Here is a 55,678-nt window from a genome sequence, read left to right on the forward strand (position 1 = left end):
GACGGGCCTACTGCGGCGCCCCGCTGCTGGACGTGGCCGCCGCCGTGCTGGCCATGGAGGACGGCGTGCTGCCGCCCACCCCCAACGTCACCGAGGTCTGCCACGACCTCGCCCTGGTGACCGGCCGCGCCCGCCCGGCCGAGCTGCGCACCGCCCTGGTGCTCAGCCGCGGGCTGATGGGCTCCAACTCCGCGCTGGTGCTCCGGCGCGGCGAGCGGGCCTGAACCTCCCGAACCACTCCGTCACACCTTCGAAGGGACACACCCCCGTGAGCAACACCCTCAGCTATCCGGAGCTCGCCGCCCTGCTGCAGGCCCGGGCCGGCGTCATCGTGGAGCCGGGCGACCTGGAGCAGCCGGGTGCGCAGTTCGACGCGTTCGGCGTCGACTCGCTCGGACTGCTCGGCGTCGTCGGCGAGTTGGAGAACCGGCACGGCCTCAAGGTCACCTCCGGCGCCGAGTCCGCCAAGACCCCGGCCGAGTTCATCGAGCTGGTCAACTCCTCCCTCTCCGCGAAGGCTGGTGCCTGAGATGCCCGGACACACCGACAACGAGATCGTCATCGCCGCGCCGCTCGACCTGGTCTGGGAGATCACCAACGACCTGGAGAACTGGCCGGACCTGTTCAGCGAGTACGCCTCGGTCGAGGTGCTGGAGCGCGACGGCGACCGCGTGCAGTTCCGGCTCACCATGCACCCGGACGAGAACGGCCAGGTGTGGAGCTGGGTCTCCGAGCGCACCACCGACAAGTCCTCGCTCGCGGTGCGCGCCCGCCGGGTCGAGCCCGGCCCGTTCGAGTTCATGGACATCCGCTGGGAGTACGCGGAGGTCCCGGCCGGCACCAGGATGCGCTGGATCCAGGACTTCGCGATGAAGCCCACCGCGCCGGTCGACGACAACGGCATGGTCAACCACATCAACAAGAACTCCCGGATCCAGATGCAGCTGATCCGCGAGAAGGTCGAGAAGCGGGCGGCGGAGCTGTGAGCGGCGCGCACCGGGCGCTGATCGTCGCCCGGATGAAGCCCGAGGCGGCGCCGGACATCGCCGAGGTGTTCGCCGAGTCCGACCAGGGCGAACTGCCACACCTGATCGGCGTCACCGGCCGCAGCCTCTTCCAGTTCGGCGACGTCTACCTCCACCTGATCGAGGCCGACCGTCCGCCGGGCCCGGCGGTCGCCAAGGTCATCGGGCACCCGGAGTTCCGGTCCGTCAGCGACCGCCTGACCGCCTTCGTCCAGGCCTACGACCCGGCCACCTGGCGCGAGCCGAAGGACGCGATGGCGCGCGAGTTCTACCGCTGGGAGCGCTGAACCCGGCGTCCCCGATGGGCCCGCCCCCGGCCGTGTGCCGGGGGCGGGCCCATTGCGCTTCCCGGCAGTCCGGGAACCCACTCCCACCCCCCAATCCCTCGGCCCCGACACCCTCCCCCCGACACCCGGCGCGGATTCACCCGGATCGCCCGGCCAGCCGGGTGAACACACCCGGGACTCCACCCGAAGGGCGCACAGTCCGCACCGGCGCTGCCGCGCTCCGGTGGCAGGCGGCCGCACCGTGGTTGACGGTGGATCAGGCGCACCTCCCGCGAGCCCCCTTGCCCGGCACCGTGTCGGCAGTCGCGGTCCGCGCGCCGGAAGGATCATCCTCATGCGTTCTGCACGCACGCTGCTCGCCGCGGCGGCCGTCGCCGCCGTCCTCACCGCCGGTGCTCCCATGGCCTATGCCGACGGCTCCGCCGACCAGGGCAAGAACCTCACCTGGCAGGAGAAGCAGGAGAAGCCCGACAAGGGCTCCGCCGACAGTACGAAGGGCAATGACAGCTCGATGGGCTCGGCCGCGACCCAGGACCACAAGGGCACCGATTCCAAGGGCACCGACTCCAAGGGCACCGAGGAGCACAAGGGCTCCGACTCCAAGGGCACCGACTCCAAGGGCTCGGAGTCCAAGGGCGGCGAGTCCAAGGGGAGCGAGGAGCACAAGGGCTCCGAGGCCAAGGACGAGGACCACAAGACCCCGCACGGCGGCGTGCACACCGGTGGCGGCGGTATGTCGCTGTCCGGCGGCGGTCTCGCCTCCGGCGCGGTGCTGCTGCTCGGCGGCCTCGGGGCCGGTGCCTACGCCCTGCGCCGCGGCCGCCGCGCCTCCGGCGCGGTCGCCTGACGCCCGACGCGCTGCTTCCGTCGCCTCCGGGCGCCCCACCCCGGCCGGGGTGGGGCGCACCGGGGGCGGCGGGCCGTTCGGAACCGGTTGAGCGGAGGACAGGAATGACGGGTGGTCCCGCCTCTGGAATGCCCCGGCTGCTGCGCGCCGGGATGGGCGCGGCAGCGGTCGGTCTGCTGCTGATCTACAACTCGGTGGACACCGGGCCGAGCACCGACACGGCGGCCACCCAGGCCGCTCCGCCGGCGGCCACCGCCTCGGCCGTCCCGGGGCCGCCGGCCGCCGCCTCCCCGCCGCCCGCGGCGGCGGCCGCGCCGGGGGTGCCCCCGCTCAAGGCCTCCAAGCCGACCCGGCTGCGGATCCCGCAGATCGCCGTGGACGCGCCGTTCACCGAGCTGACCCTCAACGCGGCCGGCCAGCTCAACGCGCCGCCGCCGGACGACAAGAACCTGGTCGGCTGGTACCGCGACGGCGTGACCCCCGGCGAACGCGGCAGCGCGGTCGTCGCCGGGCACGTGGACACCACCAAGGGCCCGGCGGTGTTCCTGCTGCTGAGCCTGCTGCTGCCCGGCAACAAGGTCGAGGTGAGCCGCGCCGACGGCACGGTCGCCGTCTTCACCGTGGACTCGGTGGAGACCTTCGCCAAGGACGCCTTCCCCGACCAGAAGGTGTACGGCAAGACGCCCGACGCCCAGCTCCGGCTGATCACCTGCGGCGGCACGTACGACAAGAAGAAGCGGGACTACCTGGACAACGTGGTGGTCTTCGCGCACCTGGAGTCCTCGCACAAGGCCTGACGCGGCGCGGGGCCGAATGCCGCGCGAGGCCCTGACACGGCGCGGGGCCGGATGCCGCGCGCAGGGCCCGGCGCCGCGCGCACGCGGACGACCGCCGGCCCTCCCGGGAACGGAGGGGCCGGCGGTCGTCCGGTGCGGAGCCGTCGGGTCAGCCGCGGACGGTGGCCTCGAAGGCGTGCAGGTAGGGGTTGACCGGGCAGACCTCGGTGACGGTCAGACCGGCTTCCTCCATCAGCCGGACCATGCTCTCCTCGGAGTGCTTCGCGCCGCCCACGTTGAGCATCAGCAGCAGGTCCATCGCGGTGGTGAAGCGCATCGACGGGCTGTTGTCGACGAGGTTCTCGACGACCACCACGCGGGCGCCGGGGCGCGCCGCCTTCACCACGTTGGCGAGGGTGCGGCGGGTGCTCTCGTCGTCCCACTCCAGGATGTTCTTGATGATGTAGAGGTCGGCGCGGACCGGGATGTCCACCCGGCAGTCGCCCGGCACCATGCGGGCGCGCGCGGAGAAGGCACCGCCGTCCTGCAGCCGGGAGTCCGCGCCGGCGACGACCTTGGGCAGGTCGAGCAGGGTGCCGTGCAGGGCCGGGTGCTTCTCCAGCAGGCTGGCGAGCACGTGGCCCTGGCCGCCGCCGATGTCGACCACCGAGTCGATGCCGGTGAGGTCCAGGTAGTCGGCGAAGTCCTGGGCGGACTGCCGGCTGGAGGTGGTCATCGCCTTGTCGAAGACCTTGGCCGAGTCGCCGCCGTCGGTGTGCAGGTAGTCGAAGAACTCCTTGCCGAACAGCTCCGGGAAGACGTTGCGGCCGGAGCGGACCGCCTCGTCCAGCTTCGGCCAGGCCTCCCAGGTCCACGGCTCGGTGCACCAGAGGGAGATGTAGCGGAGCGAGTTGGGGGCGTCCTCGCGCAGCAGCCGGGACATCTCGGTGTGCTCGAAGCGGTGGCCCCCGGTCTCGGCGAAGATGCCGTAGCAGGTGAGCGCGCGCAGCAGGCGGCGCAGCTGGCGGGGCTCGGTGTCGAGCGCGGCGGCGAGGTCGGTGACGGTGGTCGGGGTGTCGCCGAGCGCGTCGGCGACTCCGAGCCGCGCGGCCGCCCGGACGGCGGCGGCGCAGGCGGCGCCGAAGACGAGCTCGCGCAGGCGCATCGCGGCCTGCGGGCTGGACTGGGCGGGTGCGGTGGTCATGGGCGCTTCCTTGGGGGTGGGCGGCGGGGGGTCGGGGTGCTCAGCAACGGCCGGAGGGCTCGGAGCGTTCGCAGGTGTTGCGGGCGAAGGTGTTGTCGGCCCCGGCGTCGCGGTCGGCGAGGTCGGCGGGGCCGTTGCCGCTCAGGCGGTTGTCGGTGACCTGGGCCCGGGCGTTGGAGACGCCGACGACGCTCTTGAAGAGGACGATGCCGCCGGAGAAGTCCGAGGTGCCGGTGTTGTCGCGGACCTCGTTGTCGGTGACCCGGGCGTCCTCGGTGCCGGTGAGCACGATGCCGGCGCCCTGGATGGCGCCCAGGCGCGGGTTGGCCGGGCAGAACTTGTTGTTGGCGACGACCTTGTTGCGCCGCACGTCCAGGTCCCCGGCGCGGGGCACGCCCTCGTCTCCGACCACGAAGACGCCGGCGCAGTTGCCGTTGATGTCGTTGTCCTGGACGGCCAGCCCGCGCAGCCGGCGGACGGTGACGCCGACCCGGTTGCCGGTCAGCTCGTTGCCCTCGACCACGGTGCCGCCGGTGTCGGGCGCGCCGCCCTCGCGGTAGGCGTAGTTGGCGAGGAAGACGCCGGACTGGCCGTTGTCGGTCGAGCGGTTGCCGACGATGGCGGCCTTGGTGGACATCTCCTGGCTGATGCCCTGCTGGGCGTTGCCGTGGACGAAGGTGCCCTGGACGGTCAGGCCGGTGGTGCCGCTGGCGTCGATGCCGTTCTTGGCGAAGCCGGTGACGGCGAGGGCCTCGATGGTGACGTCGCGCAGTGGGGCGGCCTCGGTGCCCACCACGCAGAGGCCGTGCCCGGCGGTGGCGCAGGCGTTCTCGGTGCCGGTGCCGGGGGTGATGACGCTGTCGGGGCCGGAGCCGACCAGGGTGAGGCCGGGGGTGGTGATGCGGACGCTGCCCCGGTAGGTGCCGGGGAGCAGCAGGACGGTGTCGCCGGGTTGGGCGGCGTCGACGGCCTGCTGAATCGATTCGCCGGGCTGGACGAGGTGCAGCCGGCCGATCTCGGTGGCATGGGCCGCGGGCGCGGCGGCCAGGGTGGTGAGGACGGTGGTCAGGGCGGTGGCGGCCGCGGTGGCCGCGGCCAGGTGGTGGACCCGTCGCGTGGGCATGAGTGGTGACCTGTTCTTTCGGCGTGCGCGGTGCTCGTGGGTGGGTCGGGGTGTCCGGCCCGGTCCGGCGGGGTGGACTGACGCGCTGTGTGCGGGCGGTGACGGCCGGTGGGTGCGGCCGAGTCGACGGTACGGTCGCCCGGGTGGGGCCGCCACCAGGGCTGGGCTGCGGGACTGACGGGGCGTCGGCCGGACGTGGGACGGCCCGGCGTGGCGCGCGCGGGGCGGACATGACGACGCGCCCGACCGCGGGTGCGGTCGGGCGCGGGTGCGGATGTGGGTGCGGTCGGGCGCCGTGGGCGCGGGTGCGGGTGTGGTCGGGGGGCGGGTGCGAGCGCGGTCGGGGGCGGTGTGTTTCCTGCCGGCTCCGGCTCAGCCCCCGGCCGGGGCCTGCGGGCCGAGGCGCACGGGCAGCGCGGCGAGGTGCCAGGCGGCCGGGTTCGGGCCGCGTTCGACGGCCTCCGGTCCGACCGCGAGGGCGAGCTGCGGGTACGCGCGGAGCAGCGCGCCGAGGGCGACCACCGCCTCCTCGTGCGCCAGCGCCGCGCCCAGGCAGCGGTGGGTGCCGTGGCCGAAGCCGAGGTGCGCGTCGTGGTGCCCGTCGCGGTCCGGGGCGCCGGCCCGGCAGATGTCCAGGCGCTCCGGCTCGGCGTAGACCCGCGGGTCGTGGTTGGCCCCCGCGAGGATCGGCATCACCGCCTCCCCCTTGCGGATCAGGGTGCCGGCCAGGGTGAGGTCCTCGGTCGCGTAGCGCGGCACCCCGCCGATGGTCGGGCCGCACCAGCGCATCAGCTCGTCGACGGCGGCGGGCAGCAGGCCCGGGTCGGCGCGGACCAGCGCCAGCTGTTCGGGGTGGGCGAGCAGCGCGGCCGTCCCGTTGCCGATCAGTGTGGCGGTGGTCTCGTGCCCGGCGACGATCAGGTTGAGGATCAGCGAGACCGTCTCGACCGGGGCGAGGGTGTCGCCCTCGGCGGCCGCCAGCCGGGAGAGCAGGTCCTCGGTCGGTTCGGCGCGGCGCCGCTCGATCAGTTCGCGGGCGGCGGCCACCATCGCGCGCAGCGCCCCGTCCAGGCCGGGCCCGGCGCCCCGGCCGAGGTAGGAGCTCCAGCGGCGCCACTGCGGGCGGTCGGCCTCGGGGATGCCCAGCACCTCGCAGATCACCGTGACGGGCAGCGGGTAGGCGAAGTGCGCGACGAGGTCGACCACGCCGTCCCGGTCGGCGTGCCCGGCGAGCCCGCGGGCGTACCCCTCGGCGAGCCGTTCGATCCGGGGCCGCAGGCGCTCGACCGCGCCGGCCGTGAAGGCCGGGTGCACCAGGCCGCGCATCCGGCGGTGCCGGGCGCCGTCCGCGTCGAAGACGCCGGCGCGCAGGTACGCGGCGCACTCCGGCGGCATGCCGCGGGCGCGCCAGACCTGCTCGGTGCGGTGGGCGGGGGCGGGCGCCCCGGCGGGGGCGGCCGCGGGGGTGGACGTGTCGGTGGCGGCCTCAGCGGCGCCGGTGGGCGCCTCGGCACGGGGCCCGCCGTGGACAGAGTGCACGTCGTTGGCGAAGCGCGGGTCGGAGAGCACCGTGCGGACGTCCTGGTAGCGGACGGCGATCCAGAACGGGTCCACGCCGGGGATGGTGGCGCGGGCGAGCGGGGCGCGTTCGCGCAGGTCGGCGAAGGCGGCGAAGGGGTCACGGACAAGGTGGTCGGCGCGCAGGTCGACGGTCTCGACGGGGTCGGCGGTGGTCACGGCTGCCTCCTCGGGGACACGGATTCCTCGTGGTCACGGATCGTGACGGAGGCGGGTGCCGGGATCCGGGGTTTCCGGGTGCCATTCACTCGATGGAGTACAGAGGATCGTTTCCTCAGGGCTCGGTGGAAGGGCGGCGGCGGACCCCCTCTCCGCAGGCCCGGGCCGACCTGCCCGCCGCCGCCGTCCGCCCGCGTGACATCCTCGGGGCCATGACCACCGTGCCCGCGCCGTCCCCCGCCGCCACCACCGCCACCGTCCGCAACCCGATCGGCGCCCACGTCCCGGTGGCCGGCCGGGGGCTGGCCGGGACGGGCCTGGCGTACGCGCGGCGGGTCGGCGCCGAGACGGTGCAGGTCTTCGTGGCCAACCCGCGCGGCTGGGCGACGCCCGCGGGCAACCCGGCGCAGGACGAGGAGTTCCGCACCGCCTGCGCCGACCAGGGCGTCCCGGCCTGGGTGCACGCGCCCTACCTGATCAACTTCGGCTCGGACAACCCGGCCACCCGCGAGCGTTCGGCCGACTCGCTGCGCCACTCGCTGCACCGCGGCCACGCCATCGGCGCACTCGGTGTCGTGCTGCACACCGGCTCGGCGGTCGGCACCGCGCCCGGCGGCGGCTCGCGCCGGGCGGAGGCGATGGCGCAGGTCCGCGAGGACGTCCGGCCGCTGCTGGACGAGCTCGACGCACTCGGCGAGGACGCGCCCTGGCTGCTGCTGGAGCCGACCGCCGGTCAGGGCAGCTCCCTCTGCTCACGGATGGAGGAACTGGCCGAGTACGTGGAGGCGCTGGACCGTCACCCGAAGGTAGGAGTCTGCCTGGACACCTGCCACGCCTTCGCCGCCGGACACGATCTGGCGGCCCCCGGCGGGGTGACGGCCGCGCTCGACGCCCTGGCCTCCGCCGCCGGGCCGGGCCGGCTGCGGCTGATCCACGCCAACGACTCCGAGGACGTGGTCGGTGCCCGCAAGGACCGGCACGCCAACATCGGCGCCGGGATGATCGGCGCGGAGCCGTTCCGCGAGCTGTTCGAACACCCGGAGACGGCCGGCGTACCCCTGTTGGTGGAAACCCCGGACCGCAAGCACGGCGGGGACGGCACCGGACACGCGATGGACATCGCGGTGCTGAAGGAGCTGCGGGAGCGCGCGGCCGTCCGCGTCTGAGTCCCCGCCACGGGGCCCGGCGGCCGCCGACGCCGGAGCTGCCGGATCGCGGGGCCGGTGCGAATCTGGACGAGTCGTTGCCGCCGGCCCCCAGGGGGTTCCTGGATGTTTCCGACCCGGAAACTCGCCGCACTGCCCTGCGGCCACCGCAGCAAGTGGGTGGTGCTCGCACTGTGGCTGGTGCTGCTGGTGGCCCTCGGCCCACTGGCCGGAAAGCTCATGGGTGCCGAGGACAACCAGGCGTCCAGCTGGCTGCCCGGCAGCGCCGAATCCACCCTGGTGCTCGACGAGCAGCGGGCCTTCCAACCGGTGGACACCGCCCAGGCCGTCGTGGTCTACCAGCGGCCCTCCGGCATCACCCCCGCCGACCAGGCCGAAGCCGCCCGAGACGCCGCCGAGTTCCGCACCGTGCCGCACGTCGCCGGGCCGGTCACCGGCCCGGTGCTCTCCGGCGACGGCCAGGCGATGCAGACCATCGTGCCGATCGACATCGGCACCAACGGCTGGAACGACCTGAAACCCGCCGTCGAGCAGCTTCGCCGGATCGCCGCCGACGGCAGCAACGGCATGACCACCCATGTGACCGGCCCCGGCGGCATCGGCGCCGACCAGGCCGCGGCCTTCGCGGGCATCGACAGCTCGCTGCTCGCCGCCACCGTCAGCGTGGTGATCATCCTGCTGCTGCTCACCTACCGCAGCCCGGTGCTGTGGATCCTGCCGCTGGTCTCGGCGGCCGGCGCGCTGACCGTCGCCGAAGCGCTCATCTACCTGCTCGCCAAGCACGCCGGACTGACCGTCAACGCGCAGAGCGCGGGCATCCTGATCGTCCTGGTGCTCGGCGCCGGCACGGACTACGCGCTGCTGCTGACCGCGCGCTACCGCGAGGAACTGCGCCGCCACCAGGACCGGCACGAAGCGATGGCCTTCGCCCTGCACCGGGCCGGGCCCGCCATCCTCGCCTCCTCGGCGACCGTGATCGCCTCCATGCTCTGCCTGCTGGTCGCCGAGATGAACTCCACCAGCGGCCTCGGCCCGGTGTGCGCGATCGGCGTGCTGGTCGCCCTCGTGGCCATGCTGACCCTGCTGCCGGCGCTGCTGGTGATCGTCGGCCGCTGGGTGTTCTGGCCGGTCCGGCCCGGGTACGGCACGCCGGAGCCGACCAGGACCGGCCGCTGGGCGCACATCGGGGCGTGGATCGGCGGGAAGCCCCGCAAGGTGTGGGTGACGACGGCGCTGGCGCTCGGCGTCTGCTGCATCGGGCTGGTCTGGCTCGACGCCAACGGCCTCAGCACGGCCGGGACATTCACCGGCAAGCCGGACTCGGTGGTCGGCCAGCAGGTGCTGGAGCAGCACTTCCCGGGCGGTACGGGCGCGCCGCTGACGATCATCTCCACCGCCGAGGGCGCCCCCGCCGTACGGGAGGCCGCCGGGACGACTCCGGGGGTGGCGGCCACCACGCCGCCGGTCGTGCACGAGGGGCAGGCCCTCTTCCAGGCGACGCTCACCGACCCGCCGGACAGTCAGGCCGCCAAGGACACCGTCGACCGGGTGCGGGACGCCGTGCACGCCGTGCCGAACGCGGACGCCAAGGTGGGGGGCAACACCGCCGTCATCCTGGACGCCGGGCGCGCCGCCGGGAACGACAACCGGGCGATCATCCCGCTGGTCCTGGGCGTGGTGCTGCTGATCCTCGCCCTGCTGCTGCGGGCCGTCACCGCGCCGCTGGTGCTGATCGCGACCGTGGTGCTGTCGTACGCGGCGGCGCTCGGGATCAGCGCGTTCTTCTTCGCGCACGTCTTCCACTTCGAGGGCCAGGACAACGCGTTCCCGCTGTTCGTCTTCGTGTTCCTGGTCGCGCTGGGGATCGACTACAACATCTTCCTGATGACGCGCGTGCGGGAGGAGTCCGCTCAAGTCGGCACCCGGCAGGGAGCGCTGAACGGGCTGTCCGCCACGGGTGGCGTGATCACCTCGGCCGGTCTGATCCTGGCCAGCACCTTCGCCGTCCTCGGGACCCTGCCGGTCGTGGGCTTCGCCGAGATCGGCTTCGCGGTGGCCCTCGGCGTGCTGCTCGACACCCTGGTGGTGCGCTCGGTGCTGGTCACCGCGCTCACCATGGACCTCGACCGGCACATGTGGTGGCCCGGGCAGCTGTCCCGGCCCGCCCCGGTGGCGGAGACCGCGCCGAGCGGGCAGCGGTGAGCGAGCGGTGCTGAGCCCGGGTGGGCAGTGAGCCCGGGTGGAGTGAGCACGTGGCAGTGAGCGGGCAGCAGTGAGCGGGCAGCAGTGAGCCCGGGTGCCGCCGTGGCGGCACCCGGGCCCGTTCACCCGTCGATCAGCAGTCGCCGATGCACTTGTCGTCGGTGTGCTCGTGCGCGTTGAGCCACTGGGCGTGCGGGCCGAACAGGCCGACACCGGCCGAACCCGTCTCCAGGCTCGCCGAGGTCGACGAGTCCGACGCGTGCCAAGCGGCCATCGCCGGCACCGGCGCCGCGAGAGCGGCAGCGCCCGTCACGGTGACGACAACGGCGAGCTTGCGGATGTTTCCACGAAGCGACATCAGATGTCCTTTGGGTGGTCTCTGGCATGAAGGAGCGCCCCGGGGCCGGCCACAAGCACACCCGGCCACCCCGCGACACCGGCACAGGTTTGCACACGAACGCGCACGAACCCGCCTTCATCGCAAGCCGACTGCGACATCCGGGTGACACAACTCCCCCTCCCGGACGAACGGGCGGCCCGGTGGGGGTGCCGGTCGAACAGGTGGGGGAGGGCGCCGATCACCGGGCCGGACGAGTGCCCGTCCGGCTGTCGCGCCACCGCAAGACTTGCGGTGAATCGCCGGGCGAACTGAACAAATCCCGTCGATTTGGTGCAAGGTGTCGCCCGGTCCGAGCATGAACGGTCGCTCCGCACGCTCCCGACGCTCCACCGAGCGCGCGTCGGAGCGCGGGCAGCACCACGAAAGGCGCACCACCCTCATGCAGACCAGTCCCGCCGCAACCCGGCAGGCGACCCGACCGAACGGCCCGGAGACCCCGGCCCCGGCCGACCCCACCCAGCCGAGGAACGGCCGCTTCGGGCTGGCGACCGCCACCGCGCTGGTGATGGGGAACATCATCGGCGGCGGTATCTTCATGATCCCGGCCGCCGTCGCGCCCTACGGCACGGTCAGCCTGCTCGCCTTCGCGGTGCTCACCGTCGGCGCCATCGCACTGGCCCTGGTCTTCGGGCAGTTGGCGCGCCGCAACCCGCGCACCGGCGGGCCGTACGTCTACGCGCGCGAGGCCTTCGGGGACTTCGCCGGCTTCCTGTCCGCCTGGTCGTACTGGATCACCACCTGGGTCAGCAACGCCGCGCTGGCCGTCGCCGCCGTCGGCTACCTCGACGTGCTGCTGCCCGTCGGGCACTCCACCGCGTTCAGCATCACCGCCGCGCTGGCCTTCCAGTGGCTGCCCGCGCTGGCCAACCTGGCCGGGACCCGCTACGTCGGGGCCGTCCAACTCGTCTCCACCGTCCTGAAGTTCGTCCCGCTGCTGCTGGTCTCGGTGGGCGGCCTGTTCTTCTTCGACCCGAAGAACCTGGGGCCCTTCGACGGGAGCGGCCAGGGCTGGGCGGGCGGCATGACCGCCGCCGCGGCGATCCTGCTGTTCAGCTACCTCGGCGTGGAGTCGGCCGCGATGAGCGCCGGCAAGGTCCGCGACCCGGAGCGCAACGTCGGGCGGGCCAGTGTGCTCGGCACCACCGGCGCGGCGGTGGTCTACCTGCTCGGTACGGTGGCGGTCTTCGGCAGCGTCGCGCACGAGCGGCTCGTCCACTCCACCGCGCCGTTCTCGGACGCCGTGAACGCCATGTTCGGCGGATCCTGGGGCGGGACGGCGATCGCCGTCGCCGCGCTGGTCTCGATGAGCGGCGCCCTCAACGGCTGGACGCTGCTGGCCGCCCAGGCCCCGTACGCGGCCGCCAGGGACGGCCTCTTCCCGGCCTCCTTCGCCAAGGAGCGGCGCGGCGTCCCGGTCTTCGGCGTGGTGGTGAGCGTCGGTCTCGCCTCGGTGCTGACCGTCCTCAACTTCGCCAGCGGCGCGAAGGGCGCCTTCGACATCCTGGTGCTGGTCACCACCTTCACCGCCACCGTCCCGTACCTGCTCTCCACCGCCGCGCAGCTGTACTGGCTGGTCCGCGGCGCCACCGAGAAGGTGGACAACGGCCGGCTCGTCCGCGACGCCGTCCTCGGGCTGGGCGCCTTCGCCTTCTCGCTCTGGCTCCTGGCCGGCGCCGGCTACGCCGCCGTCTACCAGGGGGTGCTGTTCCTGTTCGCGGGGATCCTGGTCTACGTCTGGATGGCGGGGCGGCGCCGCGGCTGAGCCGGGAGGGCGCGGCCGACCCCGGGTTGACCCGGGTCGGCTCGGCTCGGGTCGGGTCGGCTCGGGTCGGCTCGGGTCGGCTCGGGTCGGCTCGGGTCGGCTCGGGTCGGCTCGGGAGGTCGCTGCCGGTCGAGGCCGGACGCGACCTCCCGGCGACAGTGTCCTCACTGCGGCCTCCCCGTGACCTCGGTCGGCGAGGCCCGCCCGGCGGCGGCCGGAGGTCGTGAACACCCGTGCAGGATGCCGGACTTGTCCGGTAGTGGCCCGGTAACGGGCCGATGTCCACGAGGATTTCACGTCCGGGGTCTACCCGCGTAGCCCCAAGCTCGCCACACTGGCGCACGCAACTCAGCATCTTTTCCGATCTGATGATGGAGCGTTCGCCATGGCCACCGCCGCGTCCATACGCCGGTTCCTGTCCTGCATACCGGCCGCCGCCGCCCTCGCCGCCGCCACCGTGCTCACGACCGGCACCCCCGCCCAGGCCGCCCTGCCGACCCCGATCTCCGCCGCCACCGCCCGGACCTACCTCGCCGCGATGCCCGCCACCGCCGAGACCCATGGCGACACCTACGACCGGACGCTGTTCCACATCTGGATCACCATCAGCGGCACCTGCGACACCCGCGAGTGGGTCGTCAAGCGGGACGGCAGCAACGTCGCGACCGACACCTCCTGCAAGGCCACCAGCGGCAGTTGGTCCTCGCCGTACGACAACGCGACCACCACCAACGCCTCGTCCTTCGACGTCGACCACCTGGTGCCGCTCTCCGAGGCCTGGGCCTCCGGCGCCTGGTCCTGGACCGACGCCCAGCGCCAGGCCTTCGCCAACGACGTCACCCGCCCCCAGCTGCTCCTGGTCTCCGCCAGCAGCAACCGCTCCAAGGGCGACCGCGACCCCGCCGAGTGGCTCCCCCAGGCCTCCTACCGCTGCACCTACGCCCGCGCCTGGGTGCAGGTCAAGCAGTACTACGGCCTCAGCGTCGACAGCGCCGAGAAGACCGCGCTCACCGGAATCCTCAACGGCTGCTGACCGCCCCGCACGGCGGCGCCCCGGTCCGACCCCACCGGGTCCGGCGCGGGGCGCCGTCGCGTTCCATGACGCCCCGTCAGCCGGGGCCTCGGACACCCCGGCGGCCGCCCGACCCACCGGCCGCGCCGGCCAGCACGCGCCGACGACGGCGAACCCACCGGCCGGGCCGACGAGGTGCCGACCCCGCCACCCGAACGCCACTCCCCGCGCGCCCTGCGGTGCCCGCGCGCCTACGGTGCGCCCAGGGGGGTCATCCGAGCGGAAGGCTGTTACTGGCATGGCGGGTAGATTCGAACTTTACGTGGACGAGAGCGGGATGCACCGGTTCCGGCTCAAGGCCAGCAACGGGTCGGTCGTGGTGACCGGGGACCCGGAGGAGAGCAAGGACGACTGCCTGAAGAGCATCGAGTCGATCCGCAAGCTCGCGCCGTACGCGGAGCTCAAGGAGGCTGCCGGGTCGATGTGAGGCCGGGGTGGCAGCAGCTGGAAGAGGACGCGGGCCGGCGGTGCAAATCGCCGACCCGCGTTCGCTTGTACGACAGATCCCTTTGGCCCGGAGCACGCCGGACACGGACAGAACACTGGCATGCGTGTCGTCATCGTCACCGAATCCTTCCCGCCCGAGGTCAACGGGGTCGCCCACAGCGTGCTGCGGACGGCCGAGCATCTGGTCCGCCGGGGCCACCAGCCCCTTGTCGTCACTCCCGCGCCGGCGCGGGGGGCGGAGTGCCCGCCGGAGACCTTCGGGAGTGCCGAGGCGGCCGAGATCCCCGTGGTGCGCATCCCGTCGATGCCGCTGCCGGGGTACCCGCAGGTGCGGATCGCCCTGCCGAGCCGGCAGCCGGCGGCCGCGATCGCCGGACACCGGCCGGACATCGTCCACCTGGCCGGCCCGTTCGTGCTCGGAGCGCGCGGCGGGCAGGTGGCGGCGCGGCTCGGAGTGCCCACCGTCGCCGTCTACCAGACCGACCTCGCCGGGTACGCGCACGCCTACCGGGCCGGACGCGGGCTCGGGGAGGCCGCCGCGTGGCGGCGGATCCGGGCCGTGCACCGGGCCGCCGCCCGCACCCTGGCGCCGTCCACCCCGGCCGCGCAGGACCTCACGGCACACGGGGTGCCCCGGGTGCAGCTGTGGCCGCGCGGAGTGGACTCGGCGCGCTTCCACCCCCGGCACCGGGACGAGGCACTGCACCGGGCGCTCGCGCCGGGCGGGGAGGTGCTGGTCGGGTACGTCGGGCGGCTGGCGCCGGAGAAGCGGGTCGACCTGCTGGCGGCAGCCTCGGCGCTGCCCGGGGTACGGGTGGTGGTCGTCGGGGACGGGCCGTCCGCGCCCGGGCTGAAGGCGTCGATGCCCGGCGCGGTGTTCCTGGGCCGCCGGACGGGTGACGAGCTGGCGCGCTGCTTCGCGACGCTGGACGTGTTCGTGCACACCGGCCCGCTGGAGACCTTCTGTCAGACCATCCAGGAGGCGATGGCGAGCGGGGTGCCGGTGATCGGCCCGGCCGCGGGCGGTCCCCTGGACCTGGTCGCGCACCACCGCACCGGCCTGCTCGTACCACCCCGGGACGCTGCGGCGGTGGCCCGGGCGGTGGCCGAGCTGGCCGGCGACCCGGCGCGGCGGGCCGCGTACGGGCGGGCGGGACGGGCGGAGGTCACCGCACGCACCTGGGAGGCGGTCGGGGACCTGCTGCTGCGGCACTACGCCGAGGTGCTGGCGGAGCACCGGGGGGTGTCCGGGACGCCGGGACGGGTGACGGCGGGGACGGTGACGGCAGGGACGGTCGTGCCGGGGCCGGTGACGGGCGGCGCGACGGACACCGCCGCCGCGAAGGACCCGGCGGCCGCGGACAGCATGCCGGAGGAGTTGCCGGCATGATCCCCGTCCCGAACGGCGAGGCCCTGACGATCGTGCGGCTCGCCAACTTCGTCACGCCCGTCTCCGGCGGCCTGCGCACCGCGCTGCGGCACCTGGGCAGCGGGTACCGGGCCGCCGGGCACCGGCCGGTGCTGATCGTGCCCGGCAAGCGGCGCACCGAGGAGGAGACCGGGCAGGGCCTGGTGGTCACCCTGCCGGGACCGGTCCTGCCGGCCAGCGGCGGGTACCGGCTGCTCACCGACCGCCGGGCGGTGGCCGCCGAACTGACCCGGCTCTCCCCCGACCGGCTGGAGGTGTCCGACCGCACCACACTGCGCTGGACCGGTGCCTGGGCACTGCGGCACGGGGTGCGCTCGGTGATGGTGTCGCACGAGAGCGCCGCCGGCGTGCTGCGCACCCGGGGAGTGCCCGGGCCACTGGCGAACGCCGCCGCCGACCGGCTCAACGCGGCAACCGCCCGCGCGTACGACTCGGTGCTGTGCACCACCGACTGGGCCGCCGCGGAGTTCCGGCGGATCGGCACGCCGAACCTGGCCCGGGCGCCGCTCGGGGTGGACCTGGAGGCGATGCGGCCGCTGCCACCGGCCGACCGGGCGGCGGAGCGGGCCCGGTACGCCGCCCCGGCGGAAGTGCTGCTGGTGCTCTGCTCGCGGCTCTCGGCGGAGAAGCGGCCGGAGCGGGCGATCGAGGCCCTGGCCGCGCTGCGGGCCCGACGGGTGCCCGCAGTCCTGGTCGTGGCCGGGACCGGCCCGCTGCGGGGGCGGCTGGCGGACCGGGCCGCCCGGCTGGGGCTCCCGGTGCGCTTCCTCGGACACCTGAGCGGGCGCGAGGCACTCGCCCGGCTGCTGGGCTGCGCCGACGTGGTGCTCGCGCCCGGGCCGGTGGAGACCTTCGGGCTGGCCGCGATGGAGGCGCTGGCCTGCGGGACACCGGTCGTGGCGAGCCGGTCCTCCGCGCTGCCCGGCCTGATCGGTCTCGCCGGGGTCGCGGCCGCCGACACGGGAGACGGATTCGCCACCGCGGTCCGCCAGTTGCTGGACCGGCCGGAGGGCGTCCGGCGGGCGTCCGCCCGCGCACAGGCCGAGCGGTACGGCTGGCCCGCGGCGGTGGCCGCGTTCCTCGCGGCGCACGGCGTACGGAACGGCGGCACGAGGGAAGGGGATCGGGATGAGCATGCTCGGCACCGGCCCTGACCGGCTGGCAGAAGACCGGTCACCGGCCGGCGAGCTGACGCGGTTCGTCGCGCTCGGTGACTCGCTGACCGAAGGAGTCGGGGACGCGGTGGGCGAGGCGTGGCGCGGCTGGGCGGCCGTCCTGGCCCGCTCGCTGGCGCCCGGGGGGCGGGACGTCGAGTTCACCAACCTGGCGTACAGCGGCGCGCTGAGCAGCGAACTGACGACACGTCAGCTACCGGCCGCGCTGGCACTGCGGCCGCAGTTGGCGGCGGTGGTGGTCGGCGGGAACGACACCCTGCGGGCCGGCTTCGACATCCGGCGCACCACCCTCGAACTGGACGCCACACTGGGTGAACTGTCCGGCCACGGCGCCGTGTTGCTGACCGCCTGCCTGCCCGACCCGGGCACCCTGCTCCGCCTCCCGGCCCCGCTCGCCCGCCCGCTGGCACGGCGGATGCGGGCCGTCAACACGGTGGTGCACGCCCTCTCCGTACGTCACCGGGCGATCCACCTGCACCTCGCCGAGCTGCCGTGGCTGGAGGAACGGCGGCTGCTGAGCGTGGACCGCCTGCACCCCAGCGCCGAGGGCCACCATCTGATCGCCCGCCGCTTCCACGCGCTGCTCGCCGAGGCGGGGCACCCCCTCGGCGCACCACCCGCCACCGCACCGGCCGAGCCCCCGCCGAGCCCGGCCGCCGACCTGTGGTGGATGGCCACCCAGGGCACCCGCTGGGTCGTCGCCCGCAGCACCGACCTGCTGCCCGGCCTGCTGGCACTCGCCGCAGCCGAATCCGCCGCCCGCCTGCGCGGCGCGAGCAGCCGGCACGACGAGCAGATGGCGCGGGCCGCGGCACAGGCGCTGGCCTCCCTGGGGTGAGGGGGCGGCGTGGCACCCGGCCGGAGCCGCACGGAGCGGCGGGGGGCTGCCTAGACCCATCCCTCGTCGAGGTGGACCGTCCAGATGTCTCCCACCGCCCTGCGCAGCTCGACCAGGGCCGCAACGTCCGCGACGACTGCCGGAGCGTCGGACAACCGCAATGGGGAGTCCGGCACGCCCTTACGGCCTTGTGTACGAATGAGGTCGGGGCGTGTTGGCCTGGCGGGTCGTCTGATGGGTGCTCACCTCTCGGCGGCGCGGTCGGAGACCAGGGCCGCTACTGCCGCGTAGGTCTCGTCGAAGTACTCGCGGCGTCCGAGGTAGCGCTGGAGGGTTCGCCACTGCTTGTGTTCAGCGTTGGCGTGCTCGACGCAGATGCGCTCCGAGGACTGCTGATGGCGGGCTGCGTCCCAGGCGGCGATGTCTTCGGGCGCGGCGCCCTTCTTCGGTTTGAGCGGCGGGGCTTGGACCTGGTCGGGGAATTGCTTGGCAAGTCCCCGGTAGCCCGCGTCGACCTTGGCCCTGACCTGAGGGTACTGCTCGAACAGCTCGCAGATTCCCTCGGTCTTCACGGCTGTCTGGTCGTGCATTCGGCCGGGTCGGAAGGCCCCGGCCCACAGGGTGCGGCCCTGCCTGTCAGTGACGACGGTGGCCTTCTTGGTGTTCTGCCGCATCTTGCCCGAAACGTAGGCGCGACTGCCTGGCTTGTTCGCCCGGGGTCGTCGAACCCGGACCTCCGTCCCGTCCAGCCGCAGCTCGACGTCCTCAGCCGCCGCATAGGCGAAGACGTCCGCGAGAGTGCGAAGCCGCCGGTCACCCTGCCCGGGAACAGCGAAGCCACGAGCGGCCAGAAGGGGACGGACTTCGTGGACAGCCCGGGTGATCGTGGAGCGGTCCACTCCGTAGAGCAGGGCCAGAGCCCCGTGCGGGAGCTGGAATCGCAGGACGACCAGCGTGGCGATGACCCGGTCGGTGAACACCAGCTGGTGATTCGGTCCCGCGCCAGCCGCACGCAACCGGCTGCGGCCTCGACGCTCGTGCATTCGGCCCTCCTCGGCGGCCATCCACGCCTCGGCCAACTCTGCGATCAGCGAACCGAGTCGACGGCGCTGGAGGCCGCTGAAGACACGATGGGACAAGGCCGTGCGGCCAAGGTGTTGCGTCACAGCAACACCCAGCCCGCACGGCCCCGCGCATGCCATGGCAGAAGCCTGATCGTGTCAGCGCGCCACGCTGTGGTGTTCCGGCACCGGCTCAACCCGAGCTCGGGAGGCCGGAGAGCAGGGCCGCGGCAGCTCTGTCGAAAGGTGCGATGCTACCGGCAGCACGACACAGGATGTGGGCGCCTTCGAGTGTGACGATCATGAGGGTGGCCAGATCGGCGGCCTGGGACGCGCTCATTCCGGCGTGGGTGAGTTTTCCGGCGAGTTCGCCGTCCCATCCGGTGAATGCTTCGGCCGCGACAGTGCGCAGGCTGGCCCGGTCGGCAATGGCCGCACCGCCGTCGACGGTGACCGCCGCGATTGCGCAGCCGCCGCCCCTGGCGGACGTCTGCACCACGGGGCGGACGTTGTCGAGGAACGCCTCCACGACTTCGCGTGGCGTGCGGGCCGGCAGCTCGTGCAGGTGGCCGCGGACGTCGTCGGCGTTGCGGCGGGCGGCTTCGAGCGCGAGCTGCTGTTTGCCGCCTGGGAAGTGGTGATAGATCGCCCCGCGCGCGGCACCACTCTCGGCCAGGACGTCGTTGAAGGTCATCCCGGCCAGGCCGTGGCGTTGCAGCAGTCCGATTGCTGCGCTGATCATGCGGGACTTCGTGTCCGCGGCCATCGCGACCCCCTTGACTAGTACGGACATCCTAGTCCATGCTCGCCCTACTAGGACGCACGTACTAGTAGGTGGGCTGGAAAGCCCCCGAAACCGGAGGTTCGTGATGGGCAAGACCTTTCTCTACACCGAGATCCAAGCGGCAGTGCCGTTCGATCAGTTCGACTGGCACCAGGTCAACGCGGCTCTGAAGACCGCGCCGGGCCTGATCCGCAAGACGTGGCTGTCCGGCATCGGAACCCACACCATCGGTGGCTTCTACGAGTTCGACAGCGCCGAGAACGCCCTGGCCTTCGCCCAGGGCCCCTTCGCCGAAGAAGCCCGCCGGGCCGGAGCCCCGGCAACGACACGACTGTTCGACGGCGACATCGTCAAAGACGCCAGTATCGACCTGAACTCGCCCTACTACACCTGACACCGCAGGGCGCCGCGGAGTCAGCTCTGGACACCGCCTCGCCCCACTGCCGGGGCGAGGCGGTCCCAACGGAGAGGCATCTCGATGAACATCACGCGACACCCCGAGAACACCGTGAGCTGGATCGACCTCGGCACCCCCGACACGGAGACGACGACGGCCTTCTACACCTCGCTGTTCGGCTGGACCGTCGCCCAACCGGACCCCAACGGCTACCGGCTCTGCACGCTGCGCGGACATCTCGTCGCCGCCCTGGGACCGGCCGAGGACGCAGGCGCACCCTACTGGACGATCAACGTCACCGTGTCGGACATCCAAGCCACCGCCACCCGCTTCACGGACCTGGGCGCCCAGATCATCGTGGCACCCACCGAAGTCGGGACACTCGGCCACTACGCCGTCGCTCTCGACCCCGTCGGCGCACCACTGTCACTCTGGCAGCCCGGCACCCACACCGGCATGCAGCTGAACCACGAACCGGGCACCTTCGCCGGCGTCAGCCTTCTGACCGACCACTCCGCGCATGCCGCCGCCTTCTACCGACCAGCACTGCACTGGAACTCCAACCCCCAGCACACCGAGTTCCGGCTGCCGGACAACTCCATCGCCGCCACCGGCAAGCCGCCAGGGAAACCGACAGTGCAGCGATCACTCTGGCTGGTCAGCTTCGCCAGCAACAGACCCGATGCCGACGCCAAGCAGGCTCGACAGCTCGGTGCGACCGACGTTCGCCAGGACTCCAACGGAGACGTGGTCATACGCGATCCCACCGGTGCTCTGTTCGGCCTTACCCAGCACGTACGGTAGTCCCGCTCCGCCCGGGACGCGTTGCCCCAGGCAATCGCGCACCATGTTGTTACGGGTGTAGACCGGCAGCTCGCCGTTGCAGCTGAAGGCGTGAAGCGATGCGGGAGCAGAGTCGAACCATGCAGGGCGGTTCTCCTCGGCCCACGCCGCCGCGGCGTCGACACGGTCCACGTGCACCAGTAGCTGCTCGGGAGCGGGTCCGCAGCTGAACTGCACCAGGAAACCCTGAGCGTCCACTGCCCACCAATCCCACATGAATCCGGGTCGGGGGTGCCGCAGGATCGTCGTCATGCCGTCACCGTATCCAGGCCGGGCAGGACAGCGGGTGGCGATGCCCCGCCATCGCCCGAGGTGGCGGAAGCAGTGCTCGGGGACGGTGCGGGCGATGCCGCGTCGGCGTGGGCGGACGTTGAACGGGCGTGGGCGCGCACTCGTGGGTGGCGTGGTCGGGTGTCCGGCGGAGTGGCCACGGTCACCCGACGGTGGTGATCGGTGCCGCGGCCGGACGGGAACCATGGAGGTGGCCCGGACTGTCGTGACCGGGGAAGCGTGCGGCGGAGGGAGCCGGGGTGGAGGCAGTCGGGGTGGAGAGCGCGGGCGCGGACGGTCGGGGTTCCTGGCGGCGGCCGGGGTGCTGTTCCCGGACCGGGACGGGCGGCTGCTGGTGGTGCGGCTGCCGTACGACCGGAAGCACCCGGTGGCGATTCCCGGCGGCGGGTGGGAGCCGACGGACCGGTCACCGCGGGAGACCGCGCTGCGCGAGATCGCCGAGGAACTCGGGTTCACGCCCCGGCTGGGGCCGCTGGCCTGCGTCGACTGGGCGGTCGACCACGGCCGCCCGCCGATCGTGGCGTACCTCTACTGGGCCGAGCCGCTGACGGAGCGGCAGACCGCCGCCATCCGGCCGGACGCGGCCGAGGTCGGCGGGTGGACGTGGCTGACCGCCGAGCAGGCGGGCCACGCGCTGCCACCCCTGCTGTCGCGCCGGGTGACGGCCTGTCTGCGGGCGCCGCGGACGGCCGGACCGCTGGAACTGGAGGGCAGCCGGCCGGCCGGGCACACCCTGCGGGAACTGCCGGCCGACGGCCCGGTACCCGAGTACCTCGGCCTGGCCGCCGCCCCGGAGCTGAACCCGGCGACCGCGCAGCGGCCGGCTCCGCCGCTGGACCCGGACACCTTCTACGCCACCCGACCGCGGATCCGGGCCAAGGCACGGGCGCTGTTCACCGACGCCGCCGGGAGGGTGCTGCTGGTACGGCTGCGGCCGTGGGACGGGCCGCGCGGGCGGGACCCGTACTGGACGCTGCCGGGCGGCGGGGTCGAGGCGGACCGGGAGACGCCGCGCACGGCGGCCCGCCGGGAGATCCGCGAGGAACTGGGCCTGGAGGTCGAGCCCGGACCGCTGCTCGCACTGGACTGGCAGCCGGGAGCGGCAGCCGATCCGGGGGCGGACCCGGCGACCGGGCGGGACACGGCCGTGCTGGTGTACGTCTACGACGGGGGCACGGTGACGGACGCGATGCTCGACGCGATCGTGCTGCAGGAGGCGGAGCTGGTGGAGTGGCGGCTCTGCGATCCGACCGAGACGCGCTCGTTGCTGACCGGGCCGTCCTGGGACCGGACGGCCGCCGCCTTGGCGGCCCGGGAGGGAGCGGGCGGGCCGGTCGAGCTGGTGCGCGGCCGGGCAGCGGGGTAGCCCGGGCGGCGGGCTCGCGGGCGGGCGGGAGGCGGGGCCCGCGGGCCTGTGGGCTACGGGGGTGGCCGGACCGATGAGTCACCGGGGGCCGGTTGGGACAGACTGAAGGCATGCAGAACGCGATCACGGAGGTGCTGGCCGGCCGTCGGGTGGAGTCGGTCAGCGGGGGCGGGCGGCTGGACCTGCTGCTGGACGGCGGGGTGAGCGTCCGGGTGGCGCACGAATTCCGCTTCGCGGCACCGTCGTTCGCCGCACCGGAGGAGGTCGGGCACTTCTTCCCGGCGCTGACCTTCCAGCCGAGCAGCACGCTCCTGGCGCTGGTCGGGCGGACCGTCGACACCGCCCGGATCACCCTGGCCGGCGGACTGGAGCTGGGCTTCGCCGGCGGCGGCGCGTTGTCCGTCCCGCCGCACGCGCAGCTGGCCCCGTGGACCGTGCTGGCCGCCGGGGACGTGGCGTGCGCGGGGCTGCCCGGCGGCGAGGTCCGCTGGGCCGAGCCGGACGGGACGCCGGGGGAAGAGCCCGGCGGGGCCTGAGCCACCGCCGGGGACTCCTCCGGTGCCCGGTGGCCGTCAGACCTCCAGGTCGGCCTCGATCTTGAGGAGCTGGTGGCGGGCCATGGCCAGGTTGGCGCGGCCCTTGTCCAGCGCGAGGTAGAGGAACAGGCCCTTGCCGGTGCGGCTGGTGAGCGGGCGGATCAGGTGGTACTGGCTGGACAGGGTGATCAGGATGTCCTCGATCCCGTCCCCCAGTCCGAGCATGTCCATGGTGCGCATCTTGGCGCGGACCACGTCGGTGTTCCCGGCCGCGGCCACGTTGAGGTCCAGGCCGCCGGGGCCGTCGAGGGTGGCGAGCGCCATCCCGCTGTTGTAGTCGACCAGGGCGGCGCCGATGGCCCCCTCGATGCTGGTCATGGCCTGCTTGAGTGCGCCGGGTGCGTCGGTCATCTCGGTAACTCCCGTTCGGTGGTTGGGTTGTGGCTGGTGTTGTGGTGTGTCGTGTGTGCTGTTGTGGTGCTGTTGTGGTGCTGTTGTGGCGTGTGGTGTCGTGGCCTGTGGTGTCGTGGCGTGTGGTGTCGTGGTGGTGGATGGTGTGGTGCGGCAGTGAGGTAGGGGGCGGGCGGGCCCGGGTCAGCCCACGTCGCGCGGATCCTTCGGCAGGAGGGCGTCGTTGAGCAGCCCGGAGATGCGTTGGGCGCTGCGACGGGCCTCCAGGTGCAGGCGGCCGACGTTGACGTCCGGATGTGCCAGCAGGGTCAGCACACAGCTGCCGCCGGCCGCGTAGGTGGCGACGTAGCCGTGCTCGCCGCGCACCAGCGACTCCCGGAACTCACCCTGGCCGGTGGTGTCGGCGAGCCGTTGGGCCAGCGAGAGCGAGGCCGCCGTCATCGCGGCCAGGCCGGAGGGCTCCGTCCCGTGGGTGTCGTGGGCGACCAGCAGGCCGTCCACACTGGCCACCAGGCCGCCTGCGAGGTGCGGGACGCGGTGCTTGCAGGCACGCAGTTCGGCGAGCAGCTCGGTCTCCAAGGCGATCAGTTGTCTCCTTCCGACACGCTGCTTGAGCGCCCGCCTCATGGCCGGAACGGCGGGGTCGCGGGCGGGGAGTGGGTCAAAGTCGGGCCTCCAGAAGGTCTCGGACCCGGGTCAGCAGCGCGATGTCCGGGTCGGGGACGGTCAGCGGGTGGGCCGCTGCCGGGGTGGGCTGGCAGTCGGGGCGGGCGGGGGTTCCGGCGTCGGCCTGCGCGGTGTACTGCGCCGGGGGCCGGGCGGCCGCGGCGGAGTACGCCGCGCCCGGGGTGCCGACCTGTACGGCACCGACGACGACGGCACCGCTCCTCGTGACCCCGCGCAGGGTGGCGCCGGGGATCCGGCGGTGCAGGCCGCCGGACGTTCTCCCGCTCGCGGCGGGAGCGACGGCCGGCGGCGCGGTCGCCGACCGGGCGGCACCCGGCACCGTGGTGTGTGGTGCGGTCGGATGCGGCGCACCACCGTGCGGTGCACCGGGGTGGGACGCACCGCCGTACAGCGCACCGGGGTGCGGTGCGGGGGGCGGCGGGCCCGGCGCTGGGGGCGGGGGCCCCGGCGCAACGGGCCCCGGCGCGTCGAGCAGTCCGGCGGCCGCCAGACGGCGGACGTCGGCCGTGACGCCGAAGCCGGAGCGGCCGAGCAGGCGGGCCAGGTCCGCCGGGGTTCTTCGGCCGTCGGCGTGGTCGATCAGCTCCCGGCGCCGCCGACCGGGCGGACGGTGGGACGGCAGGCGGTTGTGCTCCACCGGCCGGACCGGGGCGGTGTCGAGCTGCGCCCAGGGCCAGATCCGGTCGAGCAGCCGGCCTCGGCGCTCCACCTCACGGCGGAGCCGGTCCGGCTCGACCGTCGCGACCGGTCCGAGCCAGTGCCGGACGTCCGACTCGAACCGCCAGAGGCCGCCGCCCGGATCGGCGAGGACGAAGAAGGCGGCGTCGAACAGCGTTCCCAGGTGGCCGAGTTCGAGCTCTCCCCTGGTCAGCAACCGCCGTTCGACCAGGACGTCGCCGACCCGGGCCTGCGGGCCGTGGACGCGGACGAGGTCCGCCCAGTCCTCGGGAGTGATCCGGCCGCAGCCGGTGAGCAGGTCGGCCAGGCCGGGTGCGCGCGGGGACTCGGCGCCGGCCACCGCGCCGTCGACGAGGTGGAGGGTGCCGAGCGGACCGTGCAGGGCGCCGGTGGCGCGACGGCCGGCGAGCAGGGCGAGCGCCTCGCCCGGGGTCTTCGGTGCGGCGTGCTCCGTCGGGGGCGGGACGGTGCCGATGGCGGCGGTCACGCGGGCCACCGCCGGGAGGCGGCTTCAGGGGAGGATGCGGGTGCGGAGGTGGATCCGGATCCGGGTGTGGATCCGGGTGCGGGTGCGGGTGCTGATCCGGAGGCTGCGACAGGACGCGTCGGCGGCCGAAATGCGACGGGCAGCCGGAGGGGTTCGGGTGTCATGGACGTCGGGTTCACCCCAGCACCAGCTCCTCGGCCAGCGCCTGGAGGCGGAAGCGGGCGACGGCGAGGTTGCCCGCCGTACGGTCCAGCCAGAGATGGAGGACGAGCCGGCTGTCGAAGACCGTGTCGATGAAGCGGATCAGGTGGTAACTCCGGCCGGCAGTGACGATGATGTCCTCCAGCGGGGACCGCCGGTTCTCCGCCGCCGTGAAGGTCTGGCTCTCGACGGCCGCTCGGACCAGGTCCGTTGCCTCGGCGGCGGACGTCTCGTGCTCGCCCGTCGGGCTTTCTCCGACGCTGCCGAGGGCGAGCCCGCTACTCCAGTCGACCAGGCTCGCGGCGCGGGCTCCGGCGATTTCCATCGCTCCGGAGAGGCATTCGTCGATACCCGGCACACCGGCTCCTTCGCGGGGTCTGGGCGGCCGGGCGCTCTGCGGCACCGACCGGATCGCCACCAGCAGTGGCAGGTTCGACACGGAAGGCTACTGCCGGGGTTCAGTCTGACGAACGTTCCAATGGCATATTCACATCATTAGCGGCTGGTTCCAGCCAAGGTATGACGATTCATCAGACCGGCCAGGGTGGGCAAACCCGCTGGCCCGCCCACCGTTCGGGAACGGTGCTCATCGGCCACCTGGCACGGGACCTTGGCCGATACCGGGCCGACGGGGAGGGTTTCGAGCCCTGGAATGCGATAAAGGGACGAACGCGCGAGAGGCGAACACCTGAGCTCTGGCCATGAGCGGCGCTCATGTCGAACGCGATGAGGCGCGCTCATGGGCGGCGCCATGAGGCGCGCTCATGGGCGGCGCCATGAGGGGCGCTCATGGCGGCCCTCATGAGGAACCGCGGTGAGGCGGGCTCATGGGCAGCGGCCATGAACAACATGCATGACGAAGGGGCTCGTTCCGCTGGACGGAACGAGCCCCTTCGAGTGGAGCGCCAGGCCCGGATCGCACGGACTCTTCCTACTGAAAGTAGGACGTGCTCTGGTAGCACCGCTGACGCATGTTCGAGAGATTCGCTCTCCGGAAGATCACTTCCTCTCGACGGACAGAACAGTAGCAGGTCATCGGGCCTGCTCAGAAATCGAGCCGGACGGATCGTGGCTGGTCGGCCCGGTACCGCCCGAGGGGGTGCCACCCGCTCAGGCCTGGCCGACCGCCTCGGCGAGCAGGCGGTAGGAGTCGAGCAGCGCAGCACGGTCGTAGGTGCTGGTGGTGACCAGGAACTCGTCAGCCCCGCTGCGCTCGACCAGCGCGGCCAGCTCGGCGGCGGCATCGTCCGGGGTGCCCGCGATGTGGCCCTTGAGCGACTGCTCGTAGGCGGCCCGCTCCCGCACCGTCATCGTCCGCGCACGGATCTCCGCGGCCGGGGCCAGCGGCGGGAACTCGCCGTGGGTGCGGGAGTACGCGCCGGACCAGGCCTCCGGGACGAGGAGCTCGTGGGCCCGCTCGGCGGTCCCGGCGACCGCGATCGTGCCCGAGACCACCACGTACGGCTCGGCGGCCTGCGCGGAGGGGCGGAACCGGTTGCGGTAGCGGTCGATCGCCGCGAGCATCCGCTCCTCCCCGCGCGCGGCGGCGATGACCAGCGGCAGCCCGGCGTCGGCGGCCAGGTCGGCACCGGCCCCGGTGGCCAGCACGAAGGCCGGAACGTGCAGTCCCTCCGCGGGCCGGGCATGGACACCGCGGTGCGCCTGCTGCGACCCGTCGAAGTAGCCGAGCAGCTCGGCCAGCTGGGCGCCGAAGTCGTCCGCCGCGTCCTTCTCCCGCCCGAGCGCCCGGCGGACACCGTCGGTGAAACCGACCGAGCGGCCGAGGCCCATGTCGATCCGGCCGGGGAACAGGGCCGCGAGCACCCCGAACTGCTCGGCCACCACCATGGGTTGGTGGTTGGGCAGCATCACCCCTCCGGTGCCGACCCTGATCCGCGAGGTGGCCGCCGCCACCGCGGCGGCGAGCACGGTGGGTGCCGAGCCGGCCACCCCCGGCACCCCGTGGTGCTCGGAGACCCAGAAGCGGTGGTACCCGAGCCGCTCGGCCTCGCGGGCGAAGTCCACCGTGTCCCGCAGCGCCCGGGCCGGCTCCTCACCCTGGCGGGTGCGGGAACGGTCGAGCACGGAGAGCCTGGTGGTGGGCACGGTGCTGGTCACGTGGGTGGACAACACCTGCCTGTCGGGTGGGCATTCCCCCTTCCCCCGGCCTCAGGGGCCGGCCGGCGGTATTCGCGGACGCGTGCTCCCGGCCGTGCGGCGGCGGCCCCAGGGCTTGTACACCGACAGCACTACCGCGAACAGGTAGAGCGACAGGGCGACCGCCGGAACGATCACCGTGGTGTAGCGGACGACGCCGAGCTCCGACGCCCGGATCGGGCCGGTCGGATGCGCGTCCGCCGCGCGCACCGCGTCGTGCAGTCGGGCGGTGAGGGCGAAGACCGAGGCCGTCATCGCCGCCAGTGTCAGCCAGAACTTGGTGCTCACCCAGTAGTACCGGAACAGGCCCCAGGAGGTGCCGAGCCCGAGCACCACCCCGCTCAGGAAGGTGAGCAGGCTGAGCGGCAGCACCAGGGCGTCGCCGAGCAGACCCATCGCCCGGTAGGCGGTGCGCATCCGGTCGGCGTCCCCCGTCGTCAGCGCCGTCACCGCCAGGGTGAGCAGGCAGAGCATCAACGCCAGCCAACTCACCGAGGCGACGATGTGCAGGACGACCAGGGCCTTGCGCACCCTCGGCGGCAGGATGCGATCCGCCGATCGCCGCCTGCCGCCGAGGGCCGTTCCGGACGCCGCGACGGCTCCGACCGCCGCGGTGGAAGCGCCGGCCGCAGCGGAAGCGGTCGCACCGACGGCCCTGCCGGCCCCACCGGCTCCGGTGGACGAGCGCACGGGGTACCTCCTTCGAGTCGTGGCCACGGACACGACCCCGAGACTGTCCCGCTCGCCCCTCATCGGGCATCTGCCGACGGAAGTAACATCGGCTACTCCCGGGCGAGTAGGCGCCCCTACTCCGGACGCGCCGACACACCTCCCCCAGGAGTACCCGAGCCACTCCCCCGGAGCTCCGCGCCGATCAGTCGGTCACCGAGAAGCCCTGCGCCGCGCCGAGCCGTTGCAGCGAGGCCTTTCCGGGGATGCCGTCCGCCGCGCCCGCCTGGTACCCGCAGCGCCGCTGCCAGGCCGCGTACGCGGCGACCGTGCGGGTGCCGAACGAGCCGTCCGCCCAGCGCTGTTCGAGCAGCCCCTCGTCCACCAGCGCCTGCTCCACGATCGCCACCTCGGCCCCGTACGTGCGGTGGCCCTGCTCGGCGCCCGGGTCGGTGCGCGCGGCGGAGACCACGTGGGCGACCGACACCGTCCGCTGCCCGGGGACGTAGCCGAGCAGCCGGTTCAGCGAACCCTCGCCGGGCACGCCGTCCGCCGCCTGCCCGGAGTAGCCCAGACTCCCCTGGTAGTCCGCGTAGTTCTCGGTGTCCGCGTCCGTCCAGGTCGGCCCGGGGCCGGAGTGGTAGTGGGCGCCGAAGCCGCGTGAGACGAGCGCCCGTCCGACCGCCGTGACCTGGTAGCCCTGGGCGCCGTAGCCGTACGACAGGCCGTTGATGGAGACCTGGTAGCGGGCGGGCGCCGGGGCCTGCGGGGGCACCGGGTGCTGCTGCGAGGGCGGGGGGTCCGGGGTTCCGGAGCCGGCCGTGAGGTCGGGCCAGGAGCCGGGGTCGGTGTGGTCGTTGAACGGCACGTGGGCGTGCGCGTACCAGCCGCCGCGGGTCTCCCACACCTGTTCGTCGCGGTGGCCGGAGAAGTCGACGGGCCGGCCCATCGGCCACACGTCGGGGACGCCCCAGGAGGCGATCCAGGCGTGGATCCGGCCCCAGCCGGCGCACGGGGTGTCGACCAGCCGCGGGTAGACCCGGCCCTGGTAGCGGCAGTACGGGAAGAACACCGCCTCGATCTGGATCACCACCCGCCCGGCCCGGTTGGTGCGGGTCGGGCTCCCGGTCGGGCTGAGCAGGCTCTTCGAGCGGGAGTCGGCCGGGAACAGCTGTGCCGTGCGGCCGCTGAACGGGTCCCAGACCAGGTGCGGCGCGTCACCGGCGCCGCTGCCGGTGAAGTAGCTCACCAGGTCCTCGTAGGGGCACCAGTCCTGCGGTGCGGCGGCGGTCGCGTTGCGGTCCCAGGTGATGTGGGCGATGGCCTTCGGCGGGTACTGCTGATCGGTCGGTGCGTGGTCGCCGAGGTCGTGGACCTCGGCACCGGGAAGCCACAGGTCGGGCATTGCGGTCTCCTCCGAACGACGTGAGGGCGTCGCATCCGGTATCGGCAGGTCCGCGGTCCGGATTGACCCTTACGGCGCAATGTTCGGCACTGAACCCCTCCCGCTCGCCCGGACGTTCGACCACACGGGGAGTGCTCGTCCTCACGTGCGAAAAGAGCGCCGGGGGCATCCGGGTCGGGCCGCGCCGGGGCGGGCGGCCGCCGGAGGAGGGTGCGTGCGAGCCCCACCGGAGCCCCGCTGTCAATCGTTGACATCACAAATGGTCTAGTCCACGGTAGTCCAGCGGACCGGCCGAACCCCTTTCCCGGGCATCCGTTTGCGTCCAACTCGCCACTTTCGCACTACATCTGACGACTCGACGGAGAACCCCAGCCATGCGGAGAATCTGCCTCGCCCTGCCCACCATGCGGCCCTGCGCCAGCACTATCGCGGACCTGGCCGAGGAGGCGGCCCACGCCGTAGCGACCTTCGAGGTCGAGGTGCACCTGCTCGTCCTCGACACCAACGACGCCGCCGGATTCGCGGAGAACGCGGGCGCCGTGGCCGCACTGGCCCCCGCCCCCGGCGTGGTCGTCCACCACCTCGGCGAGGCGCAGCAGCGGACGTTCCTGCGGCGGGTGACCGAGCGCTCCGGCGCCCCCGACCCCGACCTGCTGCTCGACCTGATGCTCCCGTCGGCCGTCGCGTACGGCGCCTGCACGAACCGGCTCTTCCTGGCCGCGGCCGCCCTCGGCTGCACCTCCGTGCACCAGCGCAACGACGACGCCGACTTCCAGACCGTCGACGGCCGCAAGGTCTTCCCGATCCACCACGAGCTGCTCTCGCTGGGCCGGCCCGCGGGCGAGGCGGCGGCCGTGGTGACCCGGTCCGAGCTCGACCCGGCCGACGCCGACAAGCCGGTGGTGCTGGTCGGCGGCTCCTTCATCGGCGAACTGTCCGTGGACGTGGGCGAGATCCGCGAACTGGACCCTGCCGTCTACCACGACGTGGTGGGCCTGTGGGCCCCGCCGCTGTGGTCGGAGGAGGAGAGGAACGCGGTGGTGGAGGCCTCGTTCAGCGGTGCCGGCGCCGCCCCGTTCACCGCAGACGACTCCGTGCTCGGCGTGCCCGACATCTGGCACGTCGACATGTGCAACATCGCCCTGGACCGCCGGGTCTACGAACTGCTGCCGCTGCTGCCGTCGACCGAGACCATCGGCAGCGACTACTTCCTGTCGCACGTCGTGCTCGACGCCGGCCTGCCCGGCGTCGTCCACAACCGCCACATCGTCAACTACTACACGCCCGAGCGCCGCACCGGCCCCGGCTTCGTCGCCTACCAGCTGCGGTTCGTCAAGTTCCTGCTCTCGATGCTGTACCTCTACCCGGTCTACGGCGAGATGATGGACCTCGGCGGCGCGCTGCTGGACGACCGCCACGGGCTGCGGGTCGAGCCGATCCTCGACTCGGTGCGGCGCAGCGCCCACTGGGACCGGTCCCGGAACGAGCACTGCCTGGACGTCCTGGACCGCTCCTACCGCAAGCTGGGCGGCAAGTACGCCGAGCTCGCGGACGTGGTTGCCGGGCGGCGGCAGCGGCTCCTGGACGAGGCGCAGCAGGACGTCGAGCGGTGGGCGGTGCTGATCGAGGCCTGGGCGGCGCTGGTGGCCGCCGCCCGCGCGGAGGGGTTGCCCCCGGCTGGGGAGGAGCCGGCCGCGGGTACGGAGACGGCGCGGTGAGCGGCGGCGCGGTGGGCGGTCCGGTGAGCGGCCCGGTGAACGGCCCGGTGAGCGACGGCCTCCGGATCCGGCAGCTGGTCGACGACGACTGGGACGCCGTGGCCGAGCTGGAGCACGCCGCCTACGCCGCCGACGGCCTGTCCGAGGGCCGGGAGGCGCTGCAGTCCCGCGCCCGCAGCTCGCCCGCCACCTGCTTCGTGCTGGAGGAACGCGGCCTCGTGCGCGGCTACCTGCTGAGCCTGCCGTACCCGCCGCTGCGCTGCCCGGACCTCGGCCGGCCGGAGGTGACGGCCTACGAGTCGCGCAACCTGCACGTGCACGACCTGGTGATCGCCGAGGAGCTGCGCGGGCGGGAGGTCGCGCTGGGCTTCATGCGGCACTTCCGGGAGCAGGCGGTCGGGCAGGGGTACGAGCGGATCTCGATGGTCGCGGTGCGCGGGGCGGACATCCTGCTGCGGCTGCTCGGCTACCGGGCGCACCGGGAGGTCGCGGTGCCGGAGTGCTACGGGCGGCGGGCGGTGTACATGTCGATGCCGGTGGACTGAGGGCCGCCTTCCGGCCCGACTGCACGGCCCGGTCCAGTCCGGCGCCGCCCGGTCCTGCCCGGTCCTGCCCGGCCCTGCCCGGCCCGCCCGGTCCTGCCCGGTCCTGCCCGGTCCTGCCCGGTCCGCCGCGATAATCGGCGGCGGGCCCGGCCGGTGGGCGGGCACAATGCCCGGATGCCGGAGCTCCTGTACGCCGTCGCCCTCAACCCCGCGCTGCCGAGCGGCCTCCTCGGCCGGCTGATCGACGCAGCCGACGCCGACGAGGAGCTGGCCCTGGCCCTCGCGGACCGGCCGGACCTCGGGCCGGAGCAGGTCCGGCGGCTCGCCGCACGCGACCGGGAGACCGCCGCCCGGCTCGCCTGGGGTGGTCTGCTGCGCGCGGAGGACGTCGACCCGGTCGCCCGGCCCCTCGTCGCGCTCGCCCTGCTGGACGAGGGACGCGGCGATCCGGCCTGGGCAACGGCGCTGGCCCGGCACCCGGACCCGTACGTCCGGATGCGGCTCGGGGCGTGCCCGGGGCTGCCGGACGAGGCCGCCGACCTCCTCGCGGAGGACGAGGACACCGACGTGGTGGGCGAACTCGGCCTGCACACCGACCGGACGGACCTGCTGGCCCGGCTCGCCGGACACCCGGAGTCCGAGGTGCGGCGGTGGGTCGCGGCGAACCAGGCCGCGCCGCCGGAGCTACTGACGGCGCTGCTGGCCGACGAGGTCCAGGTCCGCCGCCAGGCGGCGGGCAACCCCGCGACCCCGGGCGCGGCGGCCGCCCGGCACGTCGACGACCACCCGCTGGTCCGGCAGCAGCTCTCCGAGCACCCCGGACTGCCCGCCGGGACCTACCACCGGCTCGCGGAGGACCCCACCCCCTGGGTCCGGGGCAACCTCGCCGAGAACCCCGGGATCGACCTGGCGCTGATGCACCGGCTCGCCGAGGACGACGGGTACGACGTCCGACGCCGGCTCGCGCACCACCCGACCGTCCCGCTCGACCTGCTCGAACACCTGGCCGTCGCCGTCCGGATCGGGGCGACCCTGCTGCCCCGGATCGCCGGCGCGGAGCCGGCCGAACTCTCCCGGCTGGCCGGATCGGCGGAGCCCCGGGTGCGCATGCTCGTCGCCCGGCACCGCAACCTGCCCGCCCCCGTACGGGACGCGCTCGCCGCCGACGTGGACGCCGCGGTGGCGACGTCGGTCGCCCCGCACCCCGGCCTCACGACCGGGCAACTCACCGCGCTGCTCGACCGGTTCGGCACCAAGCTCGCCACCGCGGTGGCCGCCAACCCGGACGCCCCGACCGCACTGCTCGACCGCATCGCCACCACCGAGCCGGTGCCCGCCAAGGCCCTGCGCGCCATCGCGGCGCACCCCCACGCCGGCCCGGAGGCGCTGGCCCGCGGCCTCGCCTCCACGGACCGGCGCACCGCCGAGGCCGCGGCGGGCAATCCGGCGCTGCCGCCGGAGGTCATCGCCGCGCTGGCCGGGGAGGCCTGGTCGGCCGGCACCGAGGAGAGCGGGAGCAACCGGTAAGCGGAGCCCGGGAGGAACCGGTAGCCGGAGCGCCGATGAGGGCTCCCCGAGCGCCGATGGGGGCTCCCCGAGCGGCTCGAACGCGGTTCCGGTCCTGCGGACGCCCGATCGGCCCGCAGCCCCGCCTTCCCCTTCCGTACCGGCTACGTCCGGGAGTGGTTGCAGTTGCGTCTCCGTTCCGTCTCGGCGGGGGTACGAAGTACCGGCCGGTCCGGGATCGTGGAAGCAACGACTGGTCCGGCAAGGGGAGTTGCCATGGGGGACGGCCGCGCGATGGTACCCGGCGTCGTGGAGGCGCTGCTGGTCGACGGGCCGCACCGGGCGGTGGCGGACGTGGTGCGGGCGCGGCTGCGGCTGGTGCCGGAAGGTGCGCGGGCGCTGGACGCGGCCGAGGCGGACCCGGAGGACGGGCCAGCGCGCACGCAGCTGACCGCCGCGGTCGCCCATCTGCTCGCCTCCGACGAGGCGTTCGCGCAGTACCTGGCGACGACCGGGCTGGGGCGGCCCGCCGATCCGCCGACCGTCCAGCTGCGGAACGAACCCGGCACCGTGCAGCTGCGGACCGGCCCCACACCGCCCCCGGCGAGCCCGACCACCGTGCAGCTGCGGACCGGCGCCACCCCGCCGCCGGCCGGCCCGACCACCGTCCAGCTGCGGGTCGATCCGGTGGACGCCCGGGCCGCGTCCCTCGCCGCACGGCGCAGCAACACCGGGATCGTGCTGGCGCTCGTGGTGGTCCTGATCGCCGCCCTGGTCGCGATCGGCATCCACCTGGGTTCGCGCCCGCTGCTGAAGCCGGGCGGGCCCGGTCTGGCGCACGCCGCACAGCCGTTGCGCGACCCGGCGCTGGTGCAGGGCGTGCTGCCGGACGCGCGGGCGGTGCCCGGCGGCTGGCAGGTGCGCAGCGGACCGCAGTCGGGCAAGGGGACGGGCGGCGACGTGCCGTGCCTGCTGCCGGACTCCTGCGACCGGCAACTCGCCTACGCCACCGTGACCTTCGCCGCAGCCGTCCAGAGCGTGGAACTCAGCGTCGTCACCTTCGACTCCCCCGAGACGGCCGCCCGGGCCTTCGACACCACGCTCGACCGCACGGCCGGCGAGGCCTCGGGGGCGGTGGACCTGCCCCGGATCGGCGACCAGAGCGCGACCCGCACCCGCGGCTCCTCGTCGGCGGTGGCGCTGGTCCGGGTCGGCAACGTGGTGCTCCTCGTGCACGACACCGGGATCGGCGCCGCGGCCACCGCGCCCGTGCTCACCGTGTTCGCCCGGCTGCTCGCCGACCGTGCGCGGCAGGCCCAGGACGGCCGCACCCCGGACGCCGCCGCCCGGGACACGGCCGACTGACGGTCAGGGCTTGTTGAGGTAGGCGAGGACCGCGAGCACCCGGCGGTTGCCGTTCTCGTCGTCGGTGAGGCCGAGCTTGCCGAACATCGAGGTGGTGTACTTGCCGATCGCGCTGTCGCTGAGGAACAGCCGTTGCGCGATGGCCTGGTTGGACAGCCCTTCGGCCATCAGGGCGAGCACCTCCGACTCGCGCGCGGTGAGCCGGTCGAGCCGCCGGTTCGAGGGGGCGGAGGAGACCAGCGCCGCGATCACCGCCGGGTCCATGGCCGTCCCGCCCCCGGCCACCCGCTCCAGGGCGTCGACGAACTGCTCGCCGTCGAACACGCTCTCCTTGAGGAAGTAGCCGATGCCGCCCGCGCCGTCGGCCAGCAACTCGCGGGCGTACAGCTGCTCCACGTGCTGGGAGAGGATCAGCACCGGCAGCCCGGGCACCTCGCGGCGGGCGGCGAGGGCCGCCTGCAGGCCCTCGTCCGACTGGGTCGGCGGCATCCGGACGTCGACGACGGCGGCGTCCGGACGGTGGGTCAGCAGGGCGTCCAGGGTCTCGGGTCCGGTGGCGGCCGTGGCGACCACCTGGTGCCCGTAGGCCTCCAGCAGGTGGACCATGCCGTCCCGGAGCAGGTAGAGGTCCTCGGCTACAACGATTCGCATGGCACCATCATCGTCGCACGGGTCGGCCCGCCCTCGGGGCTGGTGATCTCCAGGGTGCCGTCGAACACCGCGAGCCGGCGGCGCAGGCCCGCGAGTCCGCCGTCCTCGCGCACCACCACGCCGCCGCGGCCGTCGTCCTCGACGTCCACGACGATGCCGGTCTCGCTGTGGGCGACGGCGATCCGTACGGCCGTCGCCCGGGCGTGCTTGGTGGCGTTGGTGAGCAGTTCGGCGACCCCGAAGTACACGGCGGACTCGATCGGCGGCTCCAGCCGGAACCGCCGCTCCGCGCTGACGGTCACCTCCAGCGGGCTGTTCAGGGCGAGCGCGTGGACGGCGTCCACCAGGCCGCGCTCGGTCAGCACCGGCGGGTTGATCCCCCGCACCAGGTCCCGCAGTTCGGCCAGCGAGCTCGCCGCGCCGGCCCGGGCCGACCGCATCAGCGCCCTGGCCCGCTCCGGGTTCGTCTCCATCAGCTTCTCGGCGGTGGCCAGCGAGAGCCCGAGAGCGACCAGGCCGGCCTGCGCGCCGTCGTGCAGGTCGCGTTCGATCCGGCGGATCTCGGCGGCCTGGGCGACCGTCACGTCCGCCCGCTGGGAGGTCAGTTCGTCGACCCGCTCGGCCAGCAGCATCGCGGCGGAGGGGCCGAGGAAGCGGACCGCGACCGGCTCGACCAGCCGCCAGGCGTACGGGGCGCAGGCCACGGCCGCGACCGCGGCGAGCACCCCCACCAGCCTGGCGACCGGCTCCGGCCGGACCAGTCCGAGGACCGCCGTGGCCGCGGCGGCCGGCGGGACGGCCGCCGCCAGGCCCGCCGTGAACGGCGCGATCCCGGTGAACCGCAGGTCGCGCCAGGTGGCCGGGTCGCCCCACCAGGTCCGCCACGACTGGTCCAGCACGGCGTCCCGGCGGCTGCGCTCGTAGGAGTGGCCGTTCCACCAGTAGCCGGTGGACATCCGGGTGACCGGCCCGGGCTCGCGGTACCCGGCGGGGACGACCGTGCCGGCCCACCGCTCGACCAGGAAGCGCACGGCCCGGCAGACGGGCCGGGCCAGGGCCGGCGAGCCGGTGCACACCAGCACCACCGGAAGCAGCCACGACCACGGGTTCGCCGGGCCCCACCCGATGCCCAGCGCCACGGCGGCGGCCCACACCGCCGGGATCAGCAGGGTGACGACCGCCACCGCGCACGCCCGGGCGAAGCCCACTCCGGCGCGCACCCCCCACGAAGCCAGTTGTCCGATCATCCCCGCTCCTCGACCTCCGTTCGATGCCCCCACTCTGCACCAAGCGGAGCCCGCCGCGGCGCTGGTCAGCGCAGAAGTGGGGCCGGCCCCACCCCTCGGTGCGTCCACGCCCACCCCCTGCCTGCACCCGGGGTGCACCCGCCCGTCCGTCCCGGGGCCCACTCGACCGTCCGCCCGGGGCCCGCACCGCCGCCGGGGACGGGGTGGATCGGGGCCGTCGCCCGAATGCATGTATCGCTCTCTTGACTGGCGTCACCGACGCGCCATACTGGCCTCACTCCCGCTCGCACGACGAGGTGCCCGCCCATGGAGCTCTCCCCCTCAGCGCACGTGGACACATACTGCCGAGACCACCTCCCGCCCTTCGAGCAGTGGCCCGAACTCCTCTTCGAACTACCGGAGTTGGCCTACCCCGACCGTCTGAACTGCGCCACCGCCCTGCTCGACGACACCATCGACCGCCTCGGACCCGAACGCCGCTGCCTGCTCACCCCCACCGAGCAGTGGTCCTACGGCGAACTGCGCGACCGCGCCGACCGGATCGCCCGCCTGCTGACCGAGGACCTCGGCCTCGCCACCGGCAACCGGGTGCTGCTGCGCGGCCCCAACACCCCCTGGCTCGCGGCCTGTTGGCTCGGCGTGCTGAAGGCCGGCGGGGTGGTCGTCACCACCATGCCGCTGCTGCGCGCCACCGAGCTCACCGAGCTCACCGGCATCGCCAAGCCCGTGCTCGCCCTCTGCGACCACCGCTTCCTCGCCGAACTGCGGCAGGCACGGACCCCTGGCCTGCGGATCCTCGCCTACGGCGGCAACGATCCGCAGGACCTCACCGCCCGCTGCGCCGCCAAGCCGCCCGGCTTCACCGCCGTCCCGACCGCCGCCGACGACGTCGCCCTGATCGCCTTCACCTCCGGCACCACCGGCCGCCCCAAGGCCACCCTGCACTTCCACCGCGACGTGCTCGCCAACGCCGACACCTTCTCCCGCCACCTGCTGCGCCCCACCCCCGACGACCTCTTCGCCGGCACCCCGCCACTCGGCTTCACCTTCGGCCTCGGCGGCCTGCTGGTCTTCCCGCTGCGGGCCGGCGCCGCCAGCCTGCTGCTGGAGCAGGCCACGCCCGAGCAGCTGGCAGAGCAGGTCCGGCAGCACCGGGTCAGCGTGCTGTTCACCGCGCCGACCGCCTACCGGGCGATCCTGGCCGCCGGGCTGGCCGACCGGCTGGCCGGGGTGCGGCGCTGCGTCTCGGCGGGCGAACCGCTGCCCGCCGCGGTCTGGCAGGCCTTCCACGCGGCCACCGGGCAGCGGCTGATCGACGGCATCGGCGCCACCGAGCTGCTGCACGTGTTCATCTCGGCCGCCGACGAGGCCGTCCGCCCCGGTTCCACCGGCCTGCCCGTCCCCGGCTACCGCGCCGCCATACTCGACGACCAGGGCCGCCCGGTGCCGGACGGCGAACCCGGGCTGCTCGCCGTCAAGGGCCCGACCGGCTGCCGCTACCTGGACGACGACCGCCAGCTGTGCTACGTCCGGGACGGCTGGAACCTCACCGGCGACACCTACGTCCGCGACCGGGACGGCTACTTCTGGTACCAGGCCCGCAACGACGACATGATCGTCTCGGCCGGCTACAACATCGCCGGCCCCGAGGTCGAACAGGCTCTCGCCACCCACCCCGACGTGGCCGACTGCGCGGTGGTCGGCACACCGGACGAGCGGCGCGGCAGCGTCGTCACGGCGTACGTGGTGCTGCGCCCGGGGGTCCCGGCCGGGCCGGACACGGTGCGCGACCTACAGGAGCACGTCAAGCGCACCATCGCCCCCTACAAGTACCCGCGCACGGTCGAGTTCGTCACCGAGCTGCCGCGCACCGCGACCGGCAAGCTGCACCGCGCCGAACTGCGGCGTCGGGCCTCGCGCACCCCGGCCAGCGTCGCCATCGAGCGCCGGGTCGAGTGGTCCGACACCGACGCGGCCGGGCACTACCACTTCTCCGCCGTGCAGCGCTGGGCCGAGGCGGCGGAGGCCGCGCTGCTGCGCCGCCTCGGCCTGGCGGAACTGTTCGGACGGATCCCCCGGGTGCACTTCGAGGCCGACTACCGCGAGCGGCTCTGGTTCGGAGACCTGGTGCGCACCGAACTGCGGGTCGTCCGGGTCGGCGGCTCCTCGCTGCACTACGCCTTCGAGGTGCACGGCCCGCAGGGCCTGGCCGCGAGCGGGCGGATGTCGGTGGTGCACGCCGCACCGCACACCGAGGGCGCCGAGCCGTGGCCCGCGCCGGTGCGCCGGGCGCTGACCGAGGCCGGTCCGCAGCAGCCGGAGGTGGTCGCATGAGCGGCACCCCGCACCCGGCGCCCGCCGGTGCCCACCGCATCGCGGTGATCGGCGCCGGGCCCGGCGGGCTGTACTTCGCCGCCCTGGCCAAGCAGCTGGCGCCCGACCGGGAGATCACCGTCTTCGAACGGGACGGCCGGGAGGACGAGTTCGGCTTCGGCGTGGTCTTCTCCGACGAGACCCTGGACGGCATCGCCCGGGCCGACCCGCGGGTGTTCGCCGCGATCAGCGCCGAGTTCGCCCGCTGGAGCGACATCGACATCCGCTACGCCGGAGAGGTCCGCACCAGCGGCGGGCACGGCTTCGCCGCCCTGGACCGCAACCGGCTGCGCGCCGTCCTGCAGCAGCGCTGCGCCGAGCTGGCGGTGGACGTCCGCTACCGCACGCCGGCACCGCCCGTCGAAGAACTCGCGGCCGAGTACGACCTGGTGGTGGCGGCCGACGGCATCCACTCCGGCACCCGGGCGGCGTACCCGCAGGCCTTCCGCCCCGAACTCGACGAACGGCACTGCCGCTACATCTGGCTCGCCACCGACAAGGTGTTCGAGGCCTTCACCTTCATCGTCGAGCGCCAGGACTTCGGCGTGCTGCAGGTGCACGCCTACCCGTACAGCGCCACCCGCTCCACCTTCATCGTCGAGATCGCCGAGGACGCCTGGCGCCGCGCCGGTTTCGAGGCCCTCGCCGCACGGGAGTTCGCGCGCGGCGAGAGCGACGAGCGGAGCGTGCGGCGCTGCGCGGAGCTGCTCGCCGACCACCTCGACGGCCACCGGCTGATCCCCAACGCCTCCCGCTGGATCCGCTTCACCACGGTGCGGAACGCGAGGTGGCGCCACCGCAACGTGGTGCTGCTCGGCGACGCCGCGCACTCCGCGCACTTCTCGATCGGCTCGGGCACCAAGCTGGCCCTGGAGGACGCCCTCGCCCTGGCCGCGGCACTCAGCGAACAGCCCACCCCGGACGAGGCGTCGGCCGCCTACGAGGCCGAGCGGCGCCCGGTGGTGGAATCCACCCAGCGCGCCGCGCAGGCCAGCCTGGAGTGGTTCGAGACCGTCGAGCGGCGCACCGGGCAGGACGTCGACCGGTTCGCCTTCAACCTGCTCACCCGCAGCCGCCGGGTCACCTACGGCAACCTCCGGGCCCGCGACCCCGCCTTCGTGGACGCCGTGGACACCGCCTTCGGCGGCTCGCCCGGGGTGCCGCCGATGTTCCGGCCGCTGAAGCTCGGCGCGCTGGAGCTGCACAACCGCGTCGTGGTCCCGCCGCTCGCGACCTTCACCTCCCCGGACGCGCTGCCCAGCGCCTTCGACCGGGCCCAGCTGACCGGGCACGCGCTCGGCGGCGCGGGGCTGGTCCTCGCCGGGATGACCGCGGTGGCTCCCGAGGGCCGGGCCACCGACCGCTGCCCGGGCCTGTGGAGCGACCGCCAGGAGGCCGCCTGGCGCGAACTCGTCGAGGCCGTGCGGGCGGTGAGCGACACCCCGCTCGGCATCCAGCTGACCCACGCCGGCCGGCGGGGCGCCACCGCCGTGCCCGGGCCGGACGGCATCGGGCGCCCGCTCGCCGAGGGCTGGCCGCTGCTGTCCGCCTCGCCGATCCCCTGGGACGCCGACAGCCAGGTGCCGCACGAGGCCAACGAGGTCCACCTGGCCGCCGTCACGGCGGACTTCGCCGCGGCCGCCGAGCGCACGGCACGTGCCGGTTTCGACGTGCTGGAGCTGCAGTTCGGCCACGGGCACCTGGTCTCCTCCTTCCTGTCCCCGCTCACCAACCACCGCACCGACCACTACGGCGGCCCGCTCGCCGGGCGGCTCCGGCTGCCGCTGGAGGTGCTCGGCGCGGTGCGCGCCGCCTGGCCGGCCGACCGACCGCTGCTGGTGCGGATCTCGGCGAGCGACTGGGCGCCCGGCGGCACCACCGAGGCCGAGGCCGCGGCGATCTGCCGCGCGCTGGCCGAGGCCGGGGCGGACGCGCTGGACGTCTCCACCGGCGAGGTCGTGGCGCACCAGCGCCCCCCGTACGGGCGCGGCTACCAGACGCCGTTCGCCGAGCTGGTCCGCGCCGCCACCGGCCTGCCGACCATCGCGGTCGGTGCGATCTCCGGGCCCGACGACGCCGACTCCGTCCTGCTGGCCGGGCGGGCCGATCTGGTCGCGGTCGGCCGGGCCCAGCTGTACGACCCGCTCTGGACGCTGCACGCCGCCGCGGACCAGGACTACACCGGGCCGGGCGCCCGCTGGCCCGAGCCCTGGCGGGCGGGCAGCCGCAAGCCGCCCGGCCCGGGCGCCGACCGGGTCGCCCCGCGGCTGCACCTGCTGCGCGAGCCGCCCGCCCCCGTCCACCGCCGTTGGCGGCCGACCCCGCCCGAGGAGTGAGGAGGACCCGTGCTCCGTCTGCCCCGCTTCACCGCCGCCGCCGTCCAGGCCGCCCCCGTCTACCTGGACCCGGCCGCCACCGTCGACAAGGCCGTCGCACTGATCCAGGAGGCGGCCGGCCGCGGCGCCGAACTGGTGGTGTTCCCCGAGGTCTTCGTGGCCGGCTACCCGTACTGGAACTGGACGATGACCCCGGTGCAGGGATCGCCCTGGTACGAGCGCCTGTACCGCGCCGCCGTGGACGTCCCCGGCCCGTACGTCGACACCTTGCGCGCCGCCGCCCGACAGGCCGGCGTGGTGCTGGTGATCGGAGTCAACGAGCGCGGCCGGCACAGCCTCGGCGTGCTGTACAACACCCTGCTGATCATCGACTCGGACGGCGAACTGCTCAGCGCCCACCGCAAGTTGGTGCCTACCTGGGCCGAGAAGCTGACCTGGACCCAGGGCGACGGCAGCACCCTGAAGGTGCACCGCACCGCCGTCGGCCCGCTCGGCGCGCTCGCCTGCGGCGAGAACACCAACACCCTGGCCCGCTTCACCCTGCTGGCCCAGGGCGAACTCGTCCACGCCGCGAGCTACATCGCCCTGCCGGTCGGCCCCGAGGACTACGACATGGCGGAGGCGATCGCGGTGCGCGCTGCGGCGCACTGCTTCGAGGGCAAGCTGTTCACCGTGGTCTCCTGCTCCACCATCTCGCCCGAGATCGTGGACCTGATCGCCGGCGAGGACCAGCAGATCCGCAAGCAGCTCGCCCGCCCGCGCAGCGCGCTGTCCGGGATCTTCGGCCCCGACGGGCGCGCCGTCACCGAACCGCTGGTCGACGAGGAGGGCATCGTCCACGCCGAGATCGACCTCGGCCGCTGCATCCAGCCCAAGCAGATGCACGACATCGTCGGCCACTACAACCGCTTCGACGTCTTCCGGCTGCACGTGAACGACCGACCGCTGCGGCCCCTGGTGTTCCCCGAGGAGGAGGAGTCATGACCGGTCAGGACGATCGTGCCCGCGGCAACGGCCACGAGGACGGCGACGACCTCGGCACCACCCTTGGCAATGACCTCGACAATGACCTCGGCGACGACCGGATCGGCCGGGCCCGCGTCACCGACAGCCCGGAACTCCTCGCCTACTACGAGGAGTTGGCCAAGCACGAGGCCGGTGCGCTGTGGACGGTGGCCAACGAGATCGAGCCCTGGTACCCGCAGCCGAAGTCCGTCCCGGCGCTCTGGCGCTACGCGGACCTGCGCCCACTGGTCCACAAGGCGCTCCCGTTGGTCAAGGCCGACGACGCCGGCCGCCGGGTGGTGATGCTGGTGAACCCCGGCCGCCGCGAACTGAGCGCCGCGGTGGGCCTGTTGTACACCGGGCTGCAGATCATGGGCCCCGGCGAGGCGATGACCGCGCACCGCCACCAGGCCTCCGCACTGCGCTTCGTCCACGAGGGCACCGGCGCCTGGACCATCGTGGACGGCCAGAAGCTCAAGGTCGGCCCGCGCGACTTCGCGATCACCCCCAACAACACCTGGCACGAGCACGGCAACGAGTCCGACGACGCCCCGGTGATCTGGCAGGACGGCCTGGACATCCCGCTGGTCAACACCCTCGACGCCAACTTCTACGAGGTCCACCCGGAGCTGTACCAGCGCCCCGGCCCGGTGGTGAACTCCTCGCTGCTCAGCCACGGCGGCAACCTGCTGCCGTACGGCGTCGAGAAGTGGACCCGGCCGTACTCGCCGCTGCTCGGCTGGCCCTGGGAGCCCAGCTACCACGCGCTGTGCCAACTCGCCCGCGCCGCCGAGGGATCGCCGTACGACGGCGTCATCATGGAGTACACCAACCCCGCCACCGGCGGCCCGGTGATGCCGACCATGGCCGCCCACCTGCAGCTGTTGCGCCCGGGCCAGGCCACCCGCGCCCACCGCCACACCGGCTCGGTCGTCTACACGGCCGCCAAGGGGCGCGGCGTCTCGGTGATCGCAGGGCAGCGCTTCGCGTGGCAGCAGGGGGACGTCTTCGTCGTCCCGTCCTGGGCCTGGCACGAACACGCGAACCTCGACCAGGGCGAGGACGCCTGCCTGTTCTCCTTCAACGACTTCCCGGTGATGCACTCGCTCGGCCTGTACCGCGAGGAGGCCTACCCGGAGCACGACGGGCACCAGCCCACCACGACCCCCGCCTGACCAGGAGACCCGCCACCATGCACCTGTTGACCTACCTCGCGGACGGCGACGACACCCCGCGCCTCGGCGCGCTGCTCGCCGGGGAGCGGGTCGCCGACCTCACCGCCCTCGCCGGCGCCGCCGGGGAACGACTGCCGGACGGCCTCCTCGGGTTGATCCGCGCCGGGGAGCCGGCGCTCGCCACCGCACGCCGGCTGGTCGCCGGGTCGCCGGACACCCGGCCGCTCGCCGGGGTGTCGCTGCGGGCACCGCTGCGCCCCGGCAAGATCGTCGGGGTCGGCCTCAACTACGTGGAGCACGTGGCCGAGTCCCACCGCACCCTGGACACCGACCGCGAACTGCCCGACCGCCCGGTGCTGTTCGGCAAGCCGTCGACCGCCGTCACCGGGCCCGGCCAGCCGATCCGGCACAACGCGAACCTCACCAAGCAGCTCGACTGGGAGTGCGAACTCGCCGTGGTGATCGGCGAACCCGCCTTCCAGGTCGACGAACGGGACGCCCTGCGGCACGTGTTCGGCTACAGCATCGTCAACGACGTCAGCGCCCGCGACCAACGCCGCTCCGGCCAGTGGTTCTTCTCCAAGGGCCAGGACAGCTACGCGCCCTTCGGACCGGTCGTGGTGACCGCCGACGAGATCCCCGACCCGCAGCGGCTCGACCTCTCGCTGAGGGTCAACGGCGAGCTGCGGCAGGACTCCAACACCCGCCACATGCTGTTCGGCATCGCCCGGCTGATCGCCGACATCTCCTCCGGCGTCACCCTGGAACCGGGCGACGTGATCGCCACCGGCTCCCCGTCGGGCGTCGGCGCCGGCATGGTCCCGCCGCAGTTCCTGCAGCCCGGCGACCTGGTCGAGGCGACCATCGAGCGGATCGGCACGCTCGCCAACCCCGTGATCGACGCCCGCTGAGCCCACCCGCTGCGCGGCCCGGCCCGGCCCACCGAGCCCGCGCGCCGGGCCGCCCGGTCCGCCGAGCCCGCGCCCCCGCACCGCTCCGTCGCCCGAAAGGACCCTTCCCGCGATGTCGACGTACCGGATCGGCCAGATCGTCCCGAGCTCCAACGTCACCATGGAGACCGAGGTCCCCGCCCTGCTGCGGGCTCGCGAGGCGGTCGCCCCCGAACGGTTCACCTTCCACTCCAGCCGGATGCGGATGACCAGGGTCACCCCCGAGCAACTGCGCGCCATGGACGGCGAGTCCGACCGCTGCGCCGCCGAGCTCTCGGACGCCCGGGTGGACGTGATCGGCTACGCCTGCCTGGTCGCCGTGATGGCCACCGGCCCCGGCTACCACCGCGAGGCCGAACGGCGACTGCACCGGCGCACCGTGGAGAACGGTGCGCCGGCCCCCGTGGTCACCAGCGCCGGGGCCCTGGTCACCGGGCTGCGGACGCTAGGCGCGGCGAAGGTCGCGATGGTCACCCCGTACCTGCGGCCGCTGGCCCGGACGGTGGTCGACTACCTCGCCGAGGAGGGCATCGAGGTGCTCGACCACGCCGCCCTGGAGATCGCCGACAACCTCGACGTGGCCGCCCACGACCCGGCCCGGCTGCCCGCGATCGCCCGCGGCCTCGCACACTCCGGGGCGGACGCCGTGGTGCTCTCCGCGTGCGTGCAGATGCCCTCGCTGTCCGCCGTCGAGGAGGCCGAGCAGCAGCTGGGCAAACCGGTGGTGTCGGCCGCGATCTGCACCGCCCACCAACTGCTCCGCGCCCTCGGCCTGCCCGCCTTCGCCCCGGGGGCCGGGCAGCTGCTCTCCGGCGCCTACGCGGAGGTCTGAACCGGCGGGGACCGACGCTATGATCACAACCGGTCACCGGGTCGCCACCCGGTGGCCCGGTCACCGCCGATCGCCGGGGAGGAGCGCCCACGCATGTCGGAGACCACGCCCCGGCCGAGTTCCCTGATCCACACCGTCTACGGCGAGTTCGTCCGCCGCCTCGGCGGCTGGATATCCATCGCCGACCTGATCGCGCTGATGGCCGAGCTGGACGTCGACGGCCCGGCGGTCCGCTCGGCGATGTCCCGGCTGAAGAAGGCCGGCACCCTCCACCAGGAACGCCGCGCGGGCACCGGCTACCGGCTCGCCCCCGCGATGGAGCCGGTGTTCGAGGAGGGCGACCGCCGGATCTTCCACAGCCTGGAACCGGCCGAGCTCGCCGACGGGTGGGTGGTGGCGGTCTTCTCGGTGCCCGAGTCCGAGCGCGCCCACCGCCACCAACTGCGCTCCCGGCTGAGCTGGCTCGGCTTCGGCAACGCCGCCCCCGGCGTCTGGCTGGCCCCCGCCCGGCTGCTGCCGGACGCCCGCCGCCTGCTGGAGCGCCTCGGGCTGAGCGCCTACGTCCACCTCTTCCTGTCCGCCGAGTACGCCGGCTTCGCCGATCTCCGGACGGCGGTGGCGGGTTGGTGGGACCTCCCGGCGATCGAGGCGCAGTACGCGGCGTTCACCGACGCCTGGCGCCCGGTGGCCGAGGACCTGCGCGAGCCGGGCCCGCCCCGGGCAGTGGGAGCAGACGGCCCGCCGATGACACCGGACCCGGACGGCCCGCCGCGGACAGCGGGAGCAGGCGACCGGCATGGGATCGACCCGGCCGAGGCGTTCCGCGCCTACGTCCCGATGCTCACCCAGTGGCGACGCCTGCCCTACCTCGACCCCGGGCTGCCCGCCCCACTGCTGCCCGCCGACTGGAACGCCGTCCCGGCCCGGGCGGTCTTCGCCGAGTTGCACGGACTGCTCGCCGAGCCCAGCCTGCGGTACGTCGAGAAGGTCACCGGTCTGTCCCACCCCCAGGAGCCGTCATGACCCCCCAGCCCCCCGCCGACCTGCTGATCCGGGCCGCCGCCGTGCACACCCTCGTCCCCGGCGAGCCGCCGCGGCGCGCGATCGCCGTGACCGACGGACGGATCACCGCGCTGTCCCCCGCCCCCGACGGCCTGGACGCCCTGATCGGGCCGGCCACCGAGGTCGTGGACGCCCCGGGCTCGACCGTGCTGCCCGCCTTCGACGACACCCACACCCATCTGATCCTGGCCGCCAGGAGCGTCCACGGGGTGCCCGTGCACCGGGCCCGTGACCTGGCCGGATTCCTGGACCTGATCCGCGAGCGCGCCGCCCGCACCCCTGCCGGGCAGTGGATCCACACCACGGTGAACTGGCAGGAGGTGCTGCTGGCCGAGCAACGGATGCCCACCACCGGCGAGTTGGACGGCGCCACCGCCGAGCACCCGGTGCTGGTGCGCCGCGGCGCCTACAACATGGTGCTCAACTCGGCGGCGCTGCGGCTGGCCGGGATCACCGAGGCCACCGAGGCCCCGCCCGGCGGCGTGATCGAGCGCGACGGGCAGGGGCGGCTCACCGGTCGGCTGATCAACCGGGCGATCGAGCTGGTCGAGCCGGTGCTGCCGAGCCCCACCCTCGCCGAGCGGATCGAAGGCCTGCGTGCGGCCTCCGCGGACTACGCCGCCACCGGGATCGGCACCGTCCGCGACTGCCTCGTCCCGGTCGAGGACCTCGACGTGCTGGACGCGGCCCGGGCCGAGGGCGCCCTCGCCGTCCGGATGCGGGCGCTGGTCTCCGGCTTCGCCGCCCGGACGCCCGAGCAGGTCGACGCCCTGCTGAAGCGGATGGACGCCTGGCGCGCGGACGGCCGTGACGACGACCGACTCCGGCTCTGGGGCGTCAAGTTCGGCATCGACGGCGGCTTCGAGGCGGGCGCGATGGAGGAGCCGTACCAGGGGCAGCCGTGCTACCACGGCCGACTGCTCTGGGAACCGGACGAGCTGCTCGCGGCGGTGGACCGGGTGGTCGAGCGCGGCTGGCGGGTCGGCGTGCACGCCTGGGGCGACCGCGGTCTGCGCGTTCTGCTGGACGTCTTCGAGCGGGTGCTCAAGCGCCACCCCGGCCTGGCGCCCGGCACGCTGGTGGTCGAGCACGGCGGCCTGGCCCGCCCCGACCAGCGGGCCAGGGCGATCGCGCTCGGCATTCCGGTGACCGTCCAGCACCCGCTGCTGCACGACGGCGCGCTCACCCAGCAGCGGGCCTGGGGCGAGGAGCGCACGGCCGCGCTCTTCCCGCTGCGCGAGTGGCTGGACGAGGGCGCGCTGCTCACCGGCGGCTCGGACTTCCCGGTCGGCCCGTACGGCGCGACGGTCTCGGTGTGGGGCATGACGACCCGGGGCACCACAGCCGGGATCGTCGGCCCGGAGCACGCGATCGACCGGTCCGAGGCGGTCGCGCTGCACACCGTGAACGCCGCCCGGCTGACCGGCGAGAGCGCCGTGCGCGGCAGCCTGCGACCGGGGGCGTTCGCCGACCTCACGGTGTGGCCGCTCGACCCGCTGGACTGCCCGGTGGAGGCGCTGCGCGACCTGCGGCCGACCCGTACGGTGGTCAACGGCCTTTCGGTTCATCTGTCCTGACTGTTCGTCAGGCTGAGACCAGCTCCCGCAGGTCAATGCCGCGGTGCAGCGCACGCAGGTCCTCGTGCAGCGTGGACGGCGGGACGACGAGCACGCCGCAGCGCGCCTGCTCCAGGCAGTGGCGGGCGACCGAGCGCCCGGTCATACGGCGCAGCCGGGCCCGCAGGCCGTCCTGCTCGCCGGTGCTGATCACCAGGAGGTCGCCCGGGCGGTCGGCCAGCTCGGTCAGTACCGCTCCGGCCTCGCCGCGCACGACCAGCGGGCGCACCGGCACCCCGATCGGGAGACCGCCGAAGGCCTGTTCCAGCACGGCGTCCATCCGGGCGTCGGCGAGGTCCTGCCAGGCGCGCAGCAGCGGCGGGCACGGCCGCGCGCGGTAGTTGCGCTCGCCGCCGACCGGCGTCCAGGCGAGCACCGGGACCAGCACGGCCTGCCGGATCCGGGCCTCCTCCGCCGCCCGGTGCAGGGCGGTCAGGCTGTGCAGCGAGCCGTTGACTCCGACGATGACGCGGGCGCCGTCCGACATGATCCTTCACTTTCCGATGTCAAGCCTCAACAGTGTCTGCGATTATGCTGCCATGCTTCCGGGCCAGCCTGCAAATCGAAGGCATTAACTGAATGTTGCCTTGCATCATTCGGAAGGATCGGCAAACTCCGCGGGCCCGCCGTCCTCCCGCCGGACCTCCTGGAGCAGCCCCCAGGTGAAGTCCGCCGTCCACGCCCGCAGCCGCCCGGCGGCGTCCGGAGCCTCGAAGTCCAGGCGGAACCTGGTCGGCGCACTCCCCTCCCGCGGTACGGCCGTCGGGAACGCGACTCCGACGTCCCCCACCACACAGCCCCACGGCACCAGGTCGGCCACCGTACGCAGCTCGGGCGCCGGGACGCCGGGCGCCCGCACCAGCCACTCGTTCAGCACCGGTGAGCCGATCTCCGCCGGCCCGAGCAGGACCTCGAAGCGCAGCTCCGGCCAGAGCGGCAGCGTCCACTGCCGCGCGGTGCACGCGAGGTCCCCGATCCGGCGCGGCACGCTCGCCTCCGCCGGCCCGAGCACGGCGGCGTGGCGGGCCGCGCCGCACGGGAACCGGGGCGCCCGGACCATCGCCTGCCACCGCTTGTTCGCCTCCCGCATCGAGGCCCGGTCGGCACCCAGCCGCCGCACCGCGTCCTCGACCGGGCCCGGCCGGAAGTCCGCCATCCGGCGCAGCAGGACCAGCTGGAACTCGGTCACCCCGAAGCCGTTGATCGCCATACCCGCAGGCTACGACCCGGGGCGACGGCCCGAGGCGATCGCCGGAACCACCTGTTCGAGCATTTGTTCGAATGAAGGCGTACGCTGGCCCCATGCACGGCACCGTCCCCCTCCAGCCCTCACTGTTCGACGACGCGGACCGCGAGGGCGTCCGCCTCGGCCCGCCCGACGGCCTGCGGCGGCAGGTGCTCGGCGACGGCGCCTGGCTGGACGTGCTGCCGGGCTGGCTGCACGGGGCGGACGAGTTGTTCGAACAGCTGGCCGCCACCGTGCCCTGGCGGGCCGAGCGCCGCGAGATGTACGAGCGGATGGTGGACGTCCCCCGCCTGCTGGCCTCGTACCCGGCGGACGCCGAGCCGCCGCACCCGGTGCTCGGACAGGCCCGGGCAGCGCTGAGCCGGCACTACGCCGAAGAACTGGGCGAGCCGTTCCGCACCCTCGGGCTCTGCTACTACCGGGACGGCCGGGACAGCGTGGCCTGGCACGGCGACCGGATCGGGCGCGGCGCCCGCGAGGACACCATGGTGGCGATCCTGTCCGTCGGCGAGCCGCGCGTCCTGGCACTGCGGCCCCGGTACGGCGGCTCGACGGTCGTCCGGCGCCCGCTCGGCCACGGCGACCTGGTGGTGATGGGCGGCTCCTGCCAGCGCACCTGGGAGCACGCGATCCCCAAGACCGCCCGCCCGGTGGGCCCGCGGATCAGCATTCAGTTCCGGCCGCACGGCGTCGCCTGAGCCCCCGGTCGACCCGGCCCACCGTCCGTCCGCCCGCGACGCGGGCGCCGTCCGCCTCCGGTTGCCGCGCACCTGCCCGGCGCGGACGCTGACCAGTGGGACCGGTGGCACCAGGAGGGCGGCATGCCGAAGGCGGGCAGGTACCGCGAGGGCGTCCCGTGCTGGGTCGTCCTGACGACCCCGGACGCCGCGAGCGCGCAGCGCTTCTACGGCGCGCTGTTCGACTGGGAGTTCGTCCCGACCGGCCCCGCCGAGTCGGTCGCCACCCGGTACGGTGCCCAGGTCGCGGCCGTCGGACAGGCCCCTGACCGGGCCCGGAACGCCGCCTGGACCACCCACCTCGCCTGCGCCGACCTGCACCGCACCACCGCGCTCGTCCGCGCCGCCGACGGCCGGATCGTCCGCGAGCCGTACGAGGTGCCCGACCAGGGCCGGGCCGCACTCGCCGTCGACCCGCTCGGCGCCGCCTTCGGCCTCTGGCGGGCGGGCACCATCGAGGGCGCCGGCCTGGTGGACGAGCCCGGCGCCCTCGCCTGGAACGAGCACCTCTCCCCCGACCCCGACACCGCACGCGCCTTCTACCGCCGCGTCTTCGGCTACACCTACGACCGGCCGACGGCGGGCCACACCCTCGCCCGGGCCGCCGGCCACCCGGCCTGCAGCATCGGCCCGTCCGCCGCCGACGCGGACCCGACCGACCCGACCGGCCTGACCGGCCTGACCGGCCCGACCGGCTCGACCGCCACCGGGGCACGCTGGCTGGCCCACTTCGGCACCGCCGACACCGACCGCGCGGCCGACCGGCTGCGCGACCTCGGCGGAACCGTCCTCACCGGGCCCGAGCCGACGCCGTACGGCCGCGCCGCGCTGGTCCGGGACGACGCCGACGCGGTGTTCGTCCTGGTCTCCGTCCCTTCCCACGAGTCCGCGGAGGCGGCCTGAGATGACCGGTGACCAGCTCGACCCCGAGCACCGCTTCGCCGCCCTGGTCCGGGAGACGGCCGGCCTCCCCGGTGTCACCACGCCGGGTCCGGGCCGCCGCTTCGGCTCCGACGCCCTGAAGGCGGACGGTCACATCTTCGCGATGCTGTCCGCCGGCCGCCTGGTCCTCAAGCTGCCGCGGGCCCGGGTGGACGAGCTGGTCGCGGCGGGCGAGGGCACGAACTTCGACGCGGGCAAGGGCCGCCCGATGCGCGAGTGGCTCGCCCTCGACCCGGCCTCCCCGCTGTCCTGGTCCCGACTCGCCCACGAGGCGTACGCGTTCGTCCACCGGGAGGGCTGAGCCCGCCGCCCGCCGGCGGCCCCTCACCGCGCGGATCAGTCCTTCACCGCCCCCGCCAGCCCCGACACCAGCCTCCGCTGCACCGCGACGAAGAAGACCAGCACCGGCACGGTCATCAGCGTGGACGCCGCCATGATGCCGCCCCAGTCGTTCTCGTCCGGCTTGAAGAAGACCAGCAGCGCCGACGGCAGCGTCTGGTTCCGCGTGGCGCTGATGATGAACGTCTTGGCGAAGACGAAGTCGTTCCACGCCGTGATGAAGGAGAACACGCTGGTCGCGGCGAGGCCCGGGGCCACCAGCGGCAGCAGGATCCGCCACAGGATGCGGGCGCGGCCGGCGCCGTCGATCTGCGCGGCCTCCTCGATCGAGACCGGGACGGCGGCGACGAACCCGCGCATCATCCAGATCCCGAACGGCAGGGAGAACGCCAACTGCACCAGGACCAGCGAGGCCAGGGTGTTCAGCCCGATGCCTGGGACGAACCGCCCGGCGTCCCGGAACATGAAGAACAGTGGGATGGTCAGCGCCTCGACCGGAATCATCTGGGCGATCAGGAACATCACCATGACGGTGGTGCGGAACCTGAACCTGAAGCGGGTCACGGCCACCGCAGCCAGGAACACCACGACCGCCGAGAGCACCACCACCGACAGCGCCACCACCAGGCTGTTCGCGAAGTACCGGCCGAAGCCGTCCACGCCGAGCACCTGGCGGAAGCTCTGCAGCGTGGGGTGGGCGGTCCACGGCCTCGGGTCCAGCGACTGCACCTCGCCCTCGGGCTTGAAGGCCGAAAGCACCATCCAGAAGATCGGGAAGCCGGTGACGACGGCCAGCAGGACCGCGGCCGCGTCAGCGCCGAGCCGCCACCGACTGCGGGCGTTACGAAGGGAGTTCACAGCTCGTTCCCCGTCCGTCGCAGGCTGCGGATGTAGAGGACAGTCGGGATCACCAGGATCAGCAGCATGATCACGCCGATCGCCGCGCCCAGCCCGTACTGCGAGGAGGCGAACGCCTTCTGGTACGCGTACACGTTGAGCACCAGGTTCTGGCCGGCGATCCCGCCGCCCTCCGTCATGACGTAGATCTGGGTGAAGACCTTGAAGTCCCAGATCACCGACTGGATCACCACGATCGTCAGGATCGGCCGCAGCATCGGCACGGTGACCCGGCGGAAGGTGGTCCAGGTGTTGGCGCCGTCCAGCGCGGCCGCCTCCAGGACCTCCTCCGGGATGGCGCGGATGCCCGCGTAGAGGGTGACCATCACGAACGGGAAGGAGTGCCACACCACCACGGCGCCGACGACCAGGAACGCCGTCCACTTGTCGTAGAACCAGTTGAACTCGTGGAAGCCCGAGAGCCCGATCCGTTCCAGGGTGTGGTTGACCAGGCCCAGGTTGGTGTCGAACAGGAAGCTCCACACCGTCGAGCCGGTCATCGCCGGCGCCGCCCAGGCGGCCATCGCCGCGGTGGTCAGCACCAACCGCGGCCACCGGCCGACCTTGGTGAGCAGCACCGCGAGAGCGGCGCCGACGGCCAGGGTCGCGAGCACGCAGAACGCGGCGAAGCCGACCGTCTGCAGCAGCACCGACCAGAACTGGTCGTCCTCCAGGATCTTCGTGTAGTTGCCGAGGCCGACGAAGGAGGTCGGTGCGCCGCCGGACGCCTGGGGCTGCCCGAAGTCCAGGACGGACAGCAGCCCGAGCTGGTAGATCGGGTAGCCGACCAGCGGGATCAGGATGACCGCGGCCGGCAGGAGCAGCAGCAACGGGGGCCTGCGGCGCCGGCCACCCGGGGGTGCGGCCGACGCTCTGCTCCCACGCCGCCGCTGCGGGGAGGGCGGCACCGGCGGCGCGGTCGTGGTGGATGCGGACACGTGCGGACCTGCTCTCTGTGACGAACCGGTAGGGGGACCGTCAAGGCGCGGCTGCCGGCGGGCGGCTGTCAGTGCGCGGGTGCCATGGCTCGGCTGTCGGCGCGGCTGTCAGTGCGCGGCGAAGGCCGAGTCGATCTGCGCCGCGGCGTCGGCGGACGCCCTGGCCACGTCCGCCTTGCCGGTGACGACCTGCTGGAGCAGCGTCGGGATCACCGACTGGGCGTCGATCTGGGCCCACGCCCGGTCCAGCGGCACGAACCTGGTGCCGGCCGCGATGGTGTCGGTGAACGGCTTCAGGAACGCGTCCTTGGCCGCGACCCTGCCGCTGACGGACGTCAGCGTCGGCAGGTTGCCCATCGCGTCGTACATCTGCTCCTGGTAGGCCGGACTCGCCAGCAGTTCGGCGAACTCGACGGCGAGCGTGCGGTGCCTGGCCGCCCTCATGACGCCCAGGTTGTTGCCGCCGGCGAAGGCGGGGGCGATGGAGCCGGCCTTCTCGCCGGGCAGCGGCACCACGCCGTACCTCCCCTTGGCCGCGCCCGCGTCCACCTTGCCGCGGTTGGAGTTGAGCAGGATCGCCATCGCCGACTTCCCGGCCGCGAACAGGTCGACGGTCTTGCCGCCGGTCAGGTCCGCGCACTGCTGCGCGGGGCAGCCGTCGGCGCCGAACAGGTCGGTGTAGCGCTTGATCCCGGCCTGCGAGGCGGGCGAGCCGATGGCCGCCTTGAAGGCGGTGCCGTCCTTGGCGGCGATGTCGCCGCCCGCGTCCCAGACGAAGGGCAGCGCGCCGAAGGTGTACTTGCCGCCGACCGCGATGCCGAAGGTGTCCGGGTGCGCGGCGTGGATCTTCCGGGCGGCGGCGACCAGTTCGGCGTACGAGGTCGGCGGGGTGAGCCCGGCCTCGGTGAACAGGTCGGTGCGGTAGTACAGCGCCCGGACGCCGACCCACCACGGCAGGCCGTAGGTCCTGCCGTCCACCACGGCGGTCCTGGCGATGGCCGGGTCGAGGTCGCCCCGGTCCTTCCAGCGGTCCAGCTCGGCGCCGATCTCGGCGAGCCCGCCGGCGGCGACGTAGCCGGGCAGGTCGGTGTTGCCGAACTCGACCAGGTCGGGGGCGCTGCCGGGGTCGTTGAAGGCGCCCTTCATCTTGGCGGCGCGGGCCGAGGCGTCGGTGTCGATGTAGCTGACGTTCACGGTGACGCCCTGGTGGGAGGACTGGAACTCGCCGACCGCCTTGGCGATCACGGCCTCCTTGGCCGCGTTGCCCGCCTCGTTGTACAGCCAGACCTGCAGCGTGCCCGTCCGGTCGTCGCCGGCCCGGTCGCCCGCCGACGAGGCGGTGCCCGGCGCGCAGGCGGTGGCGGCCAGGCAACCGGCGGCGAGCACGGCGGCCACTGCGGTCCGTCCGGTGAGTCGCATGGTGGAGACCTCCCCTCCCGACAGCTGCCGCCGGGACGCGCGCCGCCGCGGGCCGCTGACCGCGGGACGGGCACGTCGAAGCAGGCCCTGACCGGGGCCGATGGTGGGTGAAGTGGTGGGGGTGGGGCAGGCCGCAGCGCTCGGGTGGGGCGACGTCGCCTGCTCGATGGCAGGGACGTTAGGCGCGGGCGATCGGCGCCAACAAGAGGGGGTCGGCGAAAGTTTTGCACTGCACAACGTTGTGTCGAGGATGCGGCGTTCCGACCGCGAACGGGTACGTTCTGACCACCGCCACGGCCGGCGCCGCCGACGGCCGCGGGGCAACGACGCCAACGACGCCAACGACGCCGCCGACGACGGAAGGCGGAGGAGCGGCGGAAGAACCCGTAGGGAACACACCCGGGAACACACCAGCAGGGAAACGACCCATGACGGAGACGGCACCCAGGAAGCCGGCGACCGAACGCAACCAGTCCTCCTCGCTGCGCCGCGCGCTCGCCGTCCTCGGCCACGTCCGCGACCACGGCGACGGGCGCGGCGTGCCGCTGGCCCAACTCGCCGAAGCCCTCGGCCTCAACAAGAGCACCGTCCTGCGACTGGCCGGTCCGCTGCTGGACGAGCACCTGCTCGACCGCGACCGCGAGACCGGCTGGTTCCGGCTCGGCCACGGCTCCCTGCGGCTCGGCCAGGCCTACCTGACCACCCTCGACCTGCGCAGCGTCGCCGCCGAACACCTGCGCCGGCTCCAGCGCGAGGCCGGCGAGACCGTCCACCTGACGGTCTGGCAGGCCCCCGGGATCGTCTACCTGGACAAGGTCGAGGACGAGACCAACGTCCGGATGGCCTCCCGGGTCGGCAGCCGGGCCCCGGCCTACTGCACCGCCACCGGAAAGGCGATCCTCGCCTGGCTGCCGGAGGAGGCCGTCACCGAGGTGGTCACGGCCGGCCTGCGCCCGGTGACCGCCTGGACCATCTCGGACGAGAGCCGGCTGCGCGCCGACCTCGCCCGGATCCGCGCCCGCGGCTACTCCATCGACGACCGGGAGAACGAGCCCGAGGTGCGGTGCGTCGCCGCGCCGATCTTCGACCACACCGGGGAGGTGACGGCGGCGCTCTCCGTCTCCGGGCTCACCTCCCGGATGACGGCCGCCCGGGTGCGGGCGCTCGGGCCGGCCGTGGCGCAGGTCGGCCTGCGGATCTCGCGCGAGCTGGGCTCCGACCGGCAGCCGTCGTGAACGCGTCCACGCGTGCGTTCCCGTGTTCGTTCCCGCGTGTGTTCCGGAGCGCGTTCCCGGGTACGTCCCCGCGCGTGTTCC

53 protein-coding genes and 2 pseudogenes (1 of these 55 running past the window's edge) are annotated in these 55,678 nt (G+C 73.9%); 35 read left to right on the plus strand and 20 right to left on the minus strand.

Translation table 11 applies throughout. From position 1 onward, the window contains the following. The 6 genes from ACIGG8_RS06220 to ACIGG8_RS06245 all read left to right on the plus strand — a co-directional run. Positions 1–224, plus strand: partial view of a beta-ketoacyl synthase N-terminal-like domain-containing protein gene (locus ACIGG8_RS06220; RefSeq protein ID WP_396546077.1) — the 3' end only. It extends 1,018 nt beyond the left edge of the window; the window shows 224 of its 1,242 coding nt (coding positions 1,019–1,242); its start codon lies off the left edge, out of view; its stop codon occupies positions 222–224. Positions 225–268: 44 nt separating this feature from the next. Then, the gene (locus tag ACIGG8_RS06225; protein ID WP_350520171.1) at positions 269–529 is read left to right on the plus strand and encodes an acyl carrier protein; all 261 of its coding nucleotides are present in this window, start codon (positions 269–271) and stop codon (positions 527–529) included. A 1-nt stretch (position 530) separates the two neighbouring features. After that, positions 531–986: an SRPBCC family protein gene (locus ACIGG8_RS06230; RefSeq protein ID WP_350520172.1), complete on the plus strand. Its 456-nt coding sequence runs from the start codon at positions 531–533 to the stop codon at positions 984–986. Further along, entirely contained in the window at positions 983–1,312 is a 330-nt protein-coding gene (locus tag ACIGG8_RS06235; RefSeq protein WP_350520173.1) for a TcmI family type II polyketide cyclase, read from the plus strand. The genes ACIGG8_RS06230 and ACIGG8_RS06235 overlap by 4 nt, the downstream gene beginning before the upstream one ends. 334 nt (positions 1,313–1,646) lie before the next feature. After that, complete coding sequence (locus ACIGG8_RS06240; protein WP_396546078.1) at positions 1,647–2,159, plus strand: hypothetical protein; 513 nt, start codon at positions 1,647–1,649, stop codon at positions 2,157–2,159. Positions 2,160–2,263: 104 nt separating this feature from the next. Then, a complete protein-coding gene (locus tag ACIGG8_RS06245) occupies positions 2,264–2,956 on the plus strand; it encodes a class F sortase (protein ID WP_396546079.1) in 693 nt (230 codons plus the stop codon). A 148-nt stretch (positions 2,957–3,104) separates the two neighbouring features. On the opposite strand, the gene ACIGG8_RS06250 is transcribed toward ACIGG8_RS06245, so the two are convergent. The 3 genes from ACIGG8_RS06250 to ACIGG8_RS06260 form a co-directional block, all read right to left on the minus strand. Continuing rightward, complete coding sequence (locus tag ACIGG8_RS06250) at positions 3,105–4,139, minus strand: methyltransferase (RefSeq protein WP_396546080.1); 1,035 nt, start codon at positions 4,137–4,139, stop codon at positions 3,105–3,107. 40 nt (positions 4,140–4,179) lie between these two features. Then, positions 4,180–5,262 carry a nitrous oxide reductase family maturation protein NosD gene (locus ACIGG8_RS06255; RefSeq protein WP_396546081.1) on the minus strand — a complete coding sequence of 361 codons (1,083 nt, stop codon included), beginning with the start codon at positions 5,260–5,262 and terminating at the stop codon, positions 4,180–4,182. A 372-nt stretch (positions 5,263–5,634) separates the two neighbouring features. Continuing rightward, complete coding sequence (locus ACIGG8_RS06260) at positions 5,635–6,999, minus strand: cytochrome P450 (protein WP_396546082.1); 1,365 nt, start codon at positions 6,997–6,999, stop codon at positions 5,635–5,637. Positions 7,000–7,211: 212 nt separating this feature from the next. On the opposite strand from ACIGG8_RS06260, the gene ACIGG8_RS06265 reads away from it, so the two are divergent. Beyond that, positions 7,212–8,165: a deoxyribonuclease IV gene (locus ACIGG8_RS06265; protein ID WP_396546083.1), complete on the plus strand. Its 954-nt coding sequence runs from the start codon at positions 7,212–7,214 to the stop codon at positions 8,163–8,165. 105 nt (positions 8,166–8,270) lie between these two features. Further along, the gene (locus ACIGG8_RS06270; protein ID WP_396546084.1) at positions 8,271–10,367 is read left to right on the plus strand and encodes an MMPL family transporter; all 2,097 of its coding nucleotides are present in this window, start codon (positions 8,271–8,273) and stop codon (positions 10,365–10,367) included. A gap of 133 nt (positions 10,368–10,500) precedes the next feature. On the opposite strand, the gene ACIGG8_RS06275 is transcribed toward ACIGG8_RS06270, so the two are convergent. Beyond that, positions 10,501–10,725, minus strand: coding sequence for a hypothetical protein (locus tag ACIGG8_RS06275; RefSeq protein ID WP_350526665.1), 225 nt, complete (start codon positions 10,723–10,725; stop codon positions 10,501–10,503). A 421-nt stretch (positions 10,726–11,146) separates the two neighbouring features. Between ACIGG8_RS06275 and ACIGG8_RS06280 the strand changes: the two genes are divergently transcribed. The 6 genes from ACIGG8_RS06280 to ACIGG8_RS06305 all read left to right on the plus strand — a co-directional run bounded on the left by ACIGG8_RS06280 (position 11,147) and on the right by ACIGG8_RS06305 (position 17,490). After that, the gene (locus ACIGG8_RS06280) at positions 11,147–12,529 is read left to right on the plus strand and encodes an amino acid permease (protein WP_396546085.1); all 1,383 of its coding nucleotides are present in this window, start codon (positions 11,147–11,149) and stop codon (positions 12,527–12,529) included. A 385-nt stretch (positions 12,530–12,914) separates the two neighbouring features. Continuing rightward, the gene (locus ACIGG8_RS06285) at positions 12,915–13,562 is read left to right on the plus strand and encodes an HNH endonuclease family protein (RefSeq protein WP_396546086.1); all 648 of its coding nucleotides are present in this window, start codon (positions 12,915–12,917) and stop codon (positions 13,560–13,562) included. A gap of 301 nt (positions 13,563–13,863) precedes the next feature. Beyond that, positions 13,864–14,028, plus strand: a complete 165-nt coding sequence (locus tag ACIGG8_RS06290) for a YegP family protein (protein ID WP_350526662.1) — start codon at positions 13,864–13,866, stop codon at positions 14,026–14,028. A gap of 120 nt (positions 14,029–14,148) precedes the next feature. Beyond that, positions 14,149–15,438, plus strand: a complete 1,290-nt coding sequence (locus ACIGG8_RS06295) for a glycosyltransferase family 4 protein (protein WP_396546087.1) — start codon at positions 14,149–14,151, stop codon at positions 15,436–15,438. Then, on the plus strand, positions 15,435–16,631 hold the full coding sequence (locus ACIGG8_RS06300) for a glycosyltransferase (RefSeq protein WP_396546088.1): 1,197 nt from the start codon (positions 15,435–15,437) through the stop codon (positions 16,629–16,631). Before ACIGG8_RS06295 ends, ACIGG8_RS06300 begins: the two co-directional genes overlap by 4 nt. After that, a complete protein-coding gene (locus ACIGG8_RS06305; RefSeq protein ID WP_396546089.1) occupies positions 16,606–17,490 on the plus strand; it encodes an SGNH/GDSL hydrolase family protein in 885 nt (294 codons plus the stop codon). Before ACIGG8_RS06300 ends, ACIGG8_RS06305 begins: the two co-directional genes overlap by 26 nt. Positions 17,491–17,732: 242 nt before the next feature. On the opposite strand, the gene ACIGG8_RS06310 is transcribed toward ACIGG8_RS06305, so the two are convergent. Together ACIGG8_RS06310 and ACIGG8_RS06315 are read right to left on the minus strand one after the other, a co-directional pair. Then, on the minus strand, positions 17,733–18,692 hold the full coding sequence (locus ACIGG8_RS06310) for a transposase family protein (protein ID WP_396546090.1): 960 nt from the start codon (positions 18,690–18,692) through the stop codon (positions 17,733–17,735). A gap of 52 nt (positions 18,693–18,744) precedes the next feature. Further along, positions 18,745–19,317 carry a TetR/AcrR family transcriptional regulator gene (locus ACIGG8_RS06315; protein WP_396546091.1) on the minus strand — a complete coding sequence of 191 codons (573 nt, stop codon included), beginning with the start codon at positions 19,315–19,317 and terminating at the stop codon, positions 18,745–18,747. 103 nt (positions 19,318–19,420) lie between these two features. Here ACIGG8_RS06315 and ACIGG8_RS06320 point away from each other — a divergent pair, with 103 nt between their 5' ends. The 4 genes from ACIGG8_RS06320 (at position 19,421) to ACIGG8_RS06335 (ending at position 22,768) form a co-directional block, all read left to right on the plus strand. Beyond that, positions 19,421–19,729 (plus strand): hypothetical protein, encoded by a 309-nt coding sequence (locus tag ACIGG8_RS06320; RefSeq protein WP_396546092.1) that lies wholly within the window; start codon positions 19,421–19,423, stop codon positions 19,727–19,729. A gap of 84 nt (positions 19,730–19,813) precedes the next feature. After that, positions 19,814–20,536 (plus strand): VOC family protein, encoded by a 723-nt coding sequence (locus ACIGG8_RS06325; protein WP_396546093.1) that lies wholly within the window; start codon positions 19,814–19,816, stop codon positions 20,534–20,536. Positions 20,537–21,167: 631 nt separating this feature from the next. Further along, positions 21,168–22,232, plus strand: a complete 1,065-nt coding sequence (locus ACIGG8_RS06330) for an NUDIX hydrolase (protein ID WP_396546094.1) — start codon at positions 21,168–21,170, stop codon at positions 22,230–22,232. Between the two features lie 110 nt (positions 22,233–22,342). Next, complete coding sequence (locus tag ACIGG8_RS06335) at positions 22,343–22,768, plus strand: DUF6188 family protein (RefSeq protein WP_396546095.1); 426 nt, start codon at positions 22,343–22,345, stop codon at positions 22,766–22,768. 36 nt (positions 22,769–22,804) lie between these two features. Here the strand turns inward: ACIGG8_RS06335 and ACIGG8_RS06340 are convergent, their stop codons facing one another. The 7 genes from ACIGG8_RS06340 to ACIGG8_RS06370 all read right to left on the minus strand — a co-directional run bounded on the left by ACIGG8_RS06340 (position 22,805) and on the right by ACIGG8_RS06370 (position 29,463). Next, entirely contained in the window at positions 22,805–23,179 is a 375-nt protein-coding gene (locus ACIGG8_RS06340) for a hypothetical protein (protein WP_350526656.1), read from the minus strand. Between the two features lie 183 nt (positions 23,180–23,362). After that, positions 23,363–23,758 carry a roadblock/LC7 domain-containing protein gene (locus tag ACIGG8_RS06345; protein ID WP_350526655.1) on the minus strand — a complete coding sequence of 132 codons (396 nt, stop codon included), beginning with the start codon at positions 23,756–23,758 and terminating at the stop codon, positions 23,363–23,365. Positions 23,759–23,840: 82 nt separating this feature from the next. Continuing rightward, entirely contained in the window at positions 23,841–25,031 is a 1,191-nt protein-coding gene (locus ACIGG8_RS06350; RefSeq protein ID WP_396546096.1) for a hypothetical protein, read from the minus strand. A 175-nt stretch (positions 25,032–25,206) separates the two neighbouring features. Continuing rightward, entirely contained in the window at positions 25,207–25,590 is a 384-nt protein-coding gene (locus ACIGG8_RS06355) for a hypothetical protein (RefSeq protein ID WP_350524811.1), read from the minus strand. A gap of 752 nt (positions 25,591–26,342) precedes the next feature. Then, a complete protein-coding gene (locus ACIGG8_RS06360; RefSeq protein WP_396546097.1) occupies positions 26,343–27,350 on the minus strand; it encodes an MsnO8 family LLM class oxidoreductase in 1,008 nt (335 codons plus the stop codon). A gap of 51 nt (positions 27,351–27,401) precedes the next feature. Beyond that, positions 27,402–27,920, minus strand: coding sequence for a DUF2269 domain-containing protein (locus ACIGG8_RS06365; protein ID WP_396546098.1), 519 nt, complete (start codon positions 27,918–27,920; stop codon positions 27,402–27,404). A gap of 343 nt (positions 27,921–28,263) precedes the next feature. Further along, positions 28,264–29,463, minus strand: a complete 1,200-nt coding sequence (locus ACIGG8_RS06370) for a peptidoglycan-binding protein (protein ID WP_396546099.1) — start codon at positions 29,461–29,463, stop codon at positions 28,264–28,266. A 374-nt stretch (positions 29,464–29,837) separates the two neighbouring features. On the opposite strand from ACIGG8_RS06370, the gene ACIGG8_RS06375 reads away from it, so the two are divergent. The 4 genes from ACIGG8_RS06375 (at position 29,838) to ACIGG8_RS06390 (ending at position 34,597) form a co-directional block, all read left to right on the plus strand. Beyond that, positions 29,838–31,181, plus strand: a complete 1,344-nt coding sequence (locus ACIGG8_RS06375) for a DUF6271 family protein (protein WP_396546100.1) — start codon at positions 29,838–29,840, stop codon at positions 31,179–31,181. Further along, positions 31,178–31,726, plus strand: a complete 549-nt coding sequence (locus ACIGG8_RS06380; RefSeq protein WP_396546101.1) for a GNAT family N-acetyltransferase — start codon at positions 31,178–31,180, stop codon at positions 31,724–31,726. Before ACIGG8_RS06375 ends, ACIGG8_RS06380 begins: the two co-directional genes overlap by 4 nt. 174 nt (positions 31,727–31,900) lie before the next feature. Then, positions 31,901–33,253, plus strand: a complete 1,353-nt coding sequence (locus tag ACIGG8_RS06385) for a hypothetical protein (protein WP_396546102.1) — start codon at positions 31,901–31,903, stop codon at positions 33,251–33,253. A 255-nt stretch (positions 33,254–33,508) separates the two neighbouring features. Next, positions 33,509–34,597: a hypothetical protein gene (locus tag ACIGG8_RS06390; RefSeq protein WP_396546103.1), complete on the plus strand. Its 1,089-nt coding sequence runs from the start codon at positions 33,509–33,511 to the stop codon at positions 34,595–34,597. A gap of 3 nt (positions 34,598–34,600) precedes the next feature. On the opposite strand, the gene ACIGG8_RS06395 is transcribed toward ACIGG8_RS06390, so the two are convergent. Together ACIGG8_RS06395 and ACIGG8_RS06400 are read right to left on the minus strand one after the other, a co-directional pair. Further along, positions 34,601–35,248: a response regulator transcription factor gene (locus tag ACIGG8_RS06395; protein WP_350524736.1), complete on the minus strand. Its 648-nt coding sequence runs from the start codon at positions 35,246–35,248 to the stop codon at positions 34,601–34,603. After that, entirely contained in the window at positions 35,233–36,495 is a 1,263-nt protein-coding gene (locus ACIGG8_RS06400) for a sensor histidine kinase (protein ID WP_396546104.1), read from the minus strand. The genes ACIGG8_RS06395 and ACIGG8_RS06400 overlap by 16 nt, the downstream gene beginning before the upstream one ends. Positions 36,496–36,801: 306 nt before the next feature. Here ACIGG8_RS06400 and ACIGG8_RS06405 point away from each other — a divergent pair. From ACIGG8_RS06405 to ACIGG8_RS06445, 9 genes and pseudogenes are all read left to right on the plus strand, one after another. Then, positions 36,802–38,415: pseudogene (locus tag ACIGG8_RS06405) on the plus strand (AMP-binding protein); the annotation flags it as partial. A 90-nt stretch (positions 38,416–38,505) separates the two neighbouring features. After that, positions 38,506–38,829 (plus strand): annotated as a pseudogene (locus tag ACIGG8_RS06410) (acyl-CoA thioesterase); the annotation flags it as partial. Beyond that, positions 38,826–41,204 carry an FAD-dependent monooxygenase gene (locus tag ACIGG8_RS06415; RefSeq protein ID WP_396546105.1) on the plus strand — a complete coding sequence of 793 codons (2,379 nt, stop codon included), beginning with the start codon at positions 38,826–38,828 and terminating at the stop codon, positions 41,202–41,204. The pseudogene ACIGG8_RS06410 and the gene ACIGG8_RS06415, both read left to right, overlap by 4 nt. A gap of 9 nt (positions 41,205–41,213) precedes the next feature. After that, the gene (locus ACIGG8_RS06420) at positions 41,214–42,188 is read left to right on the plus strand and encodes a carbon-nitrogen hydrolase family protein (protein WP_396546106.1); all 975 of its coding nucleotides are present in this window, start codon (positions 41,214–41,216) and stop codon (positions 42,186–42,188) included. Beyond that, positions 42,185–43,384 carry a cupin domain-containing protein gene (locus ACIGG8_RS06425; RefSeq protein ID WP_396546107.1) on the plus strand — a complete coding sequence of 400 codons (1,200 nt, stop codon included), beginning with the start codon at positions 42,185–42,187 and terminating at the stop codon, positions 43,382–43,384. Before ACIGG8_RS06420 ends, ACIGG8_RS06425 begins: the two co-directional genes overlap by 4 nt. 17 nt (positions 43,385–43,401) lie before the next feature. Further along, the gene (locus tag ACIGG8_RS06430) at positions 43,402–44,295 is read left to right on the plus strand and encodes a fumarylacetoacetate hydrolase family protein (RefSeq protein WP_350524741.1); all 894 of its coding nucleotides are present in this window, start codon (positions 43,402–43,404) and stop codon (positions 44,293–44,295) included. Positions 44,296–44,407: 112 nt separating this feature from the next. Beyond that, positions 44,408–45,166 (plus strand): Asp/Glu racemase, encoded by a 759-nt coding sequence (locus ACIGG8_RS06435; RefSeq protein ID WP_396546108.1) that lies wholly within the window; start codon positions 44,408–44,410, stop codon positions 45,164–45,166. A gap of 93 nt (positions 45,167–45,259) precedes the next feature. Then, complete coding sequence (locus ACIGG8_RS06440) at positions 45,260–46,189, plus strand: PaaX family transcriptional regulator C-terminal domain-containing protein (protein WP_396546109.1); 930 nt, start codon at positions 45,260–45,262, stop codon at positions 46,187–46,189. Further along, complete coding sequence (locus ACIGG8_RS06445) at positions 46,186–47,805, plus strand: amidohydrolase (protein ID WP_396546110.1); 1,620 nt, start codon at positions 46,186–46,188, stop codon at positions 47,803–47,805. The genes ACIGG8_RS06440 and ACIGG8_RS06445 overlap by 4 nt, the downstream gene beginning before the upstream one ends. A 7-nt stretch (positions 47,806–47,812) precedes the next feature. On the opposite strand, the gene ACIGG8_RS06450 is transcribed toward ACIGG8_RS06445, so the two are convergent. Both ACIGG8_RS06450 and ACIGG8_RS06455 read right to left on the minus strand, forming a co-directional pair. After that, positions 47,813–48,331 (minus strand): universal stress protein, encoded by a 519-nt coding sequence (locus tag ACIGG8_RS06450; protein WP_396546111.1) that lies wholly within the window; start codon positions 48,329–48,331, stop codon positions 47,813–47,815. Between the two features lie 105 nt (positions 48,332–48,436). Further along, the gene (locus ACIGG8_RS06455) at positions 48,437–49,054 is read right to left on the minus strand and encodes a hypothetical protein (protein WP_396546112.1); all 618 of its coding nucleotides are present in this window, start codon (positions 49,052–49,054) and stop codon (positions 48,437–48,439) included. 92 nt (positions 49,055–49,146) lie between these two features. On the opposite strand from ACIGG8_RS06455, the gene ACIGG8_RS06460 reads away from it, so the two are divergent. The 3 genes from ACIGG8_RS06460 to ACIGG8_RS06470 all read left to right on the plus strand — a co-directional run bounded on the left by ACIGG8_RS06460 (position 49,147) and on the right by ACIGG8_RS06470 (position 51,070). Further along, positions 49,147–49,788, plus strand: coding sequence for an alpha-ketoglutarate-dependent dioxygenase AlkB (locus ACIGG8_RS06460; RefSeq protein ID WP_396546113.1), 642 nt, complete (start codon positions 49,147–49,149; stop codon positions 49,786–49,788). A gap of 123 nt (positions 49,789–49,911) precedes the next feature. Continuing rightward, positions 49,912–50,730 carry a VOC family protein gene (locus ACIGG8_RS06465; RefSeq protein WP_396546114.1) on the plus strand — a complete coding sequence of 273 codons (819 nt, stop codon included), beginning with the start codon at positions 49,912–49,914 and terminating at the stop codon, positions 50,728–50,730. Position 50,731: 1 nt separating this feature from the next. Then, a complete protein-coding gene (locus tag ACIGG8_RS06470) occupies positions 50,732–51,070 on the plus strand; it encodes a hypothetical protein (protein ID WP_396546115.1) in 339 nt (112 codons plus the stop codon). A 35-nt stretch (positions 51,071–51,105) separates the two neighbouring features. Here the strand turns inward: ACIGG8_RS06470 and ACIGG8_RS06475 are convergent, their stop codons facing one another. The 3 genes from ACIGG8_RS06475 to ACIGG8_RS06485 form a co-directional block, all read right to left on the minus strand. After that, the gene (locus tag ACIGG8_RS06475; protein ID WP_396546116.1) at positions 51,106–51,966 is read right to left on the minus strand and encodes a carbohydrate ABC transporter permease; all 861 of its coding nucleotides are present in this window, start codon (positions 51,964–51,966) and stop codon (positions 51,106–51,108) included. After that, positions 51,963–52,943: a carbohydrate ABC transporter permease gene (locus tag ACIGG8_RS06480; protein WP_396546117.1), complete on the minus strand. Its 981-nt coding sequence runs from the start codon at positions 52,941–52,943 to the stop codon at positions 51,963–51,965. Before ACIGG8_RS06480 ends, ACIGG8_RS06475 begins: the two co-directional genes overlap by 4 nt. A gap of 108 nt (positions 52,944–53,051) precedes the next feature. Further along, positions 53,052–54,362, minus strand: a complete 1,311-nt coding sequence (locus ACIGG8_RS06485; RefSeq protein ID WP_396546118.1) for an extracellular solute-binding protein — start codon at positions 54,360–54,362, stop codon at positions 53,052–53,054. Positions 54,363–54,790: 428 nt separating this feature from the next. On the opposite strand from ACIGG8_RS06485, the gene ACIGG8_RS06490 reads away from it, so the two are divergent. Beyond that, positions 54,791–55,597 (plus strand): IclR family transcriptional regulator, encoded by an 807-nt coding sequence (locus tag ACIGG8_RS06490; RefSeq protein WP_396546119.1) that lies wholly within the window; start codon positions 54,791–54,793, stop codon positions 55,595–55,597. Positions 55,598–55,678 lie beyond the last annotated feature (81 nt).

The organism is Kitasatospora sp. NPDC085464, assembly GCF_044541955.1.
In the GTDB taxonomy this organism is placed as follows: domain Bacteria; phylum Actinomycetota; class Actinomycetes; order Streptomycetales; family Streptomycetaceae; genus Kitasatospora.

Bases quoted from the DNA above. Each gene is read 5' to 3' on its own strand.
- ACIGG8_RS06230 (WP_350520172.1), top strand. From the start codon at position 531: ATGCCCGGACACACCGACAACGAGATCGTCATCGCCGCGCCGCTCGAC.
- ACIGG8_RS06240 (WP_396546078.1), top strand. From the start codon at position 1,647: ATGCGTTCTGCACGCACGCTGCTCGCCGCGGCGGCCGTCGCCGCCGTC.
- ACIGG8_RS06245 (WP_396546079.1), top strand. From the start codon at position 2,264: ATGACGGGTGGTCCCGCCTCTGGAATGCCCCGGCTGCTGCGCGCCGGG.
- ACIGG8_RS06250 (WP_396546080.1), bottom strand. From the start codon at position 4,139: ATGACCACCGCACCCGCCCAGTCCAGCCCGCAGGCCGCGATGCGCCTG.
- ACIGG8_RS06255 (WP_396546081.1), bottom strand. From the start codon at position 5,262: ATGCCCACGCGACGGGTCCACCACCTGGCCGCGGCCACCGCGGCCGCC.
- ACIGG8_RS06265 (WP_396546083.1), top strand. From the start codon at position 7,212: ATGACCACCGTGCCCGCGCCGTCCCCCGCCGCCACCACCGCCACCGTC.
- ACIGG8_RS06270 (WP_396546084.1), top strand. From the start codon at position 8,271: ATGTTTCCGACCCGGAAACTCGCCGCACTGCCCTGCGGCCACCGCAGC.
- ACIGG8_RS06275 (WP_350526665.1), bottom strand. From the start codon at position 10,725: ATGTCGCTTCGTGGAAACATCCGCAAGCTCGCCGTTGTCGTCACCGTG.
- ACIGG8_RS06280 (WP_396546085.1), top strand. From the start codon at position 11,147: ATGCAGACCAGTCCCGCCGCAACCCGGCAGGCGACCCGACCGAACGGC.
- ACIGG8_RS06285 (WP_396546086.1), top strand. From the start codon at position 12,915: ATGGCCACCGCCGCGTCCATACGCCGGTTCCTGTCCTGCATACCGGCC.
- ACIGG8_RS06295 (WP_396546087.1), top strand. From the start codon at position 14,149: ATGCGTGTCGTCATCGTCACCGAATCCTTCCCGCCCGAGGTCAACGGG.
- ACIGG8_RS06300 (WP_396546088.1), top strand. From the start codon at position 15,435: ATGATCCCCGTCCCGAACGGCGAGGCCCTGACGATCGTGCGGCTCGCC.
- ACIGG8_RS06305 (WP_396546089.1), top strand. From the start codon at position 16,606: ATGAGCATGCTCGGCACCGGCCCTGACCGGCTGGCAGAAGACCGGTCA.
- ACIGG8_RS06310 (WP_396546090.1), bottom strand. From the start codon at position 18,692: ATGGCATGCGCGGGGCCGTGCGGGCTGGGTGTTGCTGTGACGCAACAC.
- ACIGG8_RS06315 (WP_396546091.1), bottom strand. From the start codon at position 19,317: ATGGCCGCGGACACGAAGTCCCGCATGATCAGCGCAGCAATCGGACTG.
- ACIGG8_RS06320 (WP_396546092.1), top strand. From the start codon at position 19,421: ATGGGCAAGACCTTTCTCTACACCGAGATCCAAGCGGCAGTGCCGTTC.
- ACIGG8_RS06325 (WP_396546093.1), top strand. From the start codon at position 19,814: ATGAACATCACGCGACACCCCGAGAACACCGTGAGCTGGATCGACCTC.
- ACIGG8_RS06335 (WP_396546095.1), top strand. From the start codon at position 22,343: ATGCAGAACGCGATCACGGAGGTGCTGGCCGGCCGTCGGGTGGAGTCG.
- ACIGG8_RS06340 (WP_350526656.1), bottom strand. From the start codon at position 23,179: ATGACCGACGCACCCGGCGCACTCAAGCAGGCCATGACCAGCATCGAG.
- ACIGG8_RS06370 (WP_396546099.1), bottom strand. From the start codon at position 29,463: ATGCCCGACCTGTGGCTTCCCGGTGCCGAGGTCCACGACCTCGGCGAC.
- ACIGG8_RS06375 (WP_396546100.1), top strand. From the start codon at position 29,838: ATGCGGAGAATCTGCCTCGCCCTGCCCACCATGCGGCCCTGCGCCAGC.
- ACIGG8_RS06385 (WP_396546102.1), top strand. From the start codon at position 31,901: ATGCCGGAGCTCCTGTACGCCGTCGCCCTCAACCCCGCGCTGCCGAGC.
- ACIGG8_RS06390 (WP_396546103.1), top strand. From the start codon at position 33,509: ATGGGGGACGGCCGCGCGATGGTACCCGGCGTCGTGGAGGCGCTGCTG.
- ACIGG8_RS06395 (WP_350524736.1), bottom strand. From the start codon at position 35,248: ATGCGAATCGTTGTAGCCGAGGACCTCTACCTGCTCCGGGACGGCATG.
- ACIGG8_RS06400 (WP_396546104.1), bottom strand. From the start codon at position 36,495: ATGATCGGACAACTGGCTTCGTGGGGGGTGCGCGCCGGAGTGGGCTTC.
- ACIGG8_RS06415 (WP_396546105.1), top strand. From the start codon at position 38,826: ATGAGCGGCACCCCGCACCCGGCGCCCGCCGGTGCCCACCGCATCGCG.
- ACIGG8_RS06425 (WP_396546107.1), top strand. From the start codon at position 42,185: ATGACCGGTCAGGACGATCGTGCCCGCGGCAACGGCCACGAGGACGGC.
- ACIGG8_RS06430 (WP_350524741.1), top strand. From the start codon at position 43,402: ATGCACCTGTTGACCTACCTCGCGGACGGCGACGACACCCCGCGCCTC.
- ACIGG8_RS06435 (WP_396546108.1), top strand. From the start codon at position 44,408: ATGTCGACGTACCGGATCGGCCAGATCGTCCCGAGCTCCAACGTCACC.
- ACIGG8_RS06440 (WP_396546109.1), top strand. From the start codon at position 45,260: ATGTCGGAGACCACGCCCCGGCCGAGTTCCCTGATCCACACCGTCTAC.
- ACIGG8_RS06445 (WP_396546110.1), top strand. From the start codon at position 46,186: ATGACCCCCCAGCCCCCCGCCGACCTGCTGATCCGGGCCGCCGCCGTG.
- ACIGG8_RS06450 (WP_396546111.1), bottom strand. From the start codon at position 48,331: ATGTCGGACGGCGCCCGCGTCATCGTCGGAGTCAACGGCTCGCTGCAC.
- ACIGG8_RS06455 (WP_396546112.1), bottom strand. From the start codon at position 49,054: ATGGCGATCAACGGCTTCGGGGTGACCGAGTTCCAGCTGGTCCTGCTG.
- ACIGG8_RS06460 (WP_396546113.1), top strand. From the start codon at position 49,147: ATGCACGGCACCGTCCCCCTCCAGCCCTCACTGTTCGACGACGCGGAC.
- ACIGG8_RS06465 (WP_396546114.1), top strand. From the start codon at position 49,912: ATGCCGAAGGCGGGCAGGTACCGCGAGGGCGTCCCGTGCTGGGTCGTC.
- ACIGG8_RS06470 (WP_396546115.1), top strand. From the start codon at position 50,732: ATGACCGGTGACCAGCTCGACCCCGAGCACCGCTTCGCCGCCCTGGTC.
- ACIGG8_RS06485 (WP_396546118.1), bottom strand. From the start codon at position 54,362: ATGCGACTCACCGGACGGACCGCAGTGGCCGCCGTGCTCGCCGCCGGT.
- ACIGG8_RS06490 (WP_396546119.1), top strand. From the start codon at position 54,791: ATGACGGAGACGGCACCCAGGAAGCCGGCGACCGAACGCAACCAGTCC.